The following is a 57,671-nucleotide window of genomic DNA, read 5'->3' as shown; positions in this document are numbered from 1 at the left end:
CACTTCCTGCAAAGGTAGCTGGAGTAGAAAAAATTGTTATGGTTACTCCACCTAGAAAAGATGGTACAATAAGTGAAAGTATACTTGTAGCTGCAGATATTGCTGGAGTTGATGAAATTTATAAAGTGGGTGGGGCACAGGCAATTGGAGCACTTGCCTATGGTACAGAAACTATAGAAAAGGTTGATAAGATAGTGGGACCAGGAAATATTTTTGTAGCCTTAGCAAAGAGAAGTGTCTTTGGACTTGTAGATATAGATATGATTGCAGGTCCTAGTGAGATACTTGTAGTTTCTGATGAAAATGGAAATGAAAAATTTATTGCAGCTGATTTAATGTCTCAAGCTGAACATGATAAACTTGCTTCTGCAATTTTAGTAACTACTTCAAAGGAATTAGCTTTAAAGGTTCAAAAGGAGATAAAAAGGCAGGTAGAAAACTTAAGTAGAAAAGAAATAATTGAAGCTTCCTTAAGAGATTTTGGAGTAATACTTGTGGTAGACAATATGGATGAAGCAATTGATCTAGGTAACAAAATAGCTCCTGAACACTTTGAACTTATGGTAAAAGATCCATTCCTATATCTTGGAAGAATAAAAAATGCAGGATCAATTTTCCTTGGTTCTCATTCACCGGAGCCTTTAGGAGACTATATGGCAGGACCAAACCATGTACTTCCAACTAGTGGTAGCGCTAGATTCTTTTCTCCTCTTTCTGTAGATGACTTTATTAAAAAATCTAGTTATATATACTACAGCGAAGATGCTCTATATGGAGTTAAGGATAAAATAGTAAAGCTTGCTGATACAGAGGGATTAACAGCACATGCAAATTCAATTAAAGTAAGATATGAGGATTAGAAGAGGAGTGATTTTCATGAATAAAAGGGAGTCTTCCATTTCAAGAAAAACTATGGAAACTAAGATAGAAATGAGTTTAGAATTGGATGGAGAGGGAAACTCCAGCATAGAAACTGGTGTAGGATTCTTTGACCATATGCTTACACTTATGATAAAGCACGGACTTATGACTTTAAAGCTTAAGGCAGAAGGAGATACCTATGTAGACTCACATCATCTGGTGGAAGATGTAGGTATAGTTCTTGGAAAATGCATTAATGAAGCTTTAGGAGATAAAGCTGGGATAAAGAGATATGGAACAGCCTATGTGCCAATGGACGAAAGTCTGTCTCTCGTATCCATTGATATCAGCGGAAGACCTTATCTGGTTTTTGATGGTGAATTTACTACGGAGAAATTGGGAATGTTTGAAACTGAAATGGTAGAAGAATTTTTTAGAGCGGTAGCTGTTAATGCAGGAATAACCCTTCATGTAAAATCACTGTATGGTAAAAATACTCATCATATCATTGAGGGAATGTTTAAAGCTTTTGGAAGGGCTCTTCGTGAGGCTGTGGAAAAGGATGAAAGAATAAAGGGTGTAATGTCTACTAAGGGAAGTCTATAGATTTTAGAAGGTGGAGTGTTACAGTGGTTAGTCATCGGATAAACAATTACAGTGCTTTAGAATTAATTAAAATAATACTAAGGGGTGATAGATTTGAAGGAAAAAACATTAAGTATTGTTGATTATGGTATGGGAAACTTGAGAAGTGTTCAAAAAGCCTTTGAATCCTTTGGTGGAAAATGCAATATAACATCAAATGTGGATGAGATTTTGGACAGCGATGGTATTATACTTCCTGGAGTTGGAGCCTTTCCTGATGCAATGGAAAATATAAATAAATTAAATATAAATAAAGCACTGAAAAATGCTGCGGAGTCCGGAGTACCAATACTTGGAATATGTCTTGGAATGCAGCTTTTATTTGATGAAAGCGATGAAGTGAGGCTTACAGAAGGACTTGGGCTAATAAAGGGAAAGATAAAAAAATTTGATATTAACTTAAAAATACCTCATATGGGATGGAATTCTTTAAATATATTAAAAAATTCGCCTATCTTAGAAGGCGTAAAAGATGGAAGCTATGCATATTTTGTTCATTCTTATTATGCTGAGTTAGAGGAAAATAATCTTGATGCAGATAGTTTTTATGGTATTAATGTACCAGCGGCTGTAAGTAAAGGAAATGTATTTGGTTTACAATTTCATCCTGAAAAGAGTGGGGATGCGGGAATAAAGATGCTAAAAAATTTTTGGGGGTTGTTATAAATGATAATATTTCCAGCTATGGATTTAAGAGATGGCAAATGTGTAAGACTTTATCAAGGAGAATTCAGTAAATCAGAAGTTGTAGGAGAAAATCCACTGGATGTAGCTTTAAGCTTTAAAGAAAGTGGAGCAGAATATATACATATGGTGGATTTAGATGGGGCATTAAATGGCGAAATCAAAAATCTAAATATTATATCTGAAGTAATAAAAGCTGTAAATATACCAGTAGAACTTGGCGGCGGCATAAGAAATATGGAAACTGTTGATATGCTTATAGAGACAGGGGTGTCTAGAGTAATATTAGGTACCGCAGCATTAAAAGATATGGAGTTCGTAAAGCAGGCAGTAAAAAAGTATGGAGAAAAAATAGCAGTAGGAATAGATGCAAAGAATGAAAAGGTGGCAGTAAATGGATGGGTCAATGTAAGTGATGTAAATTATATTGATTTTGCAAAGCAGATGGAGAACATAGGAGTAAAAACTATTATATTTACAGATATAAGCAAGGATGGCACCTTACAGGGACCTAATTTGGAACAGCTTGAGAAAATTGAAAAAAGTGTAAGTTGTAACATAATAGCTTCCGGTGGAATTAAAAGTGTAGAGGATTTAAAGAATATAAAGAATATGGGCATTTACGGAACTATTACAGGAAAGGCAATATATTCTGGAAATATAAATTTAAAAGAAGCTATAGATGCTTGTAAATAAGGCATATGAAAATAAATAGTAAGTCAAAGATGCGACGGATATTTTGAATCATACAAGGAAACAGGTTCCGAAGATAGTAAGCTATCTGAGGGTTCTGTTGACGTAGTAGGATTCAAAATAGACTAGCATACTGACTAGTTATTTATTTGAATGTGCCTAATATTAAAAAGTAGCTGTCCTAAAATGAAAATGGTATTTTTTAATGCATATTGATGTATTTTGAGATAGCTCTTATAATTAGGGAGGAATTTTTTGTGAGTAAATATTGGAGTGAAATAACTAAAAATATAGAGCCCTATGTTTGTGGTGAGCAGCCTAAAGATAAAAAGTATATAAAATTAAATACCAATGAGAATCCTTACCCTCCCTCACCAAAAGTGATAGAAGCTATAAAAAATGCGGCAAATGAAGATTTAAGGTTATATCCTGATCCAAACTGCGATGAATTAAGGGAGACTATTGCAAAATACTATAAACTAGATAAAAATCAAGTGTTTATAGGAAATGGTTCAGATGAAGTATTGGCTTTTTCTTTTTTAACTTTTTTTAATCAGGATGAGGATATTATATTTCCTGATATAAGCTATAGTTTTTATCCAGTTTACGCTAAATTATATAAATTGGATTATAGATTGGCAAAATTAAAAGAGGACTTTTCCATAAATGTAGAAGATTTTTTGTGTGAGAATGGTGGAGTTATTATTCCAAATCCTAATGCACCTACAGGAAGAACTTTAGATATTGAAGATATAAAAAGAATTTTGGAGTATAATTCTAACAAGGTAGTTATAATTGATGAAGCCTATATAGATTTTGGCGGCGAGTCTGTAGTAAAACTTATAAAGGATTATTCCAATCTCCTGGTAGTGCAGACTTTGTCAAAGTCAAGGTCTTTAGCAGGAATTCGTATTGGTTTTGCCCTTGGTCAAGAGGAGCTTATAGATGGTTTAAATAGAATTAAAAATTCTATGAATTCCTATACCATAGATAGAATTGCAGCAAAAGCAGCAGTTGCAGCTATTGAGGATGAAATCTATTTTAAAGAGTGTGCATCAAAAATAGTGAACACAAGGGAAAGGGTAGTAGAAGGATTAAAGAAAATTGGCTTTGAAGTAATACCTTCCAAAGCAAATTTTATTTTTGCGTCTCATCCTGAAATAAATGGAGAAAAACTTTTTCTTACGCTGAGGGAAAATGGACTTCTTGTAAGATATTTTAATAAGCCTAGAATTAATAACTATCTGAGAATAACTATAGGTTCTGAAGAAGAAATGGGAATTTTCTTAGAAAAGCTTAAGATGATAGTAGCCGAGATTATATCTAAAGATAAGTAAGGCATGTGAAAATAAATAATAAGTCAAAGATGCCTAAATATAAAAAACTGATTATATTTTAAGGATGTGATAAAATTGCTTACCAAGAGAATAATACCTTGCCTTGATGTAAATATGGGAAGAGTTGTTAAGGGAATAAATTTTGTAGACTTAAAGGATGTAGGAGATCCTGTTGCAATAGCAGAGTTTTACAATAGTGAAGGTGCTGATGAAATAGTATTTCTTGATATAACGGCAACTTCCGATGGTAGAAAGACCATGATAGATGTGGTAAAGAGAACGGCAGAGAAGATCTTTATACCATTGACCGTTGGTGGAGGAATAAGAACCGTAGATGATTTTAGAGATATATTAAAGGCGGGAGCAGATAAAATATCTATAAATTCATCTGCAGTAAAGGATCCTACTCTAATAACTAGAGCAGCTGAAAAATTTGGAACGCAGTGTGTAGTAGTAGCCATAGACGGCAGAAAAAGAGAAGATGGATCAGGATGGAATGTAGTTATTGCTGGTGGTAGAACAGATACAGGTCTTGATGCTATTGAGTGGGCTAAGAAGGCAGAAAAACTTGGCTGCGGTGAGATACTGCTTACCAGTATGGATGCTGATGGAACAAAGAATGGTTATGATATAGAATTTACAAGGGCAATTACTGAGGCAGTTAATATTCCAGTTATAGCATCTGGTGGTTGTGGAAAGCTGGAACATTTTTATGACGTGTTTGAAAAAACTAATTGTGATGCCGCTTTGGCTGCTTCTCTATTCCATTATAGAGAACTTACAATTAGACAGGTTAAAGAATATTTAAAAGAGAAAAAGGTTAGTGTTAGATTATAGATAGTGCGGTATTTATGTAACTTAAACTCGTTATAGTAAGATAGTGTGATTAAGCGGGAGTAATTTATGATAATAAGGGAAATAGAAGAAAAGGATAATAAACAAGTAGAGCTACTTATTAGAACTTGTTTAATAGAATTTGGAGCAAATAAACCTGGGTGTGCTTGGGCTGACCCTAATTTAGGATGTTTTTTTCAAGTCTATCAAAATGAAAAATCTAAATATTGGGTTGTTGAAGAAAATAACAAAATAGTAGCTGGTTGCGGTATAGGTCCACTAACTGGCACACAAGATATATGTGAATTACAAAAAATGTATTCTATAAAAGAGGTAAGGGGTACTGGAATTGCAAGTAGATTAATAAAAATTTCTTTAGAATTTGCGGAAAAATATTATAAAGAATGCTACCTAGAAACCTTTAGTAATATGGTTGCAGCCAATAAATTCTACAGAAAGCATGGCTTTATTCAATTAGAAAAACCTTTAATTGAAACTGAACATTATGCTTGTGATGTATGGTATATAAAAACATTATAATTTCATTGCAATTTTCTATTGGTTTGAATTAAGTAATGGTGAAGTCTATATAAATGCTAATAAATAATTAAATTATGGAAGTTTAAAGTAGGTGAAAATATGGATAAGAATGAATTACTAGAGTCTGTAGATTTTACTAAGGGTTTAGTACCAGCTATTATTGTAGATGTGAAAAATGATGAGGTTTTAATGCTGGCATATATGAATAAGGAATCCTTAAAAAAGACTATAGAAACTAAAACTACCTGGTTTTGGAGCCGTTCAAGAAATGAATATTGGAATAAAGGTGCTACTTCAGGTCATTTTCAATATGTTAAAAGTATAAGTTTAGACTGTGATAATGATACATTGCTTATAAAGGTTGAGCAAATAGGAGCAGCCTGCCATACAGGAAGTAGAAGTTGTTTTTTTAAAACAGTTGATATTTAGAGTAATTGTTATATATTTAATTCGTAAAAATAAAAAAAGACGAACTAATAAAAAGGGGATGGGAGTTTATTGGGCACTTTGTTCTTACTTATTATAATTATACCAACCGTAATAGTAATTTATTTAATTTATCTTCTAATCAAAGCATTAAGAATATACATAAGGAAAAATTCATAAATTTCTAATATTACGAATTAAAACGCTACATAGTATTAATTTACTTATAAAAATTAATTATTAAAGAAGGGAATGTAGGTACATGAAAGAAATTATTGAAGAACTTTATGCCACTATTGTAAATAGAAAAGCTAATCCAATAAAAGATTCCTATACAAATTATCTATTTGAAAAGGGAATAGACAAGATACTAAAAAAAGTAGGAGAAGAAAGTACTGAGACAATAATAGCAGCAAAAAATAATAATTCAGAAGAACTTGTAATGGAAACTTGTGATTTGATATACCATCTGTTGGTATTACTAGCAAATCAAGGCATAAATTTAAAGGATATTGAAGCTGAATTAATTAAAAGAGAGTCTAAAACAGGAAATAAAAAGCCTGAGAGAAGAGAAATAGAAAATCTGTAATAAAAATATTATTGACAAATTTTAAACTTTGGAATATTATGTACTAAAGAATTAAGAATAATTTTTAAATGCTTTGATAAGAATAAGTAGCATAATGTAAGCTAAAAGAGAAAAATCTCCTAGGCTGGAAGGGATTTTTAGTATTATTTATGTGAATGCATCTTTGAGCACTGTTTCGAAAATAAAGTAGATTTGTAGATTTCAGCGTGTACGCCCGTTAAAGCGTTAAGGTATGATAGTACCGAAACTTAAGATGTCATAATTTATTTATATGATAAATAGAGTGGAATCGCGGAAGTTACTTCTGCCTCTATATAGGAGGTAGGAGTTTTTTATTTGAACCATATAATTTATATTCTTCACAAAAAATATACTGTAATATTTATATTACAGTTAGTATGTCAATTTTTTTTATAGTTATTCATAGTATATCAATAGGAATAATATAATAAGGAGGAATATTCAATGAACTCTACTCAGTATTTCAACAATATTGCACAAAAGTGGAATGTGATTAGAAGTGAGTATTTTGAGGAGAGATTAAAGTACAAGGTTTTATCTAAAGTAAATGTAAAGGATAAAATTGTTGCAGATTTGGGTTGTGGTACAGGATTTATTTCTATAGCCTTAGCTAATGAAGCTAGCTTAGTATTTTCCATAGATAATTCAGTTAATATGTTAAAAGAATTAAAAAATTCAGTAATAAAAAGCAGTTTAAAAAATGTATATCCTTTAAAATCTTCTCTTGATAATATAGCTCTATTTGATGAATCTTTAGATGCTGTATTTATAAATATGGCTTTACATCATATACGTGATGCAGAAAAAGCTATAGATGAAATGAGCAGGATATTAAAAAGAGGAGGAAGCGTAGTTATATCTGATGTCATGGAGCATAATGGTGAGTGGGCAAGAGAAGAGATGTTTGATGAATGGCTTGGCTTTTCAAATGCTCAAATAACTAAGTGGCTTAAAAAGTCAGGTTTTGAAAATATTAATATAGATAATACAGATTTATTTTGTAAGGGCTACTCCAGTAAGGGTGAATATACCCAAACGGGCATATTCATAGCTTCTGCAATTAAAGCATAGTAAAAAATAACTATTAAGTATGTTAGTCTATTTTGCATCATATTCTATAAATAGAGGTTTTTATATTTAAAATTTGTTTCTTTGTCTGATACAAAATAGACTTATCATATTCAATATGTAGTTTATCTTAAGATATATAAATTTAAAATACAGGGAGGAAGAAATTAATTATGAAAATTGAATCATTAGTAATTCATGGAGGAATAGATGGAGATGAGAAGACTGGTGCAGTAAATGTGCCTATTTATCAGACTTCAACTTATAAGCAGCCAAGCTTTGGACACAACACAGGATATGAATATTCAAGGACAGGCAATCCAACAAGAGAAGCTTTAGAAAAACTTATAGCAGATTTGGAACATGGATATGCTGGTTTTGCTTTTGCCTCCGGTATGGCGGCAATTACAGCAGTTATATCTCTATTTAAAACTGGAGACAAGGTTATAATATCTAACAATGTCTATGGTGGAACCTTTAGAGTTTTAGATAAAGTTTTCAATCATTTCAATATAGGATATAAAATTGTTGATACTACAGATTTAGAAGCAGTAAAAAATAATGTGGATGAAAATGTAAAAGCAATATATATAGAGACACCAACAAACCCCCTTATGGACATAACTGATATAGAGGGTATATCAAAAATAGCAAAAGAAAAAGGAATTTTTACTATAGTGGACAACACTTTTATGACTCCATATCTTCAAACACCAATAGATTTAGGCGTAGATATAGTTATCCACAGTGCTACTAAATATTTGGGAGGACATAGTGATGTTGTTTCAGGTCTTGTAGTAGTAAATAGCGAGGAATTGGCTGAAAAATTACATTTTATTCAAAATTCTACTGGAGGAGTCCTTGGACCTTTCGACTCTTTCTTATTAGTAAGAGGAATAAAAACATTAGCTGTAAGAATGGACAGACATAATGAGAACAGTAAAATAATCTCAGAATACTTGAAAAATAGAGAGGAAGTAGAAAAAGTCTACTATCCTGGATTTGAAGACCACCCAGGTCATGATATTCAGAAAAAACAAGCAAAGGGATATGGTGGAGTAATATCCTTTGTACTAAGTAATAAAATTGATTACAAGAAATTTTTATCAAGCTTAAAGCTAATTACCTTTGGTGAAAGTCTTGGTGGAGTGGAATCCTTGATATGCCATCCAGCTTCCATGACTCATGCGGCAATTCCATATGATATAAGACAAGAAGTTGGAATTGTAGATAATTTAATAAGATTATCCGTTGGAATAGAAAATTCTCAGGATTTATTAGAAGATTTAACTGCAGCTCTAAATGAAAGCAGCATATAAGATAGTGTGAATTTTTCATATTTTATTATAAAGAAGGGATAAAATCGTGAAATATATAGAGGATATTAGAGATCTCATAGGAAACACTCCACTTATAAAGATTAATCATATAGTAGGCAAAAAAGGAATTAATATTTTTGCTAAACTGGAAACAAATAATCCTGGTGGAAGTGTTAAAGATAGAATAGGCGTTTATATGATAGAAGATGCAGAAGAGAAGGGACTTTTAAAGCCTGGTTACACAATAGTAGAAGCAACAGCTGGAAACACAGGAATAGGGGTGGCTCTTGCGGCTATCAATAAAGGTTATAATGTTATTTTTGTTGTTCCAGAAAAGTTTTCTGTGGAAAAACAGACGCTTATGAAAGCATTAGGTGCTAAAATTATAAATACATCAAGAAAAGATGGGATGCTTGGAGCGGTTGCAAAGGCAGATGAATTATTAAATACCATTGAAAACTCTACAAGTTTGCGACAATTTGAAAATGCTACAAATCCACTAGCTCACTATGAAACTACCGGACCTGAAATATATAGAGATCTAGATGGTAAAATAGATCATTTTGTAGCTGGAGCAGGAAGTGGTGGCACTTATACGGGTATCGTAAAATATTTGAAAGAAAAGAATCCAAATATTAAAGGTATATTAGCAGATCCAGAAGGTTCAACTATGGGTGGAGGCATAGAAGGATGTTATGACATTGAGGGTATAGGAAATAATTTTATACCACATACTATGGATATGAAATTAGTAGATGAGATTATCAAAGTAAAGGATGAGGAGGCTTTTGATATGGTAAGAGAGCTGGCATTTAAAGAGGGTATTATAGTTGGAAGCTCATCAGGAGCAGCCATGGTAGCTGCATTAAAGCTTTCAGAAAAAATAGATAGTGGAAATATCGTAACAGTTTTCCCAGACAGAGGGGATAGGTATTTTAGTAAGAATATTTATTAACAGATTTTAAAGAATAGCCTATATATCAATAAATTCTAGAGAAAAAATAATTTATTTTAATTTAATCATGGGATAAATCTAAATATATAAAAATAACTGTTTTAAATTATTTTAAAGCAGTTATTTTTGTGTTCAAATGTTTATATACACAATATTATAATAATATCTGAAATATTATTTTGGGATAGTTAATGCTCTATGGAAAATTATTTAGTTTAATAAATTAATTGATTTTAGCATAAGAATTCTTTAACATTATAATTATAATATTTCGAATCAATTAACTCGGAGGGACAATATGAGATTATTACTAGTGAATGATGATGGTATAAATGCAAAAGGGCTTCATACTTTAGCAAGAGAACTTGAAAAATATTATGAATTAACTGTTGTTGCACCAGATAGTGAGAAAAGCGCTTGTGGGCATTCTATAACTATTTCCCAGCCTTTAATAGTAAAGAAAGTAAAAATAGATAATTTAAAATCACCAGCGTACAGTGTTACGGGAACTCCCGCCGATTGTGTGAGAATAGGAATGGTGAAACTAGTAGATAAGGATATTGATATGGTGGTATCAGGAATAAATATAGGTGCTAATTTAGGAAATGATATACTTTATTCTGGAACGGTATCTGCTGCTATTGAAGCTGCCATTAATAATATACCTTCTGTAGCAGTATCTGTCCATGCTGATAAAAATTTTAAAAATTATTCTACTGCTGCAAAGTATGCCAAGAAAATTTTAAATTTAGCAGAAAAAAATAATTCATATAAGGATGTAGTTTTAAATGTAAATGTGCCTGGATTAGTAGAGAATAATATAAAGGGAATTAAAATATGTAGAATTGGTGGTAGGGTTTATAATCATAATTACGAAAGTATTAAAAAATCTACTGATACTGCAAGTTTTATGCTAAATGGAAAAATCAATCCCATTCATGAAGAGGACACTGATGTACACTTTTTAAGGGAAGGATATGTTACATTGACACCACTGCATTATGATTTGACAAATTTTAAGATTCTTAAGGACGTGGAAAGATGGATAAAATAATTTGAAAAATTATTTTATTATCTAGAATATTTTATGGATAAATACAAAATATATATTCATGGGAAAAAGATTTATAATATATGGATTCTTAGGATTAAGTGCTGAAATATTTTGGACGGGATTTGGCTCATTGATGAGAGGAGACATCAAGCTTACAGGATATACTTATATATGGATGTTTTTAATCTATGGATTAGCTGTTTTCCTTGAACCCATGCATGATAAGATTAGAAGTTGGCCCCTTATATTAAGGGGAGGCGTTTACATGGTAATTTTATTTTCTATTGAATATTTAAGCGGCTGGCTTTTAAGAGACATTATAGGGGTATGTCCATGGAATTACGGCAATGGTCCATTATCTATTAATGGGTTAATTAGACTGGATTTTGCACCAGTTTGGTTTTTTTGTGGTCTTGCTTTTGAAAGAGTTCACGATGCCATTGATAGGTTGTTTTTTTTACTGGGAGCTCATGGCTAAAAATTACTAATCTACTAATGAAAACACTATATTTTTTAAGTGTTCATAATCTGAAAATTTTCCATAATACTTTTTAAAACATATAAAAATCCTATTCCGTTTAATATTTTATATCAGAAGGAGTAGGATTTTTTTATTTTTTAGGATTTATCCGATGACTAGCCGCTGTAAAACTCCACCTTTAGGAGGAGGAGTTTTACAGCAACATGTCCATGGATAATTCTTAAAGTTTCAAAATAAGATAAATAAGCAACTAGAGAAAAAATCCAAAAAGGTAAGTGAGTAATAATAATCCAGAAGATATTTTAAATATCTGGCAGAATTTAATGGTTAGATAAACAGAGTTCTTGGCATCAGTAGAGATCACCTCGCTGGTGTCTATCTTTTTTAAATTCTAGAGACTGAAAATAATTATCTGGGTTATACTATAATCAAGAATAAATAAAGGAGGTGGTGTTATGAACTCAAATAGTAAGCCTAATAGATTAATTAATGAAAAATCTCCGTATCTGCTCCAACACGCTTATAATCCTGTAAATTGGTATAGTTGGAGTGATGAAGCATTTCAGAAAGCAGAGAAAGAGAACAAACCCATTTTTTTATCTATTGGGTATTCATAGTTGGGTACACAATTCAACTTGTCATTGGTGTCATGTTATGGAAAAAGAATCTTTTGAAGATAATGAAGTAGCAGAATTATTAAACAAATATTTTGTAGCAATTAAAGTGGATAGAGAAGAGAGACCAGATATAGATAATATATATATGTCAGTGTGTCAAGCTATCACAGGCAGCGGTGGATGGCCTCTTACAATTATTATGACCCCAGATAAAAAACCTTTTTTTGCAGGAACATATTTACCTAAGAAGACTCAGTATGGACATATGGGGCTTATGGAGTTATTAGATAAAATAAATGCAATGTGGATAGAGAAAAAAGATGCTTTATTAGAATCAAGTAATAACATTGTTGACTTTTTACAGAATCAGACTGTGGATAAAAAGGGTAAAATAAGTGAAAATATAATAAAGGATGCTTATGATTCATTAAGGAATAGCTATGATCCGGTATTTGGCGGATTTAGTAGTGCACCTAAATTTCCGACACCACATAATTTAAGTTTTCTTTTAAGATATTATAAGGCAAAGGGTGATAAAGAAGTTCTGCAAATGGTAGAAAATACTTTAGATTCAATGTATTCTGGTGGAATTTTTGATCATATAGGCTTTGGATTTTCTAGATATTCAGTGGATTCAAAATGGTTAGTACCTCATTTTGAAAAGATGCTTTATGATAATGCACTTTTAGCTATTATATATACAGAAACTTATCAATTGACTTACAAAAATAGGTATAAAGAAATAGCTACAAAGATATTAGATTATATATTAAGAGATATGACTCATGAAGAGGGAGGCTTTTATTCTGCGGAAGATGCGGATTCAGAAGGAGTAGAAGGAAAGTTCTATATATGGGATAAAAGGGAGATAGAAGATGTTTTAGGAGAAGAGGCTAGTTTTTTTAATGAGTATTATGAAACTAAAGAAAAAGGTAATTTTGAAGGTGAAAATATAATTAATTTAATAGGGGAAGATTTAGAAGAACTTGAGAATGAAAAGATTAAGAATAGATTGCAAAAATCAATAGAGAAGCTATTCAATTACAGAGAAAAAAGAGTACATCCGCACAAAGATGATAAAATACTCACAGCATGGAATGGACTTATGATAGCGGCTATGGCCTATGCAGGAAGAGTATTTCAAGTAGAAAAATACAAAGAGGCAGCAGATCGGGCTATAAACTTTATTTTTAATAATTTGATTAATGAACAGGGGAGATTGTTATGCAGATATAGAGAAGGAGAAGCTGCTAATTTAGGATATTTGGATGATTATGCCTTCCTAGTGTTTGGATTAATTGAAACGTATGAAACAACTTTTGAATCATCTTATTTAAGAAAAGCTGTGGGATTAAATGATGATATGCTTAAATACTTTTGGGATGAAGAAAATAGTGGATTATTCTTTTCCGGTAAAGATAGTGAAGAGCTCATTTTAAAATCAAAAGAAATATATGATGGGGCTATTCCATCTGGAAATAGTGTAGCAGCTATGAATATTATAAGGTTGTCAAGAATAACTGGAGACAAAAAATTAGAACAAAAGGCTGGAGAAATTTTTAATACCTTTGCAGAAAAGATAAATGAAGTGCCAGCAGCGTATATAAATACAATTTCTGCTTTCCTAACTAGTATAACTCCAGAAACACATGTAGTTATTGCAGGCAATATAAATGATAACAGTACAAAAGCTATGATCAGTGAAATAAATAAAAAATTCTTACCTTTTTCTGAAATTATATTTAATGATGAAAGTGAAGAAATCTATAAGCTTATACCTTTTATAAAGAATAATGTAGTGGTTAAGAATAAAACTACAGCTTATGTTTGTAAAAATAACTCATGTTTAGCTCCAACTAATGATCTGGAAGAATTTCATAATCTGATAAGCAAATGAGAAAATATATTAAGAGAAATAGAAAATGTATGTTATGGCTAATAAGCATAACATACATTTTTAGGTAACTATTAGTTTTAAAAATTTAAATAGCTAAAGGTATTTTATAAGCTTCATTAATTCCATCCAATGCTTTTCCTACTACAGAAGTATCTACTATCATTATACATTTAATCCATAATAAGTATTCTTAAAAAGCTCTGCTAATTCTTCTGCATTTGTTTCTCTCGGATTTGTATAAGTACATGCATCTTCAAATGCATTTTGAGACATTTCTTTTAATACTTCTTGAAATTTTTCTTCACTTATTTGATTTAATTTATTAAATGAACTTGGAATTTCTAAGATTTTATTTAGGTTTCTTATAGCATCTGATAAATTACCAATTCCTAATTTCTTTTCAATTAAATCATATTTGTTCGTATTTTGCCTATTATATTCTATGACATAAGGAAGTAAAATGGCATTTGCTAAGCCATGAGTTATACCAAACTGTCCTCCTAAACTGTGAGCTAAACTATGAACAATGCCTAATGATACATTGGCAAATGCCATTCCTGCAATGGTTGATGCATGATGCATAGCTTCTCTAGCTTCCATATTCTGCCCATTTTCATAAGCTTTAGGAAGCCACTCAAATACTAATCTAGCAGCTTCCAATGCTAGTGGATCTGTATTTCTTTTGTTTCTTTTTTTTGTGGGGTTATATCTATGTCTTGTAGTGAAAAATCTGGAAACATTAATCCTTCTTTTCTTGATAGAAGAACAAATGTAACCGCTGAATTTGCAACAATACCTGAATAAGGACTTGTATCTGCTAATTTTTTTAATATATCTTTATCTTCAACAACTATGAATTCCCAAGGCTGTTGGTTTGCTGCTGATGGTGCTTGCATAGCAGACCTTAAAAGTTTTTCTATTTTATCCTTCTCAACCGTTCTTTCCTCATATTTTCTTATACTTCTTCTATTTAATATTAAATCCATTTTATAGTCCTCCTACTTGTATATTTTATTTATATTAAAATGAATAATTTTAATTATTCTCAACTATTAAAACATTGCTTCTTTATGTACATTAATTTCAACTTTTTTTCTTTAACTTTATTTAGTTAATGTAATTTATAAACTTATTTGCACTTTATAAGAATAATTGTTAACTTTCTATAAATAGCCTAGGTTGGCATTAACCTAGGCTATTATTTAACTTATTATATTTATCTTAATAAATTACTTTGCAAGTTTTGCTGCTTCTATAAACTCTCTGCTTGAATCCTTAATAACTAGTTCGTCATTAATATATCCAAAACTTTTTCCTTTATTTTGACCACATAGACCTATGCAACCTAAATATAAATTTTCTTCTGATACACTAGTTTTTAATTCTTCAACATCTACTCCTGAACAATTTGGACAAACTTTAATCACTTTCCATTCCTCCTGTATTCTTTATATAATTGTTAATACTTTACTTCACTCTATAAAAATAATTGCCGCTTTATCTAATAAAGTTTATAAAAATATTGACAAACATAGTTTACTTTGTGTATCTATACAAAACAAGTACGTACTTTTAGGTAAGCGCAGTTACCTAAAAGTATGAAATTTGTTCTATCAAGGTTTTAATAACCGTAAATTTTTAATAAATTTTAATCTTAGTGATCAATTTGAATGTAACTTCTATTTTTGATATACTCTTACTATCTAAACATTGAGATTTAAGAAGGAGAAACTATGCTAAATTATAAAGGTAAGGAATTTGTGTGTTATTTGGATTTAGGTTTTGAACTCATAAGAGGAAAATGGAAAGCTGTGATTCTATGTAATTTAAATGAAGGTCCTAAAAGATTTCTAGAACTACAAAGATTTACAGGTAACGTTAGCCAAAAAGTATTAAGTGAAAAACTTAGCGAGCTAGAAATAGATGGTCTCATTGAGAAAAAAGCTTTTTCAGAAATTCCTCCTAGGGTGGAGTATTTTCTGACTGAAAGAGGGAAAAAGCTTTTCCCAGCTTTGGATATGATTCAGCAATGGGCAATAGAAAACTTCCAAGACAACGAAGTAATTGAATAAAGAATGGTTATTTAATATCTGTTGGTTTAGCACTTCTTTAAATAAATGGAAAAAATAAAATTACAGTAAAAATAAAGTTTTTACTGTAATTTGTAGTTTTACATTATGTGAACTTAACTTATTAATATAATTCTACTAGGAATTTTAGAGACTTGATTTATCTTCTAACCTTATACTAACTAATGTAAGAAAAACAGCTCCTAATACCATCAAAGCACCAATCCAAGGAGTAGCAAGTAATCCTAAGGAATTTACTACGATACCGCCTATAAAAGCTCCTAAAGCTATACCTAAATTGAAGGCTGCTATGTTAATAGCAGAAGCCACATCTACTGCAGAAGGTACATATCTTTTAGCAAGCTGAACAACAAAAGCTTGAAGACCAGGTACATTCATGAATGCAAATAATCCCATTATCATAACTGTTATTGTGCCGGCAACTTTAAAAGGGGCAGTGAAAGTTAGTATGAAAAGTACAATAGATTGAATAATAAACATCCAGAATAAAGCTTTTATAGGATTTTTATTAGCAGCTTTTCCTCCAATAGTGTTACCAATAGCAATGGCAATACCATATACTAGTAAAAGTAAACTAACTGAACTAGGGGCATATCCTGTAACTTTTTCTAATATAGGACTTAAAAAAGTAAATGTAACAAAGGTACCGCCATATCCTAATGCTGTTATGAGAAAAGCTAGAAGCAAACGTCCATTTGTTACTAGTTTTACTTGAGCTTTAAAAGAAACAGGTAAAGCTTCCTTTAAATTTTTAGGAACTAGGATTGAAGTGGAAATTAATGCTATAAGACCTAAGATAGCTACACACCAGAAAGTAGACCTCCATCCAAATTGTTGTCCGATATAAGTGCCTAAAGGTACTCCTGTTACTGTAGCTATAGTTAAACCTGTAAACACTAGTGCAATGGCACTGGCCTTTTTATTTTCAGGTACTAAATCAGAGGCAATTGTAGAAGCTATGGAAAAAAATACTCCATGAGAGAAAGCCGTAACTATACGCGCTATAAGTAGTAAACTAAAGCTGCCGGATAAAGCGGCAATAATATTACCAGCAACAAACACAACCATTAAAGAAATCAGTAATGATTTACGAGACATTTTACTAGTTAATGTTGTTAATATAGGAGCACCAAAAGCCACTCCAAGAGCATAACCGGATATTAAGAGCCCAGCTAAAGTAATAGATACATTTAAATCTACTGATACAGAAGGTAGTAGACCAACAATAACAAATTCAGTAGTTCCTATACAAAATGAACTTATGGCTAATGCTATTAGTGCAAGAGTGCTATTCTTTTTATTTGAATTTATATTTATATTAGAATTTAAATTTGTTTCCATAATATCTCCTCCATAATGATTTTTATATTTTCCAATTGATTAGACATACTTTAAAGGGCCCATTTAAAAGTTATCTAGCAAGTTAAATTATAGTTTATCCGATGACTACCATCCGTAATACTCCCATCTTCTATCAAAGTGGGAAAAGCAGAGAACCCAAATTTTAAATTTGGTGTGAATCGCTTTCTCTTTAGAGTATAACGGCTGCTACGTCCCTGGATAACGATTTCTAAGCTTCAGATGGAGAAAAAAACTCCACCTGAAACAAAGAACTCTGTTTATGTATGTTATTGTGGCATAGAGTTTAAAAAAAATAAAGAACGTACTTTGAGGTAAGGTACTAACTGGAGAGTATGAATTTGGATAACAAGAAGGATATCTAAGATAAAAAAATTGAAATAAAAAAGTAAAGCATATTTATATATGCTTATTAATAAGTGATTTTTAGAAATTAAATTTTTTATATAGCTATTTTTAGTTTTTGTGAAATTTGTAATTAAAAAGACTGTTGACATGTTATGGATGCCAACAGTTTGATGGTATTACTCACTCTCTTTTTCAGGATTAGGGAAATGTTTAATAGACCAGTTTTCTATTATTTTTAGAGCGGGAACTATTTCGTTTCCTCTTTCAGTGAGATTATATTCAACTCTTGGAGGAACCTCAGGATATATGGTTTTAGTAATAAATCCGTCTTCTTCAAGCTGTTTTAACTGTTCATTCAGAACCTTTTGACTTACATTTCCAGTAATTCTTTGAAGTTCAAGAAATCTTTTAGAACCTTCAGATAAATGGCAGAGTAATACAGCTTTCCATTTGCCTCTTATGAGTTCAAAGCCCCAATCTAAATGACATACATATTCCTTATCTTTGTAATTTATCAAATACTAATCACCTACCGCTAAAAAAATAAATTTATATTGTAATTATATTATAATATAGATTTATAGAATTTCAAAATAAAGTATAAATGTGTGCTTCCTTTAAAATTCCATAACTTACTTCTATGTAAGTTATCTTACCCTAAAGTGCCTACTTGTATTGATGAAGAAACTGCAGATAGATTGAAAGAACTAGGGAAATAAGAAAAAAACAACCTTATAATGAAAATATGTTGAAACCTTGTATGATGATAGACAACCCTCATGTTATTAGAGAAATTATAAAAAAATTCTTGACTAATTATAATAGATATGTAATAATGTATTTAAAGTTAGTTATTAAATGTAACCAACTAAATTAAATTATATAGATAAATATTTATAAGATACAAATTCATAATATGTGTAGGAAAAATTTATTTGTATAATGTCATGGCTTCTTAATTTAAGACACTTAATATAATAATAAAAAATACTTGACGATATTACTAATTAGTAATATATTTTACATATGAATAAAGAAAAAATATATTATGGTGAATTAAGTGATTTAAATTTAAAGTCATTGATAGCATTAAGTAGGACTGCTCAAAATGTTCGTAAAAGAGAACAGAGGACAATTAAAGAGGGAGGTTTAACAGTTTCTCAATTTGCTGTACTTGAAATTCTATATCATAAAGGAGATTTAAGAGTTTGTGAAATAATTGAGAAATCACTTTCTACAGGTGGTAATATGACTGTTGTCATAGATAACTTAGCTAAGGAAGATTTGGTTAGAAGATGTATTGATCCAAAGGATAGGCGGGTTAACTTGATAAGTATTACTGAAAAAGGAAGAAAAATAGTAAGTGATATATTTCCTAAGCATTTAGAAAATATAAATGAAATTTTCAGCGTATTAACAGCAGAAGAAAAGAAAAATTTAATAAATTTGTTAAAGAAATTATCAGGTGTATAGGTATATTACACCTTATCTTTTAAATATTTATTACTAATTAGTAATAAACTAAGTAGTAATATTTAATTCTAGAAAGGAGTATTAATATGGACTATTTAAATAATTTAGAAAATAATATTAAAGAAATTTGTGATGAATGCGGCTACAAGGGATCGGAAAAATGCAATTATAGGAAGTGTAATATTGGATTCGCTGATTATGTTGCCAAAAATATTAAAAATAATTTTACATATTCCATAGAAGATGGAGAAAGCTTAATTCCAAGGGATGATTTAAAATATTATGACGAAAAAATAATAGCACGAGGAATAGCTAACATATGTAGGTTATGTAAGGAGTGCAATGAAAATCATAGTGAAAATTGTGTAATAGCTTTGATAAGAAGGTCCTTGGAATATACACAACTAAGAGATAAGACTGCATATCCAGGAAATGTAATTATTTATCTAATGAACGTATCTGAACAAAAACCAGAATTTGCAGAATTAATAAGACAAGAATATACGAGTATAGGATAGAGTTTTCCATTTAGTCTGATATAGACAAAATATTTTTAATAAGGAGATGTATGTATGAAAGTTGAAAGAGAAACACTAATAAAAGATATCGTAAAAATGGGACCAGAAAAAATACAAGTACTTATGAGCTTTGGCATGGGGTGCATTGGATGTCCTTCATCTCAAAATGAGAGTATAGAACAAGCAGCTGTAGTTCATGGAATTGATGTAGATGATTTACTTCAAAGTATAAATAATATTTAAAAAGATTAATATTATAAATCTTTAAAATATAGTACATGCATTAATTTTAAAAATAAAAAATCAACAGAGGAGATAAAAAGTATGTTAAAATCAATAATTTCAAAATTAATAAAACTTAAAGGAGAAGATAAAGTGGAGAATAACAAAGTAGTATGTGGATGTTTTAATGTTACTGAACAAGATTTAAATAATGCTATAAAAAATGGTGCTAAGTCATTTGAAGAAGTGCAAGCTGTTACTAAAGTAGGTACTGGTTGTGGTAGATGCGTTGAAAGTAATAAAGCATTAGTTGATAAATTATTATTAAGTAAAAAAATCGATGAAAATCAAGTAGTATGTGGATGCTTTAAAGTTACTGTACAGGATTTAGCTAATGCTATTAAAAATGGTGCTAAATCATTTGAAGAGGTGCAGGCCGTTACTAAAGTAGGTACTGGTTGTGGTAAATGTGTGGAAAGCAATAAAGTACTAGTTAATCAATTATTGGCAAGATAGCATTTTCAAGAGTAGGCATGTTGAATTGAAAATAAGTATATACATAGATGCCTATGAGTTCTGCTTGAAATGACCAGTTTATATTAATACAAGACCACTTATGTAGAGAGAAATATCTTTATGTAGGTGGTCTTTGTTCATGATATAAAAGAATACTTATGAATTTAATTCTTATGAGAAATATATGTACAATCAGTGCCATAAGAATTTTAAGACAATGTTTTTTATAAAAGAAAAGAATATTTAAGGCATAATTTAAATAAATGTACATATTAATTTTTATATAGAAAATATCATTATATTATCTTTAAAGTGCTTAAATTTTTTTAGATTAAAGTTTAGTTAGGTATGTTTTTAGTTATTGACATTTCAATAAAGTATTCTAGTATACAAGTATACATTTATTGAAAACGTTTGTGAAATGAAATTTAGTTCTAAGAAAAATTTGCAACATATAATATTTCAGTATGAGAGGAGAATAATTATGATAAGGTTTTTAATACAAAATTCGCCTATAATATGGCTGGTTTTTGGTATAGCTTTCATGTTGTTTTTAAATATTAAATGTAAATTGAATAGTATGATAGCTTTACTTATTGTTTCTATTGTGGTGGGAATTTTAGAAGGATTGCCATTGGATAAAGTAGTTGGTTCCATTAAAAGTGGCTTTGGTGGTACATTAGGTACTTTAGCTATTATTGTAGCTTTTGGTAGTGTATTAGGAAAGTTTATGGTTGATTCTGGAGCAGCACAAAGGATTGCTACAATAGTTATAAATAAATTTGGTGTAAAATATGTTCAATGGGGTATTTTATTGGTAGGATTTCTTTTTGGTATATCAATGTTCTATGAAGTAGCTTTTATGATATTAGCCCCACTTATTATTAGTATAGCTATAGAAGCAAAAGTACCATATTTACGTCTTGGAATTGCTATGGTAGCAGCAGCTACAACTGCTCATAGCACATTTCCACCTCAGCCAGGATCTGTAGCACTTATATCTGCATACCACGCCGATATGGGAATGGTATATATTTTGGGAATTATAGTTGTGGTTCCAACCATTATAGCATCAGGAATTATTCTTCCAAAATTCTTAGGAAATTTAGATAATCCAATTCCACCCCTATTAAAAAAATCCAAAGAATTTACTGAAGAAGAAATGCCTAAATTTTGGGTAAGCTTAATAGTACCACTTATTCCAGCAATTATAATTAGTAGTGCGACTATAATAAAAATTTGGGCAGATCCAAAGAGTATGCTTTTTAAAATTCTTAGTTTCTTTGGCAGCGCTGAAATTAGTATGTTAATAGCTGTAATTGTTGGAATATTTGTATTTGGTATAAGAGTAAATAAAAAGATGCCAGAGATTATGCAATCATTTTCTAGCGCTATTGAAAGCGTTGCTATGATTATTTTAATTATGGGTTCTGGTGGGGCATTTAAACAAATAATTTTGGATACAGGCTTAGGTAAATATATTGCTGCATTAATGCAACATTCTTCAGCTTCTCCGCTTATAATGGCATGGGGCATAACCGTTCTTTTAAGACTTGCTACTGGAACAGGTGCCGTTTCGGCTATTACAGCTGCTGGAATCGTTGGTCCTTTAGTAGGAACCTTTCATATAAATCCAGCACTAATGGTTTTAGCAACTGCTGCAGGAAGCAATACATTATCTCATTTAAATGATGCAGCATTTTGGCTTTTTAAAGGATATTTTAATCTTTCTATCAAAGATACATTTAAGACATGGGGATTGCTGGAATTAACCAATTCTGTAGTTCAATTATGTATGGTATTGGTTTTGAGTATCTTTATTAATTAGATAATATTTGGTACAAAAATTGAATTTTAAGAAATGATTACAAATTACATCAGTATATAAACACTACTAAGTGCTAAAACAGAATGAAAAAATAACCAATAAGGAATTAAGAGGGATATAACTTAAATTTCATCTTCAGGAGCCAGAAAGGCATTTAGCAGCTTGGTGAAAAAAGGAGTAATAATTACTATAGGGGACAAGAAAAGCAGATATTATGCACTGAGTAAAAAATAGGAGTTTAATTATGAGTTCTATTTTATTTTTAATATTTAAAACACATGGGGATTTATATGTCCATGTGTTCTTTAGCTGTCATTAGAAATATTAATTTTATTATTTATCATTTAAGCCTTCTATCAAAAGTGCTATACCTATAACTAAATGAAATATCCATCCTAAGAAGGGTATCCACGCCAGTGCATTACCCACGACTCCTAATATATGTGCCGTTTTACTTTTATACTCCTTACTTGCAACAAATATACCAACGATATGCAACACAAATAATAAAATTAACGGAATCCAGCCGTGTGCAATTATAAAGATACCTCCTAAGAAGGGTATTCCTAAAAATAATTCCATTATTGCTATTATAATTTTATATGTTTTTGACATATTATCTGACATATGAATATACCTCTCTTATCAATAATCTCATTTACATTATTATATTTTATATATCGTATATTGGGTTTATTTTTTTACATATCAGGTTATCTAATTATTTTTCTTTCTCCTGAACAAGTTTACCCCAATCAAAAAGTGCAACAATAATCGGCCTTATTGAGATTCCAAATTCCGTTAGTTCGTACTCAACCTTTGGTGGAACTTCCGCATAAACAGTTCTTTTAACTATACTATCTCTTTCAAGCTCTCTTAACTGGAGTGTTAGCATTCTATGAGTTATCCTAGGCATTTCACGTCTTAGTTCATTGAATCTTTTTTTACCATCAAGCAAACGATAAATAATTATACCTTTCCATTTTCCACCTATAATATTAAGGCTAGTTTCAACAGGACATTGATTATTAGTACATTCTTCATTTATTTTAGTCTCAACATAATCTTTCACATTATCACCTCGGTATAAAAAGTATACTTAAGTACCTTTTTGTATATTATATATAAAAAATGTGCATACTTCAACATATTTAATTTTATATTTATAATTATTTTATAATGAAAATTTAGCAATTTGAAAATAAATAACAAGTGAAAGATACTAGCTATTTTTTTGAAGATGCCTCATTATAATATTGAATTTGAAAGGTGGAAAAATACATGTCAATTGAAAAAGAAAAAATTATAGAAGCCTATAATTTTAGACACGCTTGCAAAGAATTTGATGCAGATAAAAAAATATCTCAGGATGATTTTAATTTTATTCTTGAGACAGCTAGATTATCTCCAAGTTCTTTTGGGTTTGAACCATGGAAATTTGTAATTGTACAAAATGAAGCATTAAGAGAAAAACTAAAAACGGCAGCTTGGGGAGCTCAAGGTCAGCTGCCTACAGCAAGCCACTTTGTAATAATTCTTGCAAGGAAAAAAACTGATATGATTTACAGTTCTCAGTATATTTCTGAGTTTATGGATAAGGTGCAGCATCTTCCTGAAGATGTTATCAAAGGAAAGAAAGCTGCCTATGAGGGTTTCCAAAAAAATGATTTTAAGCTGCTTGAAAGCGACAGAAGTATTTTTGACTGGGCTTCAAAACAAACCTATATAGCTCTTGGTAATATATTGACTTCAGCAGCTGAAATAGGTATTGATTCTTGTCCTATTGAAGGTTTTGATAAAGAAAAGATAGAAGATATACTTGAAAGTGAAGGCATACTTGATAAAGACAAGTTCGGAGTTTCTATAATGGCCGCTTTCGGATATAGAAAAGCTGATCCAAGACCAAAAACAAGGCAATCCTTAGAAAAAATAATAGAGTGGATTAAATAAATGTAACTCCAGCTTAGTTTTTAAGCTGGAGTTTTTAAATACAACTAATTAATTAAGCACTTTTTAACTTTAAGATGCATCTGCATCAGGTGTCTCTATTTTGTAATTTTTAAAATATTGTTGCAAAATCATCCTATCTTAATTCTAAATTCCATATTATCCTCTAGATTCCTATAATAAGATTATTAAAACTGCATAAATATAATGGTGTCATTAAAAAGGAGATGTTGTATATGGCAAACAAAGGATCAACACCAAAAGCAAAAGAAACTTTAAATAAACTTAAAATAGAAGCTGCACAAGGAGTTGGAATTCCATTTAAAGAAAGAGATAATGAAAATGTTACTCCACAGCAAAATGCTTCTGTAAGTGTAACTAAAGATTCCCAAAAACTTTAAAATAATTTCTATACTGTCAATAAATTTATAGTACAAATCCTCCTTATATAGCACATAAGCTTAGGCTTATGTGCTTAATTTACTGCATAAAAAACCTCTTTATATTGATGTTTTATATTGTATACTAACTTAGTGTGAAGAGGATTTACAACTCTATCAATGAATCTTACTTAGTGGGAGTTTGTATTCACACTAAGTTTAGATAAATTATCCAGGAACGTGTGGCTGTTATCGGATAAATTTAATTTTTGCTTCCGCCAATTATACTCCACAAATGGTACTTTACGAATAAATCAGCATTAACGAATCCTGCATCTTTTAGCCATTCAATCTGACTAAGAAAGCTTTCATGTATGTCATCACCCTTTACTTTAGTGGTATCCACATGTTTAATGTTTCTTTCCTGCCATCTGCCAAAGGTAGATGTCCAGCTTTCATAATATTTTAATTTATCTGCTGGAATCTGTGATTTGGCATTGTTAACATGATCAACCCAAAATTTCATGCTATTTATGTAGGAATCTTTGTACAATGTTTTCATTTCGTCGCAGTTAAAGAACCAGCCAGAAGGTTTAAGCATATTGTAACAACTTTTATATAATGCTTTTTTCTCTTCAGTTTCCAAATGATGAATGGCTGACATGGAAAAAATTAAATCTGCCTTTGTATTTACCTTCTCTTTTAAATTATCTTGCAAAGTAGTTATTATGAATTTCACTCTATCAGAGTAAGCGCTTAGTCTTTTTTTAGCAGCTTCCATAAAATCAGTAGAATAATCTATCCAGTAACATTTAGCTTTTGGGAAATTACTTAGAATTCTTTCTAAAAATATTCCACTTCCTGCGCCTAAGTCAAATACCGTTATCTCATCATTTTTCTTAAAAGGTGCTGATTTTATCGCTTCATTTTGAAGAAAATCATATTGTGGCAATACATACTTAATCATTTCATTATAAGTTTCAGCCATTGAAAAAAATCTGTCTTTGTCTTTATAATCCATTTTTTTGTCCTCCATATCATTAATTGTAAAATTAATACATAATAATATTATAGGATAAAATCAAATATAACTAAAATGAATATTAGTTATGTTTGATATAATTCTAGAGAATAGTAAAAAATTACAATAATAAGCATTGACAACCAATTTTTACCATGTTACAATTTAATTATGAGTTGAGAATACGTATTCATAAATTTCTCAAAGCTAGGATCTTAAATAATGCATTGCATTTTAATTTTGCAAATAAAACGTAAGACTATTAACTATTAATAAACTTATCTTCATTTATCCGATGACTACCCACTGTAATACTTCTACCGCTTTTCATAAAGTGGGAGTAGAGAGTGGCTACGTCTCTGGATAACAATTTACCCTAAAGGGCAACGATTTCTAAGTATCAAAAATACTGATACTTAGAAATCTGTTTATAAATAAACCTTACTTGATTAAGACTTTTATTATATTAACACTAATAAATATAGTGAAAAGGTAGGTGTATTATAGAATGAGAAAATTGGACACTTAATTAGATAAAATAATAAGCAGATAATTTTACTCTATTATGTAAAGGTTTTCTTAAACTCTGATTATACAGATTTACTATGGAAAGCTATTGTCATTTCATAATTTTTATAGGAATTATGATTTTCATTTGTTGATTATGATATATGTAGGGGGAATATTTATGAAAAAAAAGTTATCACTTTTATTAAGTGTATTGCTGGTTACTGGACTCTTAAGTGGTTGTGGTAGCAGTGCAAGTTCATCAAGTGATTCAGGAAATGGAAAGGAAGTAGAAATTACAGCATGGCAGCCTGATCCTGGACCTGGCTCTGAACGTGATTCTTTTGTAAATGCAGTAAAGGGTTTTAATGATGCTAATAAAGGTAAAATTAAAGTAGATTTAAAACTTTTACCAAGAGGTAATTCTTATGAATATGAGAATAAGATAAGTGCAGCTGCAACTTCACATACAGAACCCGATATTGTAAAAATGGATGGACCTAATGTTGCTAACTATGCAGATGCAGGAATTATAATCCCGTTGGATGAGTATTTTACATCAGAAGAAAAAAGTGACTTTGTACCATCTATTATTCAGCAGGGTACTTATAATGGTAAGCTATATGCTTTGGGAGAAACTGAATCAGATGTTGTGCTTTTCTATAATAAAAAATTATTGAATGCTGCAGGAATAAAACCTCCAACTGATTTGAAAGATGCTTGGACATGGGATGATTTATATGATGCTGCAAAAAAACTAACAACTAACGGTGTTTATGGTGTTAATATGTCCTGGGATTTAGGGGAAGGGCAAATTTATGGATTTGCTCCATTTATCTGGTCAAATGGAGGAAAGCTGATTTCTGATGATGGAAAGAAAGCTGATGGCTATATAAATAGTCCGCAATCTGTAGAAGCACTTACTTATTTGCAGAAATTTGCAAAAGAAAAATTAATGAATCTTCAGGCAGTACCAAACGAATTTGAAAATGGAAAAGCTGCTATGCTTTTAATGGGAACATGGGAACTTTCAACATTAAAGAAATTTCCTAATTTTGACTATGGTATAACATATTATCCTGCAAGTCCAAAAACTAAGAAAGTTGTTTCACCTTCAGGTGATTGGTGTTGGGGAGTAACTTCTGATAGCAAACATCCAAAAGAAGCTGCGGAATTTATTAAATGGATGACTTCAACAGATATATCATATTCAGTAGCTAGAGGAGCAGGGAAACCAGCTGCTAAGAAATCATCACTTGACAAAATGTCTGAGTATAATTCTTATCCTATGTCTGTTATAAAAGATCAAGTTTTAAATACGGCTCATCCAAGACCACATACAACATCATATCCTGTTTTGTCAAAGGAATTTTCCAATGCAACACAAGATATTTTTAAGGGGGCTGATGTTAAAACAACTTTAGATAGAGTAGCTAAGAGAGTTGATGATGATTTAGCAAATAATAAAAAGTAATAAATAACTTCTGTAAGTAAGTATGCTTTAAACTAAATCATATTTACTTACAGAATATGAAAGGAGAATAGACATGCAAGCAAATACTAGCCCTATCAATATGAAAAAGTCAAAGTTTAATGATAGTTTGCTAAGATATAAAAATAAAAAGGCTATTTTGGGAATTTGTTTTGTACTTCCTGCTCTTATATTAATATTTGTGTTTTTAATATTGCCAGCTATTTTAGCAGCTACTTACAGTTTGCAGAATTATAATATGTTAAAGCCAGGGCAGAGAACTTTTGTTGGGCTTAATAACTTTAAATTAATTTTGGCAGACAAGACCTTTTATAAAGCTCTTTGGAATACATTTTATTTTACAATAATTGTAGTACCTTTACAAAGTGGTGTTGCATTATTGCTTGCTATATTAGTAAATAAAAAAATTAGAACTTCCAACTTTGCAAGAATTGCTTTTTTTAGCCCGGTAATCACATCTATAGTAGTAGTTTCAATTTTATGGACAATTTTATATAACAAAGACAGCGGCTTAATAAATGGAATTTTGCAAATGTTTGGTATAGCACGGCAGCCATTTTTACTGAGCGAACATCAAGCTATGAATTCAATTATAGGTATGTCTGTTTGGCAGGCAGCAGGTTTTCAAATGATGATTTTTCTTGCAGGACTTCAGGATGTACCGGAAGAATTGTATGAAGCAGCATCTATTGATGGTGCCAATGCATGGGTTAAATTTAAGAATGTTACACTTCCAGGTATAAGTAATGTATCAAAATTTATTATATTGATTACTACTATACAGGCATTTAAATTATTTTCCCAGCCCTATGTTATGACAGGTGGTGGGCCAAATGAATCAACGAAAACATTGGTATATATGATATTTGAGCAAGGCTTTCAGTATAGAAATGTGGGGTACTCTTCTGCAATGGCTGTAATATTTTTCTTTATTATTTTAGCTGTTTCTGTAATAATGCAAAAATTTCTTTTGAAAGAAAAAGAAAATTAATGAATTAGTTGAGGTGATATTAATGAATATGAAAGCTAAAAAAAGATTAACAAAAACTGTACTTTATATTATACAGATCATTGTATCAATTATTTTTATTGTTCCATTATTGTGGATGGTAGAAGCTTCTTTTAAACCTGAAAATGAAATTTTTAAAAATGTTGGCAGCTTAAAGGGATTTCTTATAAGTAATTTTACACTTCAAAATTATCATGAAATGTTAATAAGAATACCTTTTATAAGTTATATTTTTAATAGTTTTATTTATATAGGAATTATAGTTGTACTTGGAATAATTGTGAATTCTTTGGCGGGATATGCATTGGCTAAGCTTCATTTTCCAGGCAGCAAGATAATATTATTAGTTATTATAGGCTTATATATTGTTCCCTTTGAAACAGTTCTATTACCACTATATTTAATAATTAATAAATTTGGATTAGTAAATCATTATTCAGCGCTATATTTACCATTTATAGCCGAATGCTTTAATATATTTTTGTTTAGACAATTTTTTATGGGATTTCCAGTAGAATTAGAAGAAGCTGCTGAGATTGATGGAGCCTCTCCATTAAAAACTTTTATAAAAATTGTATTGCCTAATTCAAAACCTGTTATTGCAACTTCAGCAGTTTTAACTATTGTGGGACACTGGGGTGATTTCATGTGGCCATTGATGGTTACTACAGATGATTCATTACGTACAGTACAAGTTGGTATTCAGCTATTCTTTACTGATCCTCCAGTACATTATGGGCCTATAATGGCTGCACTTACTTTTACAACTTTACCAATGATTATAATTTTCCTTGCATTACAGCGTTATTATGTTCAAGGTATAACTTCCACTGGTCTAAAAGGTTAAATATATAATCTACTCAATAGGTATTATTGACTGACAATTCTTAGGATGATAAAATTAAGCTTATATATAAATAGGTTTCGCAAAATCAAAGGAGGATATGTTGTTGGTTACAATGAAAGATATAGCCCAAAAAGTGGGAGTTTCTCAGGCTACAGTATCAAGAGTTATAAGTGGAAATTCTTCAGTAAATCCAGAAATAAAAAGAGCAGTAATGGAGTGGGTAAGAAAGCTTGACTATAAGCCTAATCTTATGGCACAAAGTCTTGTGGGAAATAAATCCCTGCTTATAGGTGTAATAATAACAGACATATCTAATCCATTTTTTTCAGATATAATTAAATCAGTTGAAAGTGAAGCGGCAAAATACGGGTATAGTATTATATTGTGCAATACAGATGATAATTTAGAAAAAGAAAAGAAATATATAAGTATACTTAAGAGTTATAATGTTGATGGTATCTTGATAGTACCAAGTAATTCTGGAATCAACGTTTCTAAAAACCTGAGAAATATTAATATACCTACTGTTGTTATTACTCAAGATATTAAGGGATTTAGCTGCATTTCTATATCCCATTATAAAGGAGGAAGAGAAGTAGCAAAACACTTAATAAATATGGGATATTCAAAATTTATTTTTGTAGGCGAAGAGGATGAGAAGTATAGAGGATTTAAGGAAGAAATAGAGTCTTTTGGTTTTGATATAGATAAAGATTTATTTCTTATTAATTATAAATTAGTGAATAAAAAATTGCCAAAATTTTTAAAATCTTTTATTGAGGATTCAGATATTGGAATATTTGCATGTAATGATATAGAGGCGCTAATTGTACTTGATATTCTAAAGGAGATGAGGGTTGTAATACCAGAAAAAGCAGCTCTAGTGGGATTTGATAATACATTTATAAGTAAAGAAGTAAGTCCAAGTTTAAGCAGTGTAGCTCAACCTATAGAAGAGATAGGAAGACAATCTATAGAGACATTAGTTGATATTATGTGCCATAAAAAACAATTTAAAGAAAGGCATGTAATAATAGAACCTAGACTTGTAGTAAGGGAATCAAGTGTAAAGTCCATAGAGTATTAAATTATAAATTTTAATGTAAACAGCTAAATTTATAATTTAATACTTATATTTAAATAATTTAAGAATACGTATTCTTAAATTATTATCTGTTACTTGAGGAATGTAAGTAAGATTTGGGTATTATTGAATAAATCAAGTATAGTCTTATTTTATCCTAAATGCTGTATCATTTTAGATTCTAAGAATTAGATTATTACTTTCAAATGAGAGTAAGGGTTTCTAAAAATAAAATTAAAAATTTGGAGGAGTTTATTTATGAATCTTTATAGACCAATTTATCACTTTATGCCAGAAAAAAATTGGATGAATGATCCTAATGGACTTGTTTACTATAAGGGAGAATACCATATGTTTTATCAATACAATCCTAATGGCATTGAATGGGGAACAATACATTGGGGGCATGCAAAGAGTAAGGATTTGATTCATTGGGAACATTTGCCTGTTGCTCTATATCCATCTAAAGAAAAAGGTGAAACACATTGTTTTTCAGGTTGCTGTGTAGTTAATAATGAGGAACCTACAATTTTTTACACAAGTATAGGAGAAGATGAAAGAAACCCTAGAATTGGAGCACAGCAGTGGATGGCCATAAGTAAAGATAATATGTATACATGGGAAAAATATGATAAAAATCCTGTACTTTCTTTAGATTTACACGGTGATATGGATGTAAAAGAGTGGAGAGATCCCTTCCTTTGGAAAGAAGAAGAGCTTTGGTATATGGTTCTTGGTGGCAGCCATAATGATAAAGGCTGCGTTTTTATATACAAATCTACAAATTTAAAAGAGTGGAAATTTCTAAATGTTTTAGATGAAGGTAATGAATATGCTTGGGAATGTCCTAATTTTATTAAATTATGCGATAAATATGTTTTAATTTATTCACCCTATGATGAAGTCAAATACTCCATTGGTACTATAAATAGTGATTATAAATTTATGGTGGAAGCAAGAGGTATTGTTGATAACAGTGGGAAAGAGGGATTCTATGCTCCAAATTCATTAGTAGATAATACAGGCAGACGTATAATGTTCGGATGGCTGAAGGAAACTGCAAGAGGTAAACTTAAGGCTGGAGAATGGGCAGGTGTCCAATCTGTACCAAGAATATTAACTATTGAGGATAACACACTCCATATGGAGCCAGCTGAAGAATTACAGATCTTGAGAAAAAATCACAAAAAATATGAAAATATAGATATATCAGAAAGCTGGGAGCCAGAAACAAAAGGAAAAGCTTTAGAAATAATTGTTGAATTCAATATTGATGATGATATAAAGGAATTTTCCATAGACCTTTTAGCTTCTAAAGATAATGAAGAAAAGACTTCATTAGTATATAGTACTGAAAATAATAGTTTATCTGTAGATAGAAGCAAGTCAAGTGCATCTAATTTAACAGACAAATCCAAATTGGAAACTGATTTTTCACTTAAAGATGGCGAAACACTAAAATTACACATTTTTATTGACTATTCTACTGTTGAAGTATTTGCCAATTACAAAAAATGTATATCTGCTAGAGTATATCCAATGAAAGTAGATAGTGAAAATATTAAAATCTCTGTATTGGAGGGGGATAAACTTAAACTGAAATCCTTTGACATTTGGCAAATGAATTCAATTTGGTAATAATCAATGAATCTTACTTAGTGGGAATTTGTACTCCCACTGAGTTTATATGAATTATCCATGGACATAGGGCTGTTATCTTCAAATTAACTTTGATTTTATGTAAATTGCTTTCACTGAGTGTAGTGGAGTATTACAACTATTAGTCAAGGGATAAAATATAAGTAATGTGGAAAACTAATTAATATTTTAGTTTTTCACATTACTTTTTTATTGTAATAAATATTTACAATCTTTATACAATCTTTATACAGATAAGTACAATCTTAACTACAACTTTATATGTAAGATGATAATATTAAGTTTGAAAAGAACAGGGGGTGGAAATATTATGCTGGATATAATATTTATAGCTGTAATTCTAATTGGATTTATAGCTTTAAAATACTTTACTGATTGGTGTGGGCGGCAGGTAAGTAAAAAATAGTACTGGAGGCATTATTTATGATTTTTTTAGGTATAGTAATAGTTCTATTGTTTATCTATTTATTGTATGCATTATTTAATCCTGAGAAATTTTAATTAGGCATATGAAAATAAAACTCACAGGTTATTTATTTAAATATGCCCAGATATATGGAGGTATTAATATGGAGATATTGCAAATAGGAATTATACTTGTAGTCTTTGTACTGCTTTGTATTCCTGTAGGTAAATATATTTATAAAGTGTCAGAATATGAAAGAACTTTTTTAGACTCGGTATTAGACAGAGTGGATAATCTCATTTACAGAATTTCAGGAATAAAAAAAGAGGATATGAGCTGGAAACAGTATATTTTTGCATTAATTTCATGTAATGCTGTGGCAGCTTTTCTTGCCTTTTTAATTTTAAGGATTCAGTCTATTCCTATTTTGAATCCAAATCATATAGGAAATATGGAACAAGGACTTACCTTTAACACAGTAATAGCTTTTATGACTAATACTGATATTCAGAATTATAGTGGTGAATGGGGTCTTTCTTATTTTAGTCAGATGATAGTAATTACATTTTTTATGTTTTTCGCCGCAGCAACAGGTTTAGCAATAACTTTGGCATTTATAAGAGCAATTTCAGGAAGGAAAAAGGAAATAGGAAATTTTTATGTAGACCTTGTAAGAATTATAACTAGAATATTACTTCCTTTGTCTATTATAGTAGCTGTATTTTTTATTCAGCAGGGAGTTCCACAAACTTTAGCATCTAATAAAACAGTAACTACTATAGAAGGGAAGCTTCAGGATATTCCCATGGGGCCTGTTGCAAGCCTGGAAGCTATAAAGATGCTGGGAACCAATGGAGGAGGATTTTTTGGTGCTAATTCAGCTCATCCCTTTGAAAATCCAACACCACTTACAAATGCTGTTCAGTCCGTTTTAATATTGCTTTTGGCAGGATCTCTAGTGGTGTGCTTTGGATATATGCTGAAAAAGAAAAAACAGGCAATTTCTATATTTGCTGCTATGGGAGTACTTCTCCTAATAGGACTCACAATATGCTATATGGCTGAAAAAGCTGGTAATCCTGTGCTTTTAAATTTAGGACTTAATCAGCTTATGGGGAATATGGAAGGCAAGGAAGTAAGATTTGGCATAGGCTTATCTTCACTTTTTACTACATTAACTACAGCCACCTCCACTGGAGCCGTCAATAGCATGCATGATTCATTGACTCCTATAGGTGGAGCAGTAGCAATTATGAATATGATGCTCAATGTAATATTTGGTGGAGTAGGTGTAGGCTTTATGAACATGATTATGTTTGCAATACTTACAGTTTTCCTATGTGGACTTATGGTAGGAAGAACTCCGGAATTTTTGTCAAAGAAGATTGAAGGTAAAGAAATAAAATTAATAGCATTGGCAATAATCATTCATCCACTGTTAATACTTATGTTTTCGGCTTTAGCATTAGTAGTGCCACAGGGATTATCTAGTATATCAAATCCGGGTTTTCATGGACTTACTGAGGTTTTATATCAATTTACAAGTGCAGCAGCAAATAATGGTTCCAGCTTTGGTGGATTAAACACCAATACAATGTTCTGGAACACTAGTACTGGAATTGTTATGCTGGCTGGAAGATATATATCCATGATAATATTAATTGCTGTAGCGGTGTCCTTAGCCTCAAAGAGAGCAATTCCTGTAACTGCAGGTACTTTTAGAACGGATAATGCAGTATTTACAGTAACACTTATATTTATTGTTTTAGTAATTGGTGCACTTACTTTCTTCCCGGCATTGTCTCTTGGGCCTATTGCTGAACAACTTACATTATAAAAGGTTGGTGTATGATTATGGAAAATAAAAAATCTAAATTTATTTCAAAGGATATAGTGAAAGAAGCATCTGTAGAATGTTTTAAAAAATTAAATCCCAAATACATGATTAAAAATCCTGTTATGTTTGTAGTAGAAATTGGTTTTCTTATAACATTGATATTGACAATTTTTCCCAATATATTTGGCGATACAGGAAACAATCTAAGAATTTATAATTTTATAGTAACAATAGTTTTATTTATAACGGTTCTATTTGCAAATTTTGCAGAGGCGGTGGCAGAAGGAAGAGGAAGAGCTCAGGCAGAAACTCTTAAGAAAACTCGTAAGGATACCATGGCAAAGCTTTTAGATCCTAATGGAGATGTAAAAGTAATAAGTGCAAATGAACTTAAAAAAGATGATATAGTTTTGGTGGAAAATGGAGATATAATTCCTAATGATGGTGAAGTTATAGAAGGTATAGCTTCTGTGGATGAATCCGCAATTACCGGTGAGTCGGCTCCTGTTGTAAAGGAATCTGGTGGAGATTTTGCTTCTGTTACAGGAGGAACAAAGGTTTCCAGTGATTGGCTAAAAATAAAAATAACAGCAACTCCAGGTGAATCTTTTTTAGATAAAATGATTAACCTTGTAGAAGGTGCTTCAAGGCAAAAGACACCTAATGAAATTGCACTTAGTACTATACTTGTAAGTCTTACACTTATTTTTCTCATTGTGCTTGTGGCACTCTATCCTATGGCAGGTTATGCTGGTGTAAAAATTTCAATATCAACACTTATAGCACTTTTAGTTTGTCTTATACCAACCACTATAGGTGGGCTTTTATCTGCCATTGGTATAGCGGGTATGGACAGAGTTACCAGGTTTAATGTAATAGCTATGTCAGGAAAAGCGGTTGAAGCCTGTGGTGACGTAGATACTATGATACTTGATAAAACTGGAACTATAACCTTTGGAAACAGGCTTGCATCAGATTTTATTCCTGTTGGAAGTTCAGAAAAAACAGAACTTATAAATTATGCAGTTATATGTTCCTTAAGTGATGATACTCCAGAGGGTAAGTCTATAGTTGAGCTTGGAAATAAATTAGGATCTTCAGTAGACAAAGATAAATATATGAATATAAAGTTTGAGGAGTTTACAGCACAAACTAGAATGAGTGGAGTAGACTTAGAAGATGGCACCAGCATAAGGAAGGGAGCCTATGATGCCATAAAAAAGAGAGTTAATGAACTTAAGGGTAAAATACCTGAGGAGCTTGAGGAAGAGGTAAACAAAGTTGCTAAATTAGGTGGAACACCTCTAGTAGTATGTGTTAACAATGAAATTTATGGAGTTATATATTTAAAAGATACCGTTAAGCCCGGACTTGTGGAAAGGTTTGAAAGGCTTCGTGAAATTGGTATTAAGACTGTAATGTGTACGGGTGATAATCCACTTACGGCTGCTACCATTGCTAAAGAAGCAGGGGTGGATGAGTTCGTGGCTGAGTGTAAACCTGAGGATAAAATAGATGTTATAAAAAAAGAACAGTCTGAGGGTAAAATTGTAGCTATGACAGGAGATGGAACTAATGATGCACCGGCTCTTGCGCAGGCTGATGTAGGTCTTGCAATGAACAGTGGAACTACTGCTGCAAAGGAAGCTGCAAATATGGTAGATTTGGATTCCAATCCTACAAAAATATTGGAAGTTGTTGAAATAGGAAAGCAACTCCTTATAACAAGAGGTTCACTTACAACTTTTAGTATAGCTAATGATGCTGCAAAATATTTTGCTATAATACCAGCTATATTTACAGTAGCTATACCACAGATGCAAGTTATGAATGTTATGAAATTATCTACACCTAATAGCGCAATACTGTCAGCATTAATATTTAATGCTATAATAATACCACTTCTCATACCCATTGCTATGAAAGGTGTAAAATATAGACCTATGAAAGCAGAAATGTTACTTTTGAGAAATATGCTGATATTCGGACTTGGTGGTGTGATAGCACCTTTTGTAGGGATAAAAATTATAGATATGATTATAACCCCATTAGTTAGAGTTTTTAATTTAGGTTAGTTAATTCATACATCATAATAAATAGGAGGTTTTAACATGAAAATACTTCAAAAAGCTCTTAGATTAACTGTTACATTAATGATAATTTGCGGAATTATTTATCCGCTTTTTATAACAGGAGTAGGTCAGATGCTCTTTCCTAAACAGGCAAATGGCAGCATTATAACAGCCAATGGTAAGGCTGTCGGCTCAGAATTAATAGGTCAAAATTTTACTGACCCAAGATTTTTTAGAGGCAGAGTTTCCTCGGTAAACTATAATACCTACACGGAAGCGGATACAAAACCAGATAAAAGTGGAAAAGTAGCTTACTCCGGGGTTGCATCAGGTTCTCAAAATTTAGGACCATCAAATAAGGTTTTAAAAGAGAGAGTACAAAAGGATTTGGATGATTTTCTGAAAACTCATCCAGATGTACAAAAGGGAGATATACCAACAGATCTCCTTACAAGTTCTGGTTCTGGACTTGATCCTGATATAAGTCCAAAGGCTGCTGTGGTTCAAATACCTGCGGTATCAAAGGCAACAGGTATAAGTAAGGAAGACCTTCAGAAAATAGTTGATAAATACACAGAAGGCAGAACTTTTGGTATTTTTGGAGAATCTAGAGTAAATGTACTTAAGGTTAATCTTGAAATAGCAGCTATTTTAAATAAATAATGAAATTAATAAATTTATTTTTTATAACTTTAATTTGGAATTGTGGCAAAGGGCGAAGTAATGAATGGTAATATTTACACCCCAGGGGTGTAAATTTTTCCAGTCTTAATTCGTCATCTTCTTATATGATGAATTAAAGTTTTATTATATAAGCATGCAAAGTTATGACGGTAAATATACCAATATACTAACTTGTTATCTCTTTAAAAATACTTTAATCTAAATATATAATAAATAAAATTGAAAAGGAAGAAATTAAGCCTATGAGGGGAAAGTTAAAAATATTTTTTGGTTATGCTGCAGGTGTGGGAAAGACTTATGAAATGCTCAGGGAAGCCCAAGAAATTAAAGAATCAGGTGAAGATATAGTTATAGGTTATATTGAGCCTCATGCCAGACCTGAAACCATAGCCTTAACTAAAGGACTGGAAAAAATAGAACTGAAAAATATAAGATACAAGGGAAGCACTTTTAGAGAATTTGATATTGATAAGGCACTAATAAGAAAGCCTAAGATAATATTGGTAGATGAGCTTGCTCATACTAATGGAATAGGTCAGAGAAATAGAAAAAGGTGGCAGGATATAGAAGAACTTCTTGCAGCGGGAATAGATGTATATACTACTGTAAATGTTCAGCATATTGAGAGTTTAAATGATGTTGTAGAAAATATAACGCATATTTCTGTACGGGAGACTATTCCAGATAAAATATTTGATGAGGCTGAAAAGGTAGAAATAGTAGATATTGAACCTGATGAGCTTTTAAATCGTTTTAAGAGTGGTAAAATATATAGAATAGAGCAGGTTAAAAGGGCGTTGCTTAATTTCTTTACCAGAAATAATTTGTATGCACTTAGAGAAATAGCACTTAGAAGGATTGCAGATAGAGTAAATTATGAAGTGGAAAGTGGGAGACTAGCCAAAAGAGAAATTACTGTTATTCCAGCATCTGAACAGATATTGGCCTGTATTAGTCCATCTCCATCCTCAGCAAAGGTTATACGTACTGCTGCAAGGATGGCAGAAAATTATCATTCAAAATTTGTTGTTCTATATATTTCTACAACCAAGGCGGAAAATTTAAGTAAAGAAGATAAAAAGAGATTAAATTTAAATTTTAGTTTAGCTGAGAAATTAGGAGGAGAAATAGCTCAATTATATGGAGATAATGTAGCGGATCAAATAATACAGTATGCCAAGTTTCGAAATATTACTAAATTAGTCATAGGAAAAAATTATAAACGAAGTAGTAAAATACTTCACTTCTATGCAAAGGATGTAGTAGACAAACTTATGGATTCTAATGCTTATATTGATGTTTATGTAATACCAAATTCATTGTATAAGAAAAAAAGAGAAAAGTTAATCCGAAAATTAAATGGCTGGAACAATCCATCATTTAAAGAAATTAGTGAATCAATATTAATTATAGGAATTGCCACAGGAATTGCACAAATTTTCGATTATATGGGTCTAAACGATACTAATGAAATTATGATTCTTATATTGGGCGTTATAATTGTATATATAAGAACAACTGGATATTTTATTGGAGTCATAGCCTCAATAGTTGGAGTATTAATGTTTAATTTTTTATTTACCGAGCCTAAGTATTCACTTCAAATTTATGATAAAAATTATTTAATTACTTTTACTATAATGCTTATAGTGGCATTTATAGTTGGAAACCTTACGAATAGAATACAAAGGGAGTCTAATAATTCTTATACAAGGGAAAAAAGAACCCAAACACTGTATATGGTCAGTAGCAAGCTTTTAAGTGCAGTGGGTGCTTCGGATGTTATTTCCATAGGAATAAAATATACTTCAAGATTAATTAACAGAACTGTAGTGGCATATTTGTCTGAGGATAATAAGCTTTCAGCTTCATTTGTATATAATAATAAGAGTGAAAATGAAAATGAAATTTTAAGCAGAGATGAAAATGCAGTAGCTTACTGGTGCCTTTTAAATGGTAAGGAAGCTGGTAAGGGTACTGATACTTTTTATGGAGCTAAGGGATATTATATACCTATAAAAATACAGGAAAAAATACTTGGAGTTATTGGGGTATCATGCTTACAAGGCTTTCTTGAGCCTGAACAAAAATTTATTGTTCAGACTATTACAGGGCAGATAGCTATTGCCTTAGATAGAGAAATTCTTTCAAGTGAGCAGGAAACCTCCAAGGTTCAGATTGAAAGAGAACGTCTTAGAAGTAATTTATTAAGATCAATTTCTCATGATCTCCGAAGTCCTCTTGCAGGGATTAAGGGTTCCATAAGTACTATTTTGGAAAAGGGAAAGGTTATATCTGAAAAGACGAAAGAAGAGCTATTAAACGGAATTTATGATGATACTGAATGGCTTATAAGATTAGTTGAAAATCTGCTTAGCATGACTAAATTTGATGAAGGAAATATGGAGATTATTAGAAATGTGGAATTAGTAGAGGAGGTAGTATCTGAAGCGGTGCAGAGGAGTTCTAAATATTCTAAAGATCATAAAATAAGAGTTAATGTTCCAGAAAAAATTATAATGGTTCCCATGGATGGTAATCTAATCGAGCAGGTTATTATAAATTTACTGGATAATGCTGTTAAATTTTCCCCTAAAGACTCTGTTATAGAAATAAAGGTTCATGAAAATAAAGATGATGTGATTTTTCAAGTAATTGATAATGGCTGTGGAATAGAAGAAAAGATATTACCTAATATATTTGAAAGATTTTTTACAAATGGTAGTAAAGTATCCGATTCAAGAAGAGGTGTTGGTCTAGGACTTGCTATTTGTAAGTCAATAGTAGAAGCTCATGGAGGTAAAATTGCAGCTGCCAATAAAAAAGGTGGGGGAGCTATCTTTACATTTAATATTCCAAAGGAAAATAAAAATTTAAAAAAGTAGATTATTATTCTTTTGTAAAAATATTAAAATAATGAGGAGAAGGGGATTGAATATGGAAAATAAGCCATATATACTTGTTGTTGAGGATGACAAACCAATAAGAAATTTTATAACTGCAGCAATAGCTACTCAAGGGTATAGATATATTGAAACCGATAAAGGAAATGAGGCAATTGTACTTTCAATGGCCAATAGGCCTGATCTTATAATATTAGACTTAGGGCTTCCAGATATTGATGGAATTGAAGTTATATCCAAAGTAAGAGAGTGGTCTAGTATTCCAATTATAATTGTATCAGCAAGAGAAAATGAAAGACAAAAAGTTGAAGCACTTGACAAAGGGGCAGATGATTATTTAACTAAACCTTTTGGCATAGGAGAACTTCTTGCGAGAATTCGTGTATCTCTAAGACATACTGGATTAGATAAAGATAAAAATGAAGTGATTAATACTTTCAAGGTGAAGAATCTGTTTATTGACTTTCAAAAAAGGCGAGTAACGTTAGAAGATGAAGAAATACATCTTACTCCCATAGAATATAAAATAATGTCATTACTTTGTAAATATTCAGGTAAAGTGCTTACCCACAATTTTATTATCCATGAAATTTGGGGTACATCTGTGGGAAATGAAACTCAATCTTTAAGAGTTTTTATGGCGAATCTGAGAAGAAAGATAGAAAAAGATCCTGCTCAGCCTGAGTACATATATACTGAGGTTGGAGTAGGATATAGACTTGTGGACGAATAGCTTCAATTTGAAATATCCGTCACAAAAAGTATATACATTTTATTAGATATACTTTTTGTGAGATAATCAATATTTACATTATGAATTATAAAATATTATAATCTACACAAAATCTACACAAAAATATGTTATAATGATTTTAAACAAGTAAATAGATAATAAGTATCATTATCAATTATTTTGTTACAATAATATCACCCCTCAGGGGGGAGGTGGATATATTTTATGAATAATGAAAAATTAGATGCAGTGAAGGCATTAAAAACATCAAAAGGGCAAATAGAGGGAATAATAAAAATGATAGAAGAAGGAAGATATTGTATTGATGTATCCAATCAAATTATTGCAGCACAATCTCTTTTAAAGAAAGCAAATATGCTCATATTAAAACAACATTTAAATCATTGTGTAAAGGATGCTTTCATGCATGATAATGGTGATAAGAAGGTTGATGAGATAATAGACTTGCTTGGCAGACTTATGGGAAAATAAAGGGGGGAAAAATATAATGGAAGTAAGTAAGACTCTAAAAATAGAGGGAATGACCTGTGCTGCCTGTGCAAAGGCTGTAGAGAGGGTTTCAAAAAAACTTGAGGGTGTAGAAGAAGCCAATGTCAATCTTGCTACGGAAAAATTAAATATAAGCTTTGATGAAGCTAAAGTTTCTATACCAGATATTCAGGCGGCAATTGAGAAGGCCGGATACAAGGCATTAATTGAGTCTACAAATAAGATTTTAAAAATAGAGGGAATGACTTGTGCAGCATGTGTAAAAGCAGTAGAGAGAGCTTGTAAAAAATTGGATGGTGTGCTTGAAGCAAATGTAAATATTGCCACAGAAAAATTGAATATTACCTTTGAACCGTCAAAAGTTAGAGTTGGGGACATTAAAAAGGCAATAGAAAAAGCTGGATATAAGGCTTTAGAAGAGGAAACAACTGTTGATACGGATAGAGAAAAAAAAGAAAAACAAATAAAGGCTATTTGGAAAAGATTTGTCATATCAGCTATATTTGCAGTTCCTCTTCTAATAGTAGCTATGGGACCAATGATACTGGAATGGTTCAATATAGGGCTTCCAATGAATATAAGTCCCATGATGCATCCTAAAATTTATGGGGTAATAGAATTAGCTTTAGTATTGCCAATTATAATTGAAGGAAGAAAATATTTTATTATTGGCTTTAGATCACTTATAAAATTAAGTCCTAATATGGATTCATTGGTTGCACTGGGAACTTCAGCTGCCTTTTTATATAGTCTTTATGGTGTTATTGAAGAGTTATTTTTAGGAACTGGTGAAATTCAATTATATTTTGAATCCGCTGGAGTTATTTTAACACTTATTACACTGGGAAAATATATGGAAGCTGTATCTAAGGGCAAGACTTCCGAAGCCATAAAAAAACTTATGGGACTTGCACCTAAAACTGCTACTATAATTAGAGATGCAAAAGAAATAGAAATTCCTATAGATGAAGTAGAGATTAATGATATTGTAATAGTTAAGCCTGGTGAAAAGATGCCTGTAGACGGAGAAGTGGTAGAAGGCAATACTTCTGTAGACGAGTCTATGCTCACAGGGGAGAGTATACCAGTAGAAAAAAATATTGGTGATAAAATCATTGGTGCCAGTATAAATAAAAATGGATCTATAAAATACAAAGTTACTAAGGTAGGTAAGGACACTGCGCTTTCACAAATTATTAAATTGGTGGAAGATGCACAGGGTTCAAAAGCACCTATAGCTAAGCTGGCAGATATAATATCTGGATATTTTGTTCCTGTGGTTATGACTCTTGCAATTATAGCTTCTCTGGCATGGCTTATATCTGGTAAGAGTGGTGTGTTTTCTTTAACCATATTTATATCAGTGCTTGTAATAGCTTGTCCTTGTGCTCTTGGTCTAGCTACGCCTACAGCAATAATGGTAGGTACAGGAAAAGGAGCAGAATATGGAGTCTTAATTAAAAGTGGAGTGGCACTGGAAACATCCCACAAGATACAGACTATAGTTTTTGACAAGACGGGAACTATTACAGAAGGGAAGCCTAAAGTTACAGACATAATAGTTACTGAAGGGATAAATGAGAAAGATATAATTAAAATTGCTGCATCAGCAGAAAAAAGGTCTGAACATCCTTTAGGAGAAGCTATTGTGAAAAGAGCAGAAGAAGATGCTGTGGAATTAATAGATGTCAGTGATTTTAAAGCAATACCGGGACATGGAATCGAAGTTAACGTAGATTCGAAGATAATATTACTTGGAAATAAGAAATTAATGGATAGCAGCGGTATATCTTTAACTGGATTTGAAGAAGAATCTGATAGATTGGCTAGAGAAGGTAAAACTCCGATGTATATAGCTTCAAAAGAGAAGCTTATGGGTATTATAGCTGTAGCAGATATTGTTAAGGAAAATAGTAAGAAAGCCATTGAAAAGCTCCATAAAATGGGGGTTGAAGTGGCTATGATTACTGGTGATAATAAAAAGACAGCGGAAGCTATAGCAAAGCAGGTAGGTATAGATAGAGTGTTATCAGAAGTTTTACCACAGGATAAGGCAAATGAAGTAAAGAAACTTCAGGCAGAAGGTAAAAAGGTGGCTATGGTTGGAGATGGAATAAATGATGCTCCGGCACTAGCACAGGCAGATATAGGAATAGCTATTGGTTCAGGTACTGATGTAGCCATGGAATCAGCGGATATTGTGCTTATGAGAAGTGATTTGATGGATGTACCTACAGCCATTGAGCTCAGTAAGAAGACTATAAAAAATATAAAAGAAAATTTATTTTGGGCTTTTGGTTATAACATCTTGGGAATACCAGTAGCCATGGGCATATTATATCTATTTGGAGGACCACTTTTAAATCCTATAATAGCTGCACTGGCAATGAGTTTCAGTTCAGTATCCGTATTGACAAATGCGCTTAGACTAAAGAGATTTAAGCCTTTAACTTAGGCACATTCAAATAAATAACTAGTCAGTATGCTAGCCTATTTTAAATCCTACTGCGTCAACAGAACCCTCAGATAGCTTACTATCCTCAGAACCTGTTTCCTTGTATGATTCAAAATATCCGTCGCATCTTTGACTTACTATTTATTTTCATATGCCTTAATATAATTTTAATTCCAGTGGGACGGTTTCTCCCACTGAAATTCATAAATACTTATCTAAAGGTGTGATACTGTTACTGATACTTAAAGTGGAAGGCTACAGCAGTTAGCCGTTGGATAAAATATAAAATAAAAGGGAGAGATTTAAATGAAAAAGAAAATATCAATTGAAGGAATGAGCTGTGGACATTGTGTAAAACATGTAGAGGAGGCTTTAAAGGAAATTGGAGCTGATGCTATAAACGTAAGCTTAGAGAATAAATTTGCTGAAGCAGAAGTAGGAAGTATAGCTGATGAAAAGATAAAAGCTGCCATTGAAGATGCTGGATATGATGTGGTAGGTATACAAGCTGTATAAAAAAATTAAAAGCCCCTATAGCCTTTTAGCTTTAGAGGGCTTTTAATTTACACTATTTACATCTATTAATAGCACTAATTAAAGCTTTTAGAGAAGAGGTATTTGTATTTTCAGATACACCAACTCCAAAATATCTCTTGTTATTATTTTCTATTTGAATATAAGATACTGCTTTAGAGCGAGAACCCTTATCCAGTGCATGTTGATCATAGGAAATAAATCTACATCCATTTATATTGGAAGCATGGAGTGCATTGAAGAAAGCATCTACGGGGCCATTACCTGTTCCTTCGATATTTTTATCAGTTCCATCTACATTTATAGTGGCGTTAATATTAAGCACATTTTTATCATCCTCTACATTTTGCACTGATTCAGTTTCATAGCTCTTTAAAGTATAAGGTGTTTTTCTGTCTAAATATTCATTTTCAAATAATTCAAATATCTGTTCTGCACTGAGTTCTGTACCTAAAGTATCAGATTTTTCTTTAACAATAGCTCCAAATTCCTTGTGCATTTCTTTAGGCAATATAAACCCAAAATCACTTTCCATAATATAAGCAGTACCGCCCTTACCGGATTGACTGTTTATACGAATGATTTCCTCATATTCTCTGCCTAAATCATGAGGATCTATGGCAAGATAAGGAACTTCCCAATAAGGATTGCTTTCCTCTTCCAAAGCTTTAAGACCTTTCCTTATAGCATCCTGATGAGAACCTGAGAATGCTGTGTAAACTAATTTACCTGCATAGGGATGACGTTCATGAACATTCATGTTAGTACATTCTTCATATATCTTCACTGCATTATATATATTTGAAAAATCCAATTTTGGATCTATACCCTGGGAATACATATTCATAGCCATGGTAACTATATCCAGATTACCTGTTCTTTCACCATTTCCAAATAATGTTCCTTCAATTCTATCTGCTCCCGCAAGAAGACCTAACTCACTGGAGGCAGTGCAGGTACCTCTGTCATTGTGAGTATGAAGACTGATTATAATATTCTCCCTATTCTTAATGTGTTTACAGATCCATTCTATTTGATCTGCATATACATTAGGAGTAGCCATTTCTACTGTAGAAGGTAAATTTATAATTACCTTATTTTCTGATGTTGGCTTCCAAACATCTACTACTGCTTCACATATTTCAAGTGCATAGTCCAGCTCAGTTCCAGTGAAACTTTCAGGGGAATATTCAAAGGAAAAATTGGTTTCAGGGTATTTTTCTTTATATTCATTTAAAAGTTTTGCACCACTTACTGCTATATCAATTATTTCCTCTTTACTCTTATTAAAAACTACTTTTCTTTGTAGTACGGAAGTAGAATTATAGAGATGCACTATGGCATTTTTTGCACCCTTTAAAGCTTCAAAAGTTTTCTTAATCAAATGTTCTCTTGATTGAGTAAGTACTTGAACAGTTACATCATCTGGTATGAGATTATCCTCTATCAATTTACGAAGAAAGGTATATTCTGTGTTAGAGGCAGCTGGGAAGCCAACTTCTATTTCTTTAAAGCCCAAATCTATAAGTAACTTATACATTCTAAGTTTTTCTTCAACATTCATAGGTACTGGCAGTGCCTGATTTCCGTCACGTAAATCTACACTACACCATCTAGGTGCTTTTTCAATTTGATTATCTGGCCATTGACGATTTTTCAAATCAACTGAAGGATATTTTCTATATTTTGAATAAGACACAAAATCAACCCCTTTGTTTAAATTAGGCATATAAAGATAAATAGTAAGTCAAAACTGACTATTTAGTTATTTGAATATGCATTATTGTAAAGAAATAACAAATCAATGTGCTAGCGAATTTGATTTGTTATTTCTTATTCTATGACTAAACTAAAATTCCATGTAAAATAAATAAAGCCCGTCTCAATAAAAGAGACGAGGCTAACCCGCGGTACCACTCTAATTAGTTTCATTATAAAACCCACTTTATCAACGGCAATTACCATTTATCCTTATAACGGAGGAACACGTTCTACCCTACTAATTTCAGGAGACAGCTTGCAGACGAGTTCAAGATTTTGAAATTACCGAAATCACAGCATCATCGGTTCTCTGAAAATTTCACATATCCCTACTATTTCTGTTCATTGCTTTGTATTGACTTTGATTATACAGCACTGATTAGGGGCTGTAAATATAAAAACTTTAAATTTATACTATCCATAATTATTTAATAAAATATTGATAAATTAATAATAAATTCAGGGATAAACTTAATAAATTTAATAATTATTTTTTGACAATTCTCTTATTTGTGGACATCTTATAAACTGTAAGTATAAGATATCAAAAAATAATCAGTGACATGCTTTTTGTGGTAAAATAAAGTTATATAATGCATAGAAAAATTATTGAGTTAGGAGATAACTTATGAGAAAAATAGCCACTCTTGGACCATCAGGAACTTTTTGTGAAATAGCAGCTAAAAAATACTATAATGAAAAAGATTTTAATGGAAATATAATTTTTTACCCAAGTATAACAAAAGCCTTTAAAGCCATTGGAGAAGAATGTAATTTAGGGGTGATACCCATTGAAAATGCACTGGATGGTTATGTTCAGCCAACACTTGACCTCTTATCAAAAACAGAATTAAAAATAATAGATGAAATTATTATTCCAATCCAATTTTCTTTTGTAGCAAATTCAAAAAATATTTCTGACGTAGAAAAGATATATGTTCAATTTAAAACTCAAGGTCAATGCTGTGAGTTTTTAGAACAGTTTGATAGTAATGTAAAAATTATAACCACTGAAAGTAATGGAGAGTCTTTTATCAATGCAAAGTATGGCAATATTCATGAGGCAGCTATAGTACCTCAGCACATACTTAAAAGTGGATTTAAATTGCCCTATGAAATTGAAAATGTAACTGATTCTAAAGAAAATGAGACAAGATTCATAGTTGTTTCTGAAGAAACTCAAAATTATTCTCAATTTGAAGGAAAAAAATATAAAACCTCTTTAATTATTACTCAAACTGAAGACAAACCAGGCTCACTAGCTAGTATATTAAATGAATTTTCCTGTAGGGGTATTAATCTGATGTCTATATCATCACATCCTAATAAACAGGCACTAGGAAAATATTGCTTTTTTATTGATGTAGATGGTAATTATTTAGAAGATAAAGATTTAAAGGAAGCTATTGAGAACATTTCCGTAAGTAATAAAGTGAAGATATTGGGCACTTATGAAAATGCACTAAAAAATAGTTAAAATATTTAATGGAATTTTTCTTGACAAAGAAATAAGTAAAGTATATAATTAATTTAAAAAATAATATTTAATTAACTGACTATAGAAATTAGAGGTTAAGTTGAATTTATTGTAGAGATGGTTTTTATGTGTAATCTTTATAGTAATTAAACTTAACCTTACGTTATTGAATTTAATAATAACGATTTTGTAATTATTAGCAGTTAATAAATATAATAATTTTATTGAACTTTTAACTAAAATGGTAAGAAGTATAATGACAGTTAATTAACATAGGAGAGTTCAATTTTACCGACTAGATAAACTAGAGGTTAAAGCCATTCAACTATAAAAAAGGGTATGTTGACTGACTAGAGAGACTAGAGGTCAAATTAAAATTTTATTTTTGAATGTATGAGAGTATAGTGCGATTATTTTAAAATAATACTCTTAGGATGATGACATAAGCATCTTATCCTAAGAGTATTATTATTTTAAAATTATCCACCTACATAGGTTTTATAAACATCTGAGTCCAATAGCATGTGCCATTGCTGTCTTTGGCAAGACCAACACCTATTTGAGTATAAGAAGGATTTAATATGTTTGCTCTATGTCCTGGTGAGTTCATCCAGGCATTTACAACTTCTGCAGGAGTTCTCTGTCCCATCGCTATGTTTTCTCCAGCAGCTGAAAATTTTATTCCAAAAGTTTCCATCATATTAAAAGGGGAACCATAAGTAGGAGAAGTATGGGAAAAATAATGTTTATTAATCATATCCTGTGATTTATACCTGGCTACTCTTCCAACTTGCCAGTTAGCAGCTAAAGGCTGTAAACCGTTTTTGCTTCTTTGAATATTAACGAGCCTTATAACTTCTGCTTCTGCTGCCTTTGTATCATTCATATTTGGTATATTTACCTTATTACCGGGGTAAATTAAATTTGGATTAGCTAATTGCGGATTTTTAGCTATTAACTCACTAAGACCTGTTTGATTTGCTACAGCTATTTTCCAAAGTGTATCTCCTGGCTTAACAATATATACTAAATCTTGAGCAAAGACAGCAGTGGAGAATATAAGAGAAATAAATAGTGAAAGTATTAAAATCTTCTTTTTCATTAATCGTCACCTCATTAGATATTCTCTAATAAATTCAATTATTTATGTGATGTTATTTATTCTATAGTTGAAAAATTATAATTAAACAGTATATTTTTACTATTAAAAAAGGTTAATATTGATAATGCAATTCCTCATCTTATTATTAAAAGCATTAATAATATTTAGTTGATAAAATTTACATATAAAGTTTATAATATAATAAGGTTAATTATTAGGAGGAATTTTATGGATGTTAATAATAATATAGATAATCTTAAAGATCAGCTTATTGAAGCGGTTCAAGAAGTTATAAGAGTAAAAAGTGTAGAAGAAAAGCCACAATCAGGAATGCCTTTTGGAGAAGGACCGGCAAATGCATTGGAAACTGCTCTTGAAATTGCAAGAAATTTGGGCTTTAAAATAGTGAATTTAGATAATTATGTGGGATATGCGGAATATGGAGAGAGCGATGAATATGTTGCAGCACTTGGTCATCTTGATGTAGTGCCAGAAGGTGATGGATGGAAATATCCTCCTTATGCTGCAGAAATACATGATGGAAAAATTTATGGAAGAGGAGCTACAGATGATAAGGGACCTATTATCTCTGCGTTATTTGCACTTAAAGCTATAGTAGATGCTAAATTACCTCTTTCCAAAAAAGTAAGAATTATTTTTGGAACCAATGAGGAATCAGGAAGTAAGGAACTTAAATATTATTTGGATAGAGAAAAGCCTCCAATAGCTGGCTTTACACCAGATGCAGAGTATCCAATTATAAATGGAGAAAAGGGAATAACTATATTTGACTTTGTTAAGGATCTAAATATAAAGCCACAAGGGGATTTTACTATAAAGTATATTAAAGGTGGCCAAAAGGCAAATATGGTTCCTGATTATTGTGAAGCAGGAATCAAGGCTGATTTAAGGAGTGTTCTAATTGAAAGCTGTGAGCAGTTTTCAGAAAGGACTGGATATGATTTGAAGATAGAGGAAAAAGAGGATATGGTGATAGTAAAATCCTATGGAGTTTCTGCTCATGGAAGTTTACCGCAGCTTGGTAAAAATGCTATTATGCAGCTTTTTGCATTTCTAGGTGAGCTTGATCTTGGAAGTTCAGACATAGGAAAATTTATAAATTTCTTTAATAGATATGTGGGCTTTGAGGTCAATGGTGAATCTTTTGGTGTAGGGCTTTCAGACGATGTATCAGGTAAACTTTCCTTTAATTTGGGTGTGGCTGACATAAATGAAGATAAGGCTAGATTGACACTAAATGTGAGATATCCTGTTACTAAATCTTATGAAGATTTAATGAATCCATTAGAGGATAGAATAAAGGATACAGGAATAAGAGTTGAAAATATGCAGCATCAAGAGCCTCTATATTTCCCAGAAAATCATCCACTAATTAAAACTCTACAAAGGGTTTATAAGGAACAGACTGGAGATGAACCTAAGCTGTTATCTATTGGAGGAGGAACTTATGCCAAGGAAATGCCTAATATAGTAGCCTTTGGACCTATATTTCCAGGTAAGCCTGATTTAGATCATCAGGCAAATGAATACATTGAAATTGAGGATTTAATACTCAATGCCAAAATATATGCTCATACTATTTATGAGTTAGCTAAATAAAAAATATTTTTTTAAATATGAAGGTAAGAACTATAAAATTTTTAATGATTTTATAGTTCTTTATAATTTATCCGATGACTAACCACTCTAATACTACCATCGCACACAGCGAAAGCGATTCACACAAAATCTAAGATTTTGGTTCTCTGCTTTTCTTCAAAGTGGGAGTAAAGAGTGGCTATGTCCCTGGATAACGACTTACCCTAAAGGACAACAATTTCTAAGTATCAAAAATACTGATACTAAGAACTCTGTTAGTAAGCATCAGAGGTCATAAACAAAAACTCCACCTGATGCCAAGAATTCTGTTTATGTTAATTTTATATAGCAGCAAAATCCATCAATATAAAGTAAAAATGTTTCACCAGTAAGGTTAATGAATGTAGTAAGTATATTATCAAAATGTCCAGGTGGATATATTGGATAATGTACTAATCCTAAATAAATTGCAAATATGTATCTTAATCACCAGTTAAAATGATATAATATAATAAAAATATTTAGATATATTGGAATAAATAAGAAGTAAATATGGAATTCTAGTACATATTACTTTGTATGCTTTGGGAGGAATTAGTATGGAAAGAGTGGCATTAATAACTGATACTACAGCAGATCTACCCCAGGAGATAGTAAATAAATACAATATATATGTTTTACCTTTTAGAATAATATATAAAGATAGAGAATATAAGGATAAAATAGAAATTACCTCTGAAGAGGTTTATAGTGGATTAAAGAAAGAGGTGCCTACATCTTCTATGCCAGCACTTCAGGATATGGAAGATACCTATAGTAAACTAGAAGAAGAAGGGTACACTCATGTCATTGGAATAACTCTATCCAGCGGACTTTCAGGAATATATAATGGGTTAACCTTAGTAAGTAAAAATCATCCAAAGATAAAGTCTTATATTTGTGATTCAAAATCCATATCATTAGGAGAAGGCGCTTTAGTTGAAGAGTGCGCCAAGCTTTTAGAAGGTGGAAAAAATTTTCAGCAAGTAGTTAATGCTATTCCCTCAATACAAAATAGAATACATCTGTTCTTTGTAGTGGATACCTTGGAATATCTTATCAAAGGCGGGAGAATAGGAAAAGTGGCAGGAACTATTGGAACTCTATTAAATCTAAAACCTATAATATCTACAGATAAGGAGGGTAACTATTATACCTATGGTAAAGCTAGAGGCAAGAAACAAGCTTTAAGTAAAGTTATTGAAATAGCAGAGCAGATTTCAAAAAATAAGAAGTGTAGAGCCTTCGTAGTTGATGGCAACGCCAAAGAAGATGTACTTAAAGTAAAAGAGTCCGTGGAGAAGCTTTCTAACATAACATCTGTGTATTATGGTGGATGTATTAGCCCGGTATCTGGTGTTCATAGTGGACCTGGTCTTGTAGGACTTGTATGTATTGAAGAAGAATAATAGTAATAAAAAGCTTATAATATGTTCTAAAAACTAATGTATAAAACTGGTAATTGATAAAATTCCTTCTGCTATTATTGATTTTTTAAAAATAGACATCTGGTATTGAAATTTTCATAATTGATGATATAATAAATAAGGAAATTGTTAAAAAATCAATGGGATTTAACAATACAGACATAATAAGGAGGAATTTTCATGAATAATATTTTTAGAACAAAACCCATTGAGAGTCTCATTGCCGAAACAAAGGGAAAGGACTCTCTAAAAAAAGCTCTTGGACCACTTGAACTTACAATGCTTGGGGTTGGAGCAATTATCGGAACAGGTATATTTGTTCTTACAGGTGTAGCAGCTGCCAAGTATTCCGGACCAGCACTTATATTATCTTTTATTGTATCCGGACTTGCTTGTGCCTTTGCAGCTTTATGTTATGCAGAGTTTGCATCAACTGTACCTGTGGCAGGTAGTGCTTATACTTATAGTTATGCTGCTCTTGGAGAATTTTGGGCATGGATTATAGGCTGGGATTTAATACTTGAGTACATGGTGGCAATTGGAGCAGTAGCTGTTGGATGGTCAGCTTATGCAGTTAATCTATTGGGAGCCGTTGGAATTAATTTGCCAAAGGCTATTACAAGTTCTCCATTGGAGGGAGGAATTGTTAACCTGCCAGCAGTATTAATAATTCTTGTTATTACTTATCTTTTAGTTTCTGGTGTAGAACAGAGCTCAAGAGTAAATAATATAATAGTTGCAATAAAGTTAATTGTTATATTTCTATTTATAGTATTAGCAGTTGGACACGTAAAACCTGCTAACTGGCATCCATTTATGCCTTTTGGATGGGGTGGAGTTTTTAGTGGAGCAGCTATTGTATTCTTTGCCTATATAGGCTTCGATGCAGTATCTACAGCAGCTGAAGAGGTTAAAAATCCTCAGAAGGATTTACCAAAGGGGATTGTATTATCACTTTTACTTTGTACTGCCCTATATATAATTGTATCAGCAATACTTACAGGGGTAGTTCCATATTTACAATTTAAAGATACAGCAGCGCCAGTAGCTTTTGCTCTTAAACAAATAGGTATTAACTGGGGCTCAGCATTGGTTTCAGTAGGTGCTATTTGTGGTATTACATCAGTATTATTAGTTATGATGTTTGGACAGACAAGAATTTTCTTTGCTATGTCAAGAGATGGTCTTTTACCTAAGGTATTTGGTCAGGTTCATCATAAATTTAAGACACCGGTTAAAAGTACACTTTTAGTTGGAATAGTTACAATGGTAATTGCAGGATTTATTCCTATAGGAGATTTGGCAGAGTTGACTAATATAGGTACTCTTGCAGCCTTTATAATAGTGTCCATAGGAGTTGTAGTTTTAAGATACAGAAGACCAGATATTAAGAGAGGATTTAAATGTCCTGGAGCTCCTTTTACACCAGCTATTTCTGTAATATTCTGTGCTGTATTAATATATATGCTTCCTAACATAACAAAATTTAGATTCGTAGTTTGGTTTTTGCTAGGAATTATTGTATATTTTGCATACAGTAAAAATCACAGCACTATGAATAATGAAAGTAGTGAAACAGCAGAATAGTTATATATAATAAAGAATTATTCATTTAAACTCAGATGGGAAAATAATAAATATATATATGAAATTATATTTGTTTATAAGATTTATTGATAAAAAGATTGGTTTAAAAGAAAATTTTACTTTTAAACCAATCTTTTTATAATTATTTTATTTCACCATGTCTTTCGTAGGTTGTAATTCCAGAAATGGAGTTGTCCTCTTTTACAAATACTACAATAGGCTTGTGAAGCTTTGCTTCTTCTTCCTCCATTTCGCAATAAGTCATTAATATGACCTTGTCTCCTGCCTGGGCATATCTTGCAGCTGCACCATTAAGACATATAACACCACTGCCGCTTTCACCAGCAATAACATAGGTTTCGATTCTGCTGCCATTATTTATATTTACTACCTGTATTTTTTCATATTCTATTATATTTGCCTCTTTCATTAATTTACTGTCTATTGTTATACTGCCCACATAATTTAGTTTTGCCTCTGTGACAGTTGCTCTGTGTATTTTTGATTTTAACATGCTTAATTTCATTTACGGTACCTCCACAGCAGTAAGTTTATTTAATATCCCAAGTGAAATTATCTATAAGTCTTGTGTTACCAATATATACAGCTATTGCCACAAGAATAGAGGAACTTATTTTGCAAACTGGCTTTAATTCTAAGCTATCCACTATTTCTATATAGTCAATTTTGGCAAGATGTTCACTGGAAATTTTTTTAGAAATAATACCAGCTAATTTGGAAGCATATTGTTCTCCAGATCTTAAAGCTTCTTTAGCCAAATTAAGGCTTTCATTTAGCACAACAGCAGCTTTTCTTTCATCTTTGGAAAGATAAGTATTTCTGGAACTCTTAGCTAGGCCATCTTCTTCTCTTACAATAGGACAGCCTACAATGTCTATGTCAAAATTCAAATCTCGAACCATTCTCTTTATAACTGCCAGCTGCTGTGCATCTTTTTCACCAAAATAGGCTCTATCAGGAACTACTATATTAAATAATTTTGAAACTACAGTACATACACCCTGAAAATGAACAGGACGTTTAGAACCACATAAACCCTCTGTAAGTTCCTTTACAGTTACTGAAGTAACTGCATTATCAAAGTACATTTCTTCAGGAGAAGGGTTGAAAATTAAATCTGCGTTAGCATTTTCACAAACAAGCTTATCTTTAGCTAGATCCCTTGGATAAGCTTCCAGATCCTCATTTGGTCCAAATTGAATTGGATTGACAAATATACTTACTACTACTTTATCATTTTCAGAAGCAGCTTTTTTTACTAAACTTTCATGTCCTTCATGAAGAAAACCCATAGTGGGTACAAGGGCCACAGTAAGGCCATCTCTTTTCCATGCTTTTATTATTTTTCTTGCTTCCTGTATAGTGTGTACAGTTTCCATTTTTAACATCCTTTCTAAGGTAGCTTTTCTCATAATTATCAGTATATCAGCCTATTTTATTTGTATACATCTAATATAGCTTGCTTAATATATTATCATTTATTTTAAAACTATGTTCTTCATCAGGGAAAACAGATTGTTTTACTTCATTAATATAGGATTTAAATGCAGTGGACATAGATTCACCCATGTTGGCATAGGCTTTAACAAATTTTGGCTTGAAATCTGGAAACATACTAAGCATGTCTTGATATACAAGAATTTGTCCGTCACAGTATTTACCAGCACCAATGCCTATAGTTGGTATAGATATGGAATTAGTTATTATTTCAGCCAGTCTTGAGGGTATTCCTTCCAATACTATTGAAAAAACGCCAGCGTCTTCTAAAGCTTTAGCATCTTCTATAATTTTTTTTGCCTGGTAATCTTCTTTTCCTTGAACTTTAAAACCGCCAAAAACATTTACGGATTGAGGAGTGAGACCTATGTGGCCCATTACTGGAATCTGTGCGCTTACAATTGCTTTAATTTGTTCGTAGATTAAAGTTCCGCCTTCAAGCTTAACGGCTTCAGCATTTCCTTCCTGAATAAGCCTTCCGGCATTTTTAACAGCATCATACACAGAAGTTTGATAGGACATAAAGGGCATATCACTGACCAATAATGCATTTTTAGTACCTCTAGCTACAGCCTTGGTATGGTGAATCATATCCTCCATAGTTACGCTTAAAGTATCCTTATATCCTAAACATACCATGCCTAAAGAGTCCCCAACTAAAATGCCATCCATACCTGAAGCATCTATAAGCTTTGCTGTGGAATAATCATAGGCCGTAAGCATTGCCAATTTTTCTCCCTTTTGTTTTGCAGATACAAAGGTTGAAGAAGTGTTTTTCATAATTTCTACCTCCAAAAATTATTTTATTCAGTGTTTTATCGCTTTAATAATGCTATTATTCTAAATTATTTTACCGCTTTTGAAAAATGTAAATAAAATCTTAAAAATTTTCACTTGTTAAGACTTTTACAGCGACATGCTATGGATAGTTTGTGTAAACTTAACACAATGAATAAATTAGCTATATAAAATTTTTAATAAAGATTTAATTTAATGGGAAGAATCACACATAATATAGGATAGGATATCCAAAAAAATGCTTGCAAAGTGTTAATGTGTGAAAAAGACCGCAGAGGTTAATAAGCCTTATAATAAATTTTATTATAAAGTTAATACTTGATTGAAACCTAAAAACATTAGGATTATTCTCTTTGTAGCTGTCTCATTCAAAGGATATGAGCAAAAATTTTAAACATTAATAACACTTACGGTGCAGTTCTTTAAGGATACTACCCAAAAACATTTTAACATAAAAGTTTTTTATATTCAATTTTAAAATTTTTATATTAAAAATTTATATATTAATATAAATAGAGTAAATAATAAATATAATTATAATAAACAAAAATTTACTAAAAGTATAATTACTATATTAACTAGCTAGAATTTAAATTTAAGGCATCTTGAAAAATTAGCTAGCCAATGTGCTGGTCTTTAGACAAAATAGATGTAAAATTTTTGCACTTCTATTTATTTTCAGACGCTTACAGGAGGATTTTTATGAATATTTATTCTTTATTCTTAATTGCATTAGCATTATCTTTAGATGCTTTTGGTGTAGCTATAAGTATAGGACTATGTAATTGCATGGCAAGAAAGCATAAAATTAAATTTTGCTTTTCCTTTGGATTTTTTCAATTTTTATTTTCTCTAATTGGTGCATATATAGGCCTTTTATTTAATACATATGTTGCTTCCGTGCCGCAGTTAATAGGCGGCATGATTATTTCCATAGTTGGAGTATTTATGATAAAAGAGGGCTTTGAAAAAAAGTCAGATACTTTATTATTAGATCCTAAAATGTATATTGTCCTTGGAGCATCAGTTAGTATAGATGCTTTGGTAGTTGGATTTACTGTTTTTAGTAATATATTAAATTATACTGCAATACTATCACAAACTTTATTTATAGGATTTGTAACTGGAGTTTTATCCTGCATAGCCTTTATTATCTCAAGGTATTTAAGAAAAATAGATGTGATTACTAAATACTCTGACTTTGTAGGAGGTATAATTCTTATATTATTCGGGTTAAAAATGATGTTTTTTTAGATATAGATGTAATAAATATATCTATATCTAAAAATAAATATTAGGTAAAAATAAAAATTATATATACTCAGTACTATTTCTTGTAATATACCAATAGCTAGTAATTGTGATATAATAAAAATAAAAATTATACAAGGTGATATTATGGACTACGAGGCTTTTCTTAAAGAAAAAAAAATTAAAGTTACTCGAGGAAGAGTAATTATACTAGAGATCATAGATAATTACTCTCAGGCTATAAGTGCAGATAGTATATATGAACAGTGTAAGGAAAAGGGTCATAATGTGGATCTGTCTACAGTATATAGAAGCTTAGATTTGTTTGAACGTAAAGATATAATTGAAAAATTTAATCTAGGTGAAGGAAAATACAATTATAAAATTAAAGATCACAAGCATAAGCATGTGATTGAATGTAGTCTTTGTCATAAAGAAGTTGAAATAGATTGTCCAATGATGCCTGTGGAGGAACTAATAAAAAATAAGACAGGATTTGTGCTTATAGAACATGAACTTAAAATAAAGGCTGTTTGCCAGGAGTGTATGAAGCACTCCAAAGAAACTAAGAAAAAGTAAAATATTAATTTCACCTGACTAATTTGGCGTAAGTCTCCCACGCACACAGCGAAAGCGATTCACACAAAATCGAAGATT

The 57,671-nt window shown here is 31.2% G+C and carries 55 protein-coding genes, 1 pseudogene and 1 other annotated feature (1 of these 57 running past the window's edge); of the genes and pseudogenes, 43 read left to right on the top strand and 13 right to left on the bottom strand.

Annotation, left to right across the window (positions count from 1 at the left end; translation table 11 throughout):
* From hisD to ABF633_RS06175, 15 genes and pseudogenes are all read left to right on the top strand, one after another.
* Positions 1-860: the 3' portion of a histidinol dehydrogenase gene (hisD, locus tag ABF633_RS06245; RefSeq protein WP_415522788.1), read on the top strand. It extends 439 nt beyond the left edge of the window; the window shows 860 of its 1,299 coding nt (coding positions 440-1,299); the start codon falls outside the window, past its left edge; the stop codon is at positions 858-860.
* A gap of 16 nt (positions 861-876) precedes the next feature.
* Complete coding sequence (gene hisB, locus ABF633_RS06240; protein ID WP_415522787.1) at positions 877-1,467, top strand: imidazoleglycerol-phosphate dehydratase HisB; 591 nt, start codon at positions 877-879, stop codon at positions 1,465-1,467.
* Between the two features lie 93 nt (positions 1,468-1,560).
* Positions 1,561-2,172, top strand: coding sequence for an imidazole glycerol phosphate synthase subunit HisH (hisH, locus tag ABF633_RS06235; RefSeq protein ID WP_415522786.1), 612 nt, complete (start codon positions 1,561-1,563; stop codon positions 2,170-2,172).
* Positions 2,173-2,886, top strand: a complete 714-nt coding sequence (gene hisA / locus ABF633_RS06230) for a 1-(5-phosphoribosyl)-5-[(5-phosphoribosylamino)methylideneamino]imidazole-4-carboxamide isomerase (protein WP_415522785.1) — start codon at positions 2,173-2,175, stop codon at positions 2,884-2,886.
* 254 nt (positions 2,887-3,140) lie between these two features.
* Entirely contained in the window at positions 3,141-4,220 is a 1,080-nt protein-coding gene (gene hisC, locus ABF633_RS06225) for a histidinol-phosphate transaminase (protein ID WP_415522784.1), read from the top strand.
* A 75-nt stretch (positions 4,221-4,295) separates the two neighbouring features.
* The gene (gene hisF, locus ABF633_RS06220) at positions 4,296-5,057 is read left to right on the top strand and encodes an imidazole glycerol phosphate synthase subunit HisF (protein ID WP_415522783.1); all 762 of its coding nucleotides are present in this window, start codon (positions 4,296-4,298) and stop codon (positions 5,055-5,057) included.
* Between the two features lie 66 nt (positions 5,058-5,123).
* A complete protein-coding gene (locus ABF633_RS06215; protein ID WP_415522782.1) occupies positions 5,124-5,594 on the top strand; it encodes a GNAT family N-acetyltransferase in 471 nt (156 codons plus the stop codon).
* 99 nt (positions 5,595-5,693) lie between these two features.
* Positions 5,694-6,023: a phosphoribosyl-AMP cyclohydrolase gene (gene hisI, locus ABF633_RS06210; protein WP_415522781.1), complete on the top strand. Its 330-nt coding sequence runs from the start codon at positions 5,694-5,696 to the stop codon at positions 6,021-6,023.
* Positions 6,024-6,282: 259 nt separating this feature from the next.
* Positions 6,283-6,609, top strand: a complete 327-nt coding sequence (gene hisE, locus ABF633_RS06205; protein WP_415522780.1) for a phosphoribosyl-ATP diphosphatase — start codon at positions 6,283-6,285, stop codon at positions 6,607-6,609.
* 465 nt (positions 6,610-7,074) lie between these two features.
* Positions 7,075-7,701, top strand: a complete 627-nt coding sequence (locus tag ABF633_RS06200; protein WP_415522779.1) for a class I SAM-dependent methyltransferase — start codon at positions 7,075-7,077, stop codon at positions 7,699-7,701.
* A gap of 170 nt (positions 7,702-7,871) precedes the next feature.
* Complete coding sequence (locus ABF633_RS06195) at positions 7,872-9,017, top strand: bifunctional cystathionine gamma-lyase/homocysteine desulfhydrase (protein WP_415522778.1); 1,146 nt, start codon at positions 7,872-7,874, stop codon at positions 9,015-9,017.
* Positions 9,018-9,063: 46 nt separating this feature from the next.
* The gene (locus ABF633_RS06190) at positions 9,064-9,972 is read left to right on the top strand and encodes a PLP-dependent cysteine synthase family protein (RefSeq protein WP_415522777.1); all 909 of its coding nucleotides are present in this window, start codon (positions 9,064-9,066) and stop codon (positions 9,970-9,972) included.
* Positions 9,973-10,270: 298 nt separating this feature from the next.
* Positions 10,271-11,026 (top strand): 5'/3'-nucleotidase SurE, encoded by a 756-nt coding sequence (gene surE, locus ABF633_RS06185; RefSeq protein ID WP_415522776.1) that lies wholly within the window; start codon positions 10,271-10,273, stop codon positions 11,024-11,026.
* A 58-nt stretch (positions 11,027-11,084) separates the two neighbouring features.
* Positions 11,085-11,504, top strand: a complete 420-nt coding sequence (locus ABF633_RS06180; RefSeq protein ID WP_415522775.1) for a putative ABC transporter permease — start codon at positions 11,085-11,087, stop codon at positions 11,502-11,504.
* A gap of 458 nt (positions 11,505-11,962) precedes the next feature.
* Positions 11,963-14,021, top strand: a pseudogene (locus ABF633_RS06175) (thioredoxin domain-containing protein).
* 162 nt (positions 14,022-14,183) lie between these two features.
* Here the strand turns inward: ABF633_RS06175 and ABF633_RS06170 are convergent.
* From ABF633_RS06170 to ABF633_RS06160, 3 genes are all read right to left on the bottom strand, one after another.
* Positions 14,184-14,681: an iron-containing alcohol dehydrogenase gene (locus ABF633_RS06170; RefSeq protein ID WP_415522774.1), complete on the bottom strand. Its 498-nt coding sequence runs from the start codon at positions 14,679-14,681 to the stop codon at positions 14,184-14,186.
* 2 nt (positions 14,682-14,683) lie between these two features.
* Positions 14,684-15,007: a nitroreductase family protein gene (locus ABF633_RS06165; RefSeq protein ID WP_415522773.1), complete on the bottom strand. Its 324-nt coding sequence runs from the start codon at positions 15,005-15,007 to the stop codon at positions 14,684-14,686.
* 243 nt (positions 15,008-15,250) lie between these two features.
* Positions 15,251-15,448, bottom strand: a complete 198-nt coding sequence (locus ABF633_RS06160; protein WP_415522772.1) for a DUF1450 domain-containing protein — start codon at positions 15,446-15,448, stop codon at positions 15,251-15,253.
* Between the two features lie 306 nt (positions 15,449-15,754).
* On the opposite strand from ABF633_RS06160, the gene ABF633_RS06155 reads away from it, so the two are divergent.
* Positions 15,755-16,093, top strand: a complete 339-nt coding sequence (locus tag ABF633_RS06155) for a winged helix-turn-helix transcriptional regulator (protein WP_415522771.1) — start codon at positions 15,755-15,757, stop codon at positions 16,091-16,093.
* Positions 16,094-16,237: 144 nt separating this feature from the next.
* On the opposite strand, the gene ABF633_RS06150 is transcribed toward ABF633_RS06155, so the two are convergent.
* Together ABF633_RS06150 and ABF633_RS06145 are read right to left on the bottom strand one after the other, a co-directional pair.
* A complete protein-coding gene (locus tag ABF633_RS06150) occupies positions 16,238-17,452 on the bottom strand; it encodes an MFS transporter (RefSeq protein WP_415522770.1) in 1,215 nt (404 codons plus the stop codon).
* Between the two features lie 542 nt (positions 17,453-17,994).
* Complete coding sequence (locus tag ABF633_RS06145) at positions 17,995-18,336, bottom strand: winged helix-turn-helix transcriptional regulator (RefSeq protein WP_415522769.1); 342 nt, start codon at positions 18,334-18,336, stop codon at positions 17,995-17,997.
* 508 nt (positions 18,337-18,844) lie between these two features.
* Between ABF633_RS06145 and ABF633_RS06140 the strand changes: the two genes are divergently transcribed.
* The 5 genes from ABF633_RS06140 to ABF633_RS06120 all read left to right on the top strand — a co-directional run bounded on the left by ABF633_RS06140 (position 18,845) and on the right by ABF633_RS06120 (position 22,375).
* Positions 18,845-19,291 carry a MarR family winged helix-turn-helix transcriptional regulator gene (locus ABF633_RS06140; protein ID WP_415522768.1) on the top strand — a complete coding sequence of 149 codons (447 nt, stop codon included), beginning with the start codon at positions 18,845-18,847 and terminating at the stop codon, positions 19,289-19,291.
* Between the two features lie 86 nt (positions 19,292-19,377).
* Positions 19,378-19,809 (top strand): hypothetical protein, encoded by a 432-nt coding sequence (locus tag ABF633_RS06135; RefSeq protein ID WP_415522767.1) that lies wholly within the window; start codon positions 19,378-19,380, stop codon positions 19,807-19,809.
* Between the two features lie 54 nt (positions 19,810-19,863).
* Positions 19,864-20,052, top strand: a complete 189-nt coding sequence (locus tag ABF633_RS06130; RefSeq protein ID WP_415522766.1) for a DUF1858 domain-containing protein — start codon at positions 19,864-19,866, stop codon at positions 20,050-20,052.
* A gap of 81 nt (positions 20,053-20,133) precedes the next feature.
* Positions 20,134-20,547, top strand: coding sequence for a (2Fe-2S)-binding protein (locus ABF633_RS06125; RefSeq protein ID WP_415522765.1), 414 nt, complete (start codon positions 20,134-20,136; stop codon positions 20,545-20,547).
* Positions 20,548-21,031: 484 nt separating this feature from the next.
* Entirely contained in the window at positions 21,032-22,375 is a 1,344-nt protein-coding gene (locus ABF633_RS06120; RefSeq protein WP_415522764.1) for a gluconate:H+ symporter, read from the top strand.
* 333 nt (positions 22,376-22,708) lie between these two features.
* On the opposite strand, the gene ABF633_RS06115 is transcribed toward ABF633_RS06120, so the two are convergent.
* Both ABF633_RS06115 and ABF633_RS06110 read right to left on the bottom strand, forming a co-directional pair.
* Positions 22,709-23,002, bottom strand: coding sequence for a hypothetical protein (locus tag ABF633_RS06115; protein WP_415522763.1), 294 nt, complete (start codon positions 23,000-23,002; stop codon positions 22,709-22,711).
* 94 nt (positions 23,003-23,096) lie between these two features.
* Positions 23,097-23,447, bottom strand: a complete 351-nt coding sequence (locus ABF633_RS06110) for a winged helix-turn-helix transcriptional regulator (protein WP_415522762.1) — start codon at positions 23,445-23,447, stop codon at positions 23,097-23,099.
* A gap of 209 nt (positions 23,448-23,656) precedes the next feature.
* On the opposite strand from ABF633_RS06110, the gene ABF633_RS06105 reads away from it, so the two are divergent.
* Together ABF633_RS06105 and ABF633_RS06100 are read left to right on the top strand one after the other, a co-directional pair.
* Entirely contained in the window at positions 23,657-24,325 is a 669-nt protein-coding gene (locus ABF633_RS06105) for an NAD(P)H-dependent oxidoreductase (RefSeq protein WP_415522761.1), read from the top strand.
* 233 nt (positions 24,326-24,558) lie between these two features.
* On the top strand, positions 24,559-24,723 hold the full coding sequence (locus ABF633_RS06100; RefSeq protein ID WP_415522760.1) for a small, acid-soluble spore protein, alpha/beta type: 165 nt from the start codon (positions 24,559-24,561) through the stop codon (positions 24,721-24,723).
* A 241-nt stretch (positions 24,724-24,964) separates the two neighbouring features.
* Here the strand turns inward: ABF633_RS06100 and ABF633_RS06095 are convergent, their stop codons facing one another.
* Positions 24,965-25,723, bottom strand: coding sequence for a class I SAM-dependent methyltransferase (locus ABF633_RS06095; protein ID WP_415522759.1), 759 nt, complete (start codon positions 25,721-25,723; stop codon positions 24,965-24,967).
* Positions 25,724-26,411: 688 nt separating this feature from the next.
* On the opposite strand from ABF633_RS06095, the gene ABF633_RS06090 reads away from it, so the two are divergent.
* From ABF633_RS06090 to ABF633_RS06025, 14 genes are all read left to right on the top strand, one after another.
* Complete coding sequence (locus ABF633_RS06090) at positions 26,412-27,704, top strand: ABC transporter substrate-binding protein (RefSeq protein ID WP_415522758.1); 1,293 nt, start codon at positions 26,412-26,414, stop codon at positions 27,702-27,704.
* A gap of 100 nt (positions 27,705-27,804) precedes the next feature.
* Positions 27,805-28,713, top strand: coding sequence for a carbohydrate ABC transporter permease (locus tag ABF633_RS06085; RefSeq protein WP_415522757.1), 909 nt, complete (start codon positions 27,805-27,807; stop codon positions 28,711-28,713).
* Between the two features lie 28 nt (positions 28,714-28,741).
* A complete protein-coding gene (locus tag ABF633_RS06080) occupies positions 28,742-29,578 on the top strand; it encodes a carbohydrate ABC transporter permease (protein ID WP_415522756.1) in 837 nt (278 codons plus the stop codon).
* A 112-nt stretch (positions 29,579-29,690) separates the two neighbouring features.
* A complete protein-coding gene (locus tag ABF633_RS06075) occupies positions 29,691-30,665 on the top strand; it encodes a LacI family DNA-binding transcriptional regulator (RefSeq protein ID WP_415522831.1) in 975 nt (324 codons plus the stop codon).
* A 255-nt stretch (positions 30,666-30,920) separates the two neighbouring features.
* Positions 30,921-32,300: a glycoside hydrolase family 32 protein gene (locus tag ABF633_RS06070; RefSeq protein ID WP_415522755.1), complete on the top strand. Its 1,380-nt coding sequence runs from the start codon at positions 30,921-30,923 to the stop codon at positions 32,298-32,300.
* Positions 32,301-32,744: 444 nt separating this feature from the next.
* A complete protein-coding gene (gene kdpF, locus ABF633_RS06065) occupies positions 32,745-32,822 on the top strand; it encodes a K(+)-transporting ATPase subunit F (RefSeq protein WP_415522830.1) in 78 nt (25 codons plus the stop codon).
* A gap of 68 nt (positions 32,823-32,890) precedes the next feature.
* Positions 32,891-34,564 carry a potassium-transporting ATPase subunit KdpA gene (gene kdpA, locus ABF633_RS06060; RefSeq protein WP_415522754.1) on the top strand — a complete coding sequence of 558 codons (1,674 nt, stop codon included), beginning with the start codon at positions 32,891-32,893 and terminating at the stop codon, positions 34,562-34,564.
* 17 nt (positions 34,565-34,581) lie between these two features.
* A complete protein-coding gene (gene kdpB, locus ABF633_RS06055) occupies positions 34,582-36,639 on the top strand; it encodes a potassium-transporting ATPase subunit KdpB (RefSeq protein WP_415522753.1) in 2,058 nt (685 codons plus the stop codon).
* A 36-nt stretch (positions 36,640-36,675) separates the two neighbouring features.
* Positions 36,676-37,299 carry a K(+)-transporting ATPase subunit C gene (locus tag ABF633_RS06050; RefSeq protein ID WP_415522752.1) on the top strand — a complete coding sequence of 208 codons (624 nt, stop codon included), beginning with the start codon at positions 36,676-36,678 and terminating at the stop codon, positions 37,297-37,299.
* A gap of 263 nt (positions 37,300-37,562) precedes the next feature.
* Positions 37,563-40,205 (top strand): ATP-binding protein, encoded by a 2,643-nt coding sequence (locus ABF633_RS06045; protein WP_415522751.1) that lies wholly within the window; start codon positions 37,563-37,565, stop codon positions 40,203-40,205.
* 52 nt (positions 40,206-40,257) lie between these two features.
* Positions 40,258-40,956 (top strand): response regulator, encoded by a 699-nt coding sequence (locus ABF633_RS06040; RefSeq protein ID WP_415522750.1) that lies wholly within the window; start codon positions 40,258-40,260, stop codon positions 40,954-40,956.
* A gap of 225 nt (positions 40,957-41,181) precedes the next feature.
* A complete protein-coding gene (locus ABF633_RS06035) occupies positions 41,182-41,448 on the top strand; it encodes a metal-sensing transcriptional repressor (RefSeq protein ID WP_415522749.1) in 267 nt (88 codons plus the stop codon).
* Between the two features lie 16 nt (positions 41,449-41,464).
* A complete protein-coding gene (locus tag ABF633_RS06030) occupies positions 41,465-43,921 on the top strand; it encodes a heavy metal translocating P-type ATPase (RefSeq protein ID WP_415522748.1) in 2,457 nt (818 codons plus the stop codon).
* Between the two features lie 306 nt (positions 43,922-44,227).
* A complete protein-coding gene (locus tag ABF633_RS06025; protein WP_415522747.1) occupies positions 44,228-44,437 on the top strand; it encodes a heavy-metal-associated domain-containing protein in 210 nt (69 codons plus the stop codon).
* Between the two features lie 52 nt (positions 44,438-44,489).
* Here ABF633_RS06025 and leuA read toward each other — a convergent pair whose 3' ends face one another.
* Complete coding sequence (gene leuA, locus ABF633_RS06020; protein ID WP_415522746.1) at positions 44,490-46,154, bottom strand: 2-isopropylmalate synthase; 1,665 nt, start codon at positions 46,152-46,154, stop codon at positions 44,490-44,492.
* A gap of 188 nt (positions 46,155-46,342) precedes the next feature.
* Positions 46,343-46,571 (bottom strand) — a binding site (T-box leader).
* A 273-nt stretch (positions 46,572-46,844) separates the two neighbouring features.
* Between leuA and ABF633_RS06015 the strand changes: the two genes are divergently transcribed.
* Complete coding sequence (locus tag ABF633_RS06015; protein WP_415522745.1) at positions 46,845-47,693, top strand: prephenate dehydratase; 849 nt, start codon at positions 46,845-46,847, stop codon at positions 47,691-47,693.
* Positions 47,694-48,180: 487 nt separating this feature from the next.
* On the opposite strand, the gene safA is transcribed toward ABF633_RS06015, so the two are convergent.
* On the bottom strand, positions 48,181-48,795 hold the full coding sequence (gene safA, locus ABF633_RS06010; protein ID WP_415522744.1) for a SafA/ExsA family spore coat assembly protein: 615 nt from the start codon (positions 48,793-48,795) through the stop codon (positions 48,181-48,183).
* Positions 48,796-49,023: 228 nt separating this feature from the next.
* On the opposite strand from safA, the gene pepV reads away from it, so the two are divergent.
* The 3 genes from pepV to ABF633_RS05995 all read left to right on the top strand — a co-directional run bounded on the left by pepV (position 49,024) and on the right by ABF633_RS05995 (position 53,447).
* Positions 49,024-50,415 carry a dipeptidase PepV gene (pepV, locus tag ABF633_RS06005; RefSeq protein WP_415522743.1) on the top strand — a complete coding sequence of 464 codons (1,392 nt, stop codon included), beginning with the start codon at positions 49,024-49,026 and terminating at the stop codon, positions 50,413-50,415.
* Between the two features lie 578 nt (positions 50,416-50,993).
* The gene (locus ABF633_RS06000; RefSeq protein WP_415522742.1) at positions 50,994-51,842 is read left to right on the top strand and encodes a DegV family protein; all 849 of its coding nucleotides are present in this window, start codon (positions 50,994-50,996) and stop codon (positions 51,840-51,842) included.
* A gap of 198 nt (positions 51,843-52,040) precedes the next feature.
* A complete protein-coding gene (locus tag ABF633_RS05995; RefSeq protein ID WP_415522741.1) occupies positions 52,041-53,447 on the top strand; it encodes an amino acid permease in 1,407 nt (468 codons plus the stop codon).
* A 142-nt stretch (positions 53,448-53,589) separates the two neighbouring features.
* Here ABF633_RS05995 and panD read toward each other — a convergent pair whose 3' ends face one another.
* The 3 genes from panD to panB all read right to left on the bottom strand — a co-directional run bounded on the left by panD (position 53,590) and on the right by panB (position 55,745).
* Complete coding sequence (gene panD / locus ABF633_RS05990; protein WP_415522740.1) at positions 53,590-53,973, bottom strand: aspartate 1-decarboxylase; 384 nt, start codon at positions 53,971-53,973, stop codon at positions 53,590-53,592.
* Between the two features lie 25 nt (positions 53,974-53,998).
* The gene (panC, locus tag ABF633_RS05985) at positions 53,999-54,847 is read right to left on the bottom strand and encodes a pantoate--beta-alanine ligase (RefSeq protein WP_415522829.1); all 849 of its coding nucleotides are present in this window, start codon (positions 54,845-54,847) and stop codon (positions 53,999-54,001) included.
* 70 nt (positions 54,848-54,917) lie between these two features.
* The gene (panB, locus tag ABF633_RS05980; RefSeq protein WP_415522739.1) at positions 54,918-55,745 is read right to left on the bottom strand and encodes a 3-methyl-2-oxobutanoate hydroxymethyltransferase; all 828 of its coding nucleotides are present in this window, start codon (positions 55,743-55,745) and stop codon (positions 54,918-54,920) included.
* Between the two features lie 720 nt (positions 55,746-56,465).
* On the opposite strand from panB, the gene ABF633_RS05975 reads away from it, so the two are divergent.
* A complete protein-coding gene (locus ABF633_RS05975) occupies positions 56,466-57,017 on the top strand; it encodes a manganese efflux pump MntP family protein (RefSeq protein ID WP_415522738.1) in 552 nt (183 codons plus the stop codon).
* A gap of 144 nt (positions 57,018-57,161) precedes the next feature.
* Complete coding sequence (locus ABF633_RS05970) at positions 57,162-57,593, top strand: Fur family transcriptional regulator (protein WP_415522737.1); 432 nt, start codon at positions 57,162-57,164, stop codon at positions 57,591-57,593.
* Positions 57,594-57,671 lie beyond the last annotated feature (78 nt).

Source organism: Clostridium sp. (genome assembly GCF_047718555.1).
Classification (GTDB): Bacteria; Bacillota; Clostridia; order Clostridiales; family Clostridiaceae; genus Clostridium_I.
Note: the sequence above shows the minus strand (reverse complement) of the source record. Positions and strands in the feature narration are given on the sequence as shown.

What these genes read in the sequence shown, in the direction of transcription:
- hisB (WP_415522787.1), top strand. Translation starts at nt 877, where the DNA reads ATGAATAAAAGGGAGTCTTCCATTTCAAGAAAAACTATGGAAACTAAG.
- hisA (WP_415522785.1), top strand. Translation starts at nt 2,173, where the DNA reads ATGATAATATTTCCAGCTATGGATTTAAGAGATGGCAAATGTGTAAGA.
- ABF633_RS06215 (WP_415522782.1), top strand. Translation starts at nt 5,124, where the DNA reads ATGATAATAAGGGAAATAGAAGAAAAGGATAATAAACAAGTAGAGCTA.
- hisI (WP_415522781.1), top strand. Translation starts at nt 5,694, where the DNA reads ATGGATAAGAATGAATTACTAGAGTCTGTAGATTTTACTAAGGGTTTA.
- hisE (WP_415522780.1), top strand. Translation starts at nt 6,283, where the DNA reads ATGAAAGAAATTATTGAAGAACTTTATGCCACTATTGTAAATAGAAAA.
- ABF633_RS06200 (WP_415522779.1), top strand. Translation starts at nt 7,075, where the DNA reads ATGAACTCTACTCAGTATTTCAACAATATTGCACAAAAGTGGAATGTG.
- ABF633_RS06195 (WP_415522778.1), top strand. Translation starts at nt 7,872, where the DNA reads ATGAAAATTGAATCATTAGTAATTCATGGAGGAATAGATGGAGATGAG.
- surE (WP_415522776.1), top strand. Translation starts at nt 10,271, where the DNA reads ATGAGATTATTACTAGTGAATGATGATGGTATAAATGCAAAAGGGCTT.
- ABF633_RS06180 (WP_415522775.1), top strand. Translation starts at nt 11,085, where the DNA reads ATGGGAAAAAGATTTATAATATATGGATTCTTAGGATTAAGTGCTGAA.
- ABF633_RS06165 (WP_415522773.1), bottom strand. Translation starts at nt 15,007, where the DNA reads ATGGATTTAATATTAAATAGAAGAAGTATAAGAAAATATGAGGAAAGA.
- ABF633_RS06155 (WP_415522771.1), top strand. Translation starts at nt 15,755, where the DNA reads ATGCTAAATTATAAAGGTAAGGAATTTGTGTGTTATTTGGATTTAGGT.
- ABF633_RS06150 (WP_415522770.1), bottom strand. Translation starts at nt 17,452, where the DNA reads ATGGAAACAAATTTAAATTCTAATATAAATATAAATTCAAATAAAAAG.
- ABF633_RS06140 (WP_415522768.1), top strand. Translation starts at nt 18,845, where the DNA reads ATGAATAAAGAAAAAATATATTATGGTGAATTAAGTGATTTAAATTTA.
- ABF633_RS06135 (WP_415522767.1), top strand. Translation starts at nt 19,378, where the DNA reads ATGGACTATTTAAATAATTTAGAAAATAATATTAAAGAAATTTGTGAT.
- ABF633_RS06130 (WP_415522766.1), top strand. Translation starts at nt 19,864, where the DNA reads ATGAAAGTTGAAAGAGAAACACTAATAAAAGATATCGTAAAAATGGGA.
- ABF633_RS06125 (WP_415522765.1), top strand. Translation starts at nt 20,134, where the DNA reads ATGTTAAAATCAATAATTTCAAAATTAATAAAACTTAAAGGAGAAGAT.
- ABF633_RS06120 (WP_415522764.1), top strand. Translation starts at nt 21,032, where the DNA reads ATGATAAGGTTTTTAATACAAAATTCGCCTATAATATGGCTGGTTTTT.
- ABF633_RS06115 (WP_415522763.1), bottom strand. Translation starts at nt 23,002, where the DNA reads ATGTCAGATAATATGTCAAAAACATATAAAATTATAATAGCAATAATG.
- ABF633_RS06105 (WP_415522761.1), top strand. Translation starts at nt 23,657, where the DNA reads ATGTCAATTGAAAAAGAAAAAATTATAGAAGCCTATAATTTTAGACAC.
- ABF633_RS06100 (WP_415522760.1), top strand. Translation starts at nt 24,559, where the DNA reads ATGGCAAACAAAGGATCAACACCAAAAGCAAAAGAAACTTTAAATAAA.
- ABF633_RS06095 (WP_415522759.1), bottom strand. Translation starts at nt 25,723, where the DNA reads ATGGATTATAAAGACAAAGACAGATTTTTTTCAATGGCTGAAACTTAT.
- ABF633_RS06090 (WP_415522758.1), top strand. Translation starts at nt 26,412, where the DNA reads ATGAAAAAAAAGTTATCACTTTTATTAAGTGTATTGCTGGTTACTGGA.
- ABF633_RS06085 (WP_415522757.1), top strand. Translation starts at nt 27,805, where the DNA reads ATGAAAAAGTCAAAGTTTAATGATAGTTTGCTAAGATATAAAAATAAA.
- ABF633_RS06080 (WP_415522756.1), top strand. Translation starts at nt 28,742, where the DNA reads ATGAAAGCTAAAAAAAGATTAACAAAAACTGTACTTTATATTATACAG.
- ABF633_RS06075 (WP_415522831.1), top strand. Translation starts at nt 29,691, where the DNA reads ATGAAAGATATAGCCCAAAAAGTGGGAGTTTCTCAGGCTACAGTATCA.
- ABF633_RS06070 (WP_415522755.1), top strand. Translation starts at nt 30,921, where the DNA reads ATGAATCTTTATAGACCAATTTATCACTTTATGCCAGAAAAAAATTGG.
- kdpF (WP_415522830.1), top strand. Translation starts at nt 32,745, where the DNA reads ATGATTTTTTTAGGTATAGTAATAGTTCTATTGTTTATCTATTTATTG.
- kdpA (WP_415522754.1), top strand. Translation starts at nt 32,891, where the DNA reads ATGGAGATATTGCAAATAGGAATTATACTTGTAGTCTTTGTACTGCTT.
- kdpB (WP_415522753.1), top strand. Translation starts at nt 34,582, where the DNA reads ATGGAAAATAAAAAATCTAAATTTATTTCAAAGGATATAGTGAAAGAA.
- ABF633_RS06050 (WP_415522752.1), top strand. Translation starts at nt 36,676, where the DNA reads ATGAAAATACTTCAAAAAGCTCTTAGATTAACTGTTACATTAATGATA.
- ABF633_RS06045 (WP_415522751.1), top strand. Translation starts at nt 37,563, where the DNA reads ATGAGGGGAAAGTTAAAAATATTTTTTGGTTATGCTGCAGGTGTGGGA.
- ABF633_RS06040 (WP_415522750.1), top strand. Translation starts at nt 40,258, where the DNA reads ATGGAAAATAAGCCATATATACTTGTTGTTGAGGATGACAAACCAATA.
- ABF633_RS06035 (WP_415522749.1), top strand. Translation starts at nt 41,182, where the DNA reads ATGAATAATGAAAAATTAGATGCAGTGAAGGCATTAAAAACATCAAAA.
- ABF633_RS06030 (WP_415522748.1), top strand. Translation starts at nt 41,465, where the DNA reads ATGGAAGTAAGTAAGACTCTAAAAATAGAGGGAATGACCTGTGCTGCC.
- ABF633_RS06025 (WP_415522747.1), top strand. Translation starts at nt 44,228, where the DNA reads ATGAAAAAGAAAATATCAATTGAAGGAATGAGCTGTGGACATTGTGTA.
- ABF633_RS06015 (WP_415522745.1), top strand. Translation starts at nt 46,845, where the DNA reads ATGAGAAAAATAGCCACTCTTGGACCATCAGGAACTTTTTGTGAAATA.
- safA (WP_415522744.1), bottom strand. Translation starts at nt 48,795, where the DNA reads ATGAAAAAGAAGATTTTAATACTTTCACTATTTATTTCTCTTATATTC.
- pepV (WP_415522743.1), top strand. Translation starts at nt 49,024, where the DNA reads ATGGATGTTAATAATAATATAGATAATCTTAAAGATCAGCTTATTGAA.
- ABF633_RS06000 (WP_415522742.1), top strand. Translation starts at nt 50,994, where the DNA reads ATGGAAAGAGTGGCATTAATAACTGATACTACAGCAGATCTACCCCAG.
- ABF633_RS05995 (WP_415522741.1), top strand. Translation starts at nt 52,041, where the DNA reads ATGAATAATATTTTTAGAACAAAACCCATTGAGAGTCTCATTGCCGAA.
- panD (WP_415522740.1), bottom strand. Translation starts at nt 53,973, where the DNA reads ATGAAATTAAGCATGTTAAAATCAAAAATACACAGAGCAACTGTCACA.
- panC (WP_415522829.1), bottom strand. Translation starts at nt 54,847, where the DNA reads ATGGAAACTGTACACACTATACAGGAAGCAAGAAAAATAATAAAAGCA.
- panB (WP_415522739.1), bottom strand. Translation starts at nt 55,745, where the DNA reads ATGAAAAACACTTCTTCAACCTTTGTATCTGCAAAACAAAAGGGAGAA.
- ABF633_RS05975 (WP_415522738.1), top strand. Translation starts at nt 56,466, where the DNA reads ATGAATATTTATTCTTTATTCTTAATTGCATTAGCATTATCTTTAGAT.
- ABF633_RS05970 (WP_415522737.1), top strand. Translation starts at nt 57,162, where the DNA reads ATGGACTACGAGGCTTTTCTTAAAGAAAAAAAAATTAAAGTTACTCGA.